This is a genomic window from Anaeromusa sp., from assembly GCF_028691475.1.
In the GTDB taxonomy this organism is placed as follows: domain Bacteria; phylum Bacillota; class Negativicutes; order Anaeromusales; family Anaeromusaceae; genus Anaeromusa.
The window spans coordinates 17105-65235 of sequence record NZ_JAQUZF010000003.1; the positions used below are offsets into that span (position 1 = coordinate 17105).

Annotated in this window: 37 protein-coding genes; 4 read left to right on the plus strand and 33 right to left on the minus strand. The window is 53.8% G+C overall.

Annotated features, from left to right (window positions below; all coding sequences use genetic code 11):
- On the plus strand, positions 1-252 hold a 252-nt coding region (locus PHF27_RS01115; protein ID WP_300065035.1), incomplete at its 5' end, for a hypothetical protein.
- 131 nt (positions 253-383) lie between these two features.
- Here PHF27_RS01115 and PHF27_RS01120 read toward each other — a convergent pair.
- The 7 genes from PHF27_RS01120 to PHF27_RS01150 form a co-directional block, all read right to left on the minus strand.
- Complete coding sequence (locus tag PHF27_RS01120; RefSeq protein WP_300065037.1) at positions 384-1766, minus strand: amino acid permease; 1383 nt, start codon at positions 1764-1766, stop codon at positions 384-386.
- Positions 1767-2080: 314 nt separating this feature from the next.
- A complete protein-coding gene (locus tag PHF27_RS01125) occupies positions 2081-4918 on the minus strand; it encodes an FAD-binding and (Fe-S)-binding domain-containing protein (protein WP_300065039.1) in 2838 nt (945 codons plus the stop codon).
- Between the two features lie 351 nt (positions 4919-5269).
- The gene (locus tag PHF27_RS01130; RefSeq protein WP_300065041.1) at positions 5270-5578 is read right to left on the minus strand and encodes a DUF4405 domain-containing protein; all 309 of its coding nucleotides are present in this window, start codon (positions 5576-5578) and stop codon (positions 5270-5272) included.
- A gap of 87 nt (positions 5579-5665) precedes the next feature.
- Positions 5666-7003 (minus strand): MFS transporter, encoded by a 1338-nt coding sequence (locus PHF27_RS01135; RefSeq protein ID WP_300065043.1) that lies wholly within the window; start codon positions 7001-7003, stop codon positions 5666-5668.
- The gene (locus tag PHF27_RS01140) at positions 6954-7397 is read right to left on the minus strand and encodes a hotdog domain-containing protein (RefSeq protein ID WP_300065045.1); all 444 of its coding nucleotides are present in this window, start codon (positions 7395-7397) and stop codon (positions 6954-6956) included. Before PHF27_RS01140 ends, PHF27_RS01135 begins: the two co-directional genes overlap by 50 nt.
- Positions 7398-7487: 90 nt before the next feature.
- Positions 7488-9149, minus strand: coding sequence for an HD domain-containing phosphohydrolase (locus PHF27_RS01145; protein ID WP_300065047.1), 1662 nt, complete (start codon positions 9147-9149; stop codon positions 7488-7490).
- Positions 9146-10222, minus strand: coding sequence for an FIST C-terminal domain-containing protein (locus tag PHF27_RS01150; RefSeq protein ID WP_300065049.1), 1077 nt, complete (start codon positions 10220-10222; stop codon positions 9146-9148). The genes PHF27_RS01145 and PHF27_RS01150 overlap by 4 nt, the downstream gene beginning before the upstream one ends.
- A gap of 256 nt (positions 10223-10478) precedes the next feature.
- Between PHF27_RS01150 and PHF27_RS01155 the strand changes: the two genes are divergently transcribed.
- Together PHF27_RS01155 and PHF27_RS01160 are read left to right on the plus strand one after the other, a co-directional pair.
- Positions 10479-11207 carry a ubiquinone/menaquinone biosynthesis methyltransferase gene (locus tag PHF27_RS01155; protein WP_300065051.1) on the plus strand — a complete coding sequence of 243 codons (729 nt, stop codon included), beginning with the start codon at positions 10479-10481 and terminating at the stop codon, positions 11205-11207.
- A 1-nt stretch (position 11208) separates the two neighbouring features.
- A complete protein-coding gene (locus tag PHF27_RS01160) occupies positions 11209-12066 on the plus strand; it encodes a UbiA-like polyprenyltransferase (RefSeq protein WP_300065053.1) in 858 nt (285 codons plus the stop codon).
- Between the two features lie 284 nt (positions 12067-12350).
- Here PHF27_RS01160 and addA read toward each other — a convergent pair whose 3' ends face one another.
- From addA to PHF27_RS01250, 18 genes are all read right to left on the minus strand, one after another.
- On the minus strand, positions 12351-16013 hold the full coding sequence (addA, locus tag PHF27_RS01165; protein ID WP_300065055.1) for a helicase-exonuclease AddAB subunit AddA: 3663 nt from the start codon (positions 16011-16013) through the stop codon (positions 12351-12353).
- Entirely contained in the window at positions 16010-19477 is a 3468-nt protein-coding gene (addB, locus tag PHF27_RS01170; RefSeq protein WP_300065057.1) for a helicase-exonuclease AddAB subunit AddB, read from the minus strand. Before addB ends, addA begins: the two co-directional genes overlap by 4 nt.
- A gap of 28 nt (positions 19478-19505) precedes the next feature.
- A complete protein-coding gene (locus PHF27_RS01175) occupies positions 19506-22553 on the minus strand; it encodes an SMC family ATPase (RefSeq protein ID WP_300065059.1) in 3048 nt (1015 codons plus the stop codon).
- Positions 22550-23683: an exonuclease SbcCD subunit D gene (locus PHF27_RS01180; RefSeq protein ID WP_300065061.1), complete on the minus strand. Its 1134-nt coding sequence runs from the start codon at positions 23681-23683 to the stop codon at positions 22550-22552. Before PHF27_RS01180 ends, PHF27_RS01175 begins: the two co-directional genes overlap by 4 nt.
- A gap of 551 nt (positions 23684-24234) precedes the next feature.
- On the minus strand, positions 24235-25113 hold the full coding sequence (locus tag PHF27_RS01185; RefSeq protein ID WP_300065063.1) for a DMT family transporter: 879 nt from the start codon (positions 25111-25113) through the stop codon (positions 24235-24237).
- A 435-nt stretch (positions 25114-25548) separates the two neighbouring features.
- Complete coding sequence (locus PHF27_RS01190; RefSeq protein WP_300065065.1) at positions 25549-27132, minus strand: DUF4127 family protein; 1584 nt, start codon at positions 27130-27132, stop codon at positions 25549-25551.
- Between the two features lie 18 nt (positions 27133-27150).
- Positions 27151-27510 carry a hypothetical protein gene (locus PHF27_RS01195; RefSeq protein ID WP_300065067.1) on the minus strand — a complete coding sequence of 120 codons (360 nt, stop codon included), beginning with the start codon at positions 27508-27510 and terminating at the stop codon, positions 27151-27153.
- Between the two features lie 119 nt (positions 27511-27629).
- Positions 27630-28388, minus strand: coding sequence for an iron export ABC transporter permease subunit FetB (gene fetB / locus PHF27_RS01200; protein WP_300065069.1), 759 nt, complete (start codon positions 28386-28388; stop codon positions 27630-27632).
- A complete protein-coding gene (locus PHF27_RS01205) occupies positions 28385-29074 on the minus strand; it encodes an ATP-binding cassette domain-containing protein (protein ID WP_300065071.1) in 690 nt (229 codons plus the stop codon). Before PHF27_RS01205 ends, fetB begins: the two co-directional genes overlap by 4 nt.
- 14 nt (positions 29075-29088) lie before the next feature.
- Positions 29089-29835 (minus strand): D-alanyl-D-alanine carboxypeptidase family protein, encoded by a 747-nt coding sequence (locus PHF27_RS01210; protein WP_300065073.1) that lies wholly within the window; start codon positions 29833-29835, stop codon positions 29089-29091.
- A 49-nt stretch (positions 29836-29884) separates the two neighbouring features.
- Positions 29885-30064, minus strand: coding sequence for a hypothetical protein (locus PHF27_RS01215; RefSeq protein WP_300065075.1), 180 nt, complete (start codon positions 30062-30064; stop codon positions 29885-29887).
- Positions 30064-30636, minus strand: a complete 573-nt coding sequence (locus tag PHF27_RS01220; RefSeq protein ID WP_300065077.1) for a nitroreductase family protein — start codon at positions 30634-30636, stop codon at positions 30064-30066. The genes PHF27_RS01215 and PHF27_RS01220 overlap by 1 nt, the downstream gene beginning before the upstream one ends.
- A complete protein-coding gene (locus PHF27_RS01225) occupies positions 30630-31526 on the minus strand; it encodes an NAD(P)-dependent oxidoreductase (protein WP_323441100.1) in 897 nt (298 codons plus the stop codon). The genes PHF27_RS01220 and PHF27_RS01225 overlap by 7 nt, the downstream gene beginning before the upstream one ends.
- Before the next feature lie 15 nt (positions 31527-31541).
- Positions 31542-31928: an Asp23/Gls24 family envelope stress response protein gene (locus PHF27_RS01230; RefSeq protein WP_300065079.1), complete on the minus strand. Its 387-nt coding sequence runs from the start codon at positions 31926-31928 to the stop codon at positions 31542-31544.
- 121 nt (positions 31929-32049) lie between these two features.
- Positions 32050-32916, minus strand: coding sequence for a response regulator (locus tag PHF27_RS01235; protein ID WP_300065081.1), 867 nt, complete (start codon positions 32914-32916; stop codon positions 32050-32052).
- A gap of 34 nt (positions 32917-32950) precedes the next feature.
- The gene (locus tag PHF27_RS01240; RefSeq protein WP_300065083.1) at positions 32951-34240 is read right to left on the minus strand and encodes a sensor histidine kinase; all 1290 of its coding nucleotides are present in this window, start codon (positions 34238-34240) and stop codon (positions 32951-32953) included.
- A 185-nt stretch (positions 34241-34425) separates the two neighbouring features.
- A complete protein-coding gene (locus PHF27_RS01245; RefSeq protein ID WP_300065085.1) occupies positions 34426-35682 on the minus strand; it encodes a cation:dicarboxylase symporter family transporter in 1257 nt (418 codons plus the stop codon).
- Between the two features lie 231 nt (positions 35683-35913).
- Entirely contained in the window at positions 35914-36687 is a 774-nt protein-coding gene (locus tag PHF27_RS01250) for a DUF4931 domain-containing protein (protein ID WP_300065087.1), read from the minus strand.
- A 147-nt stretch (positions 36688-36834) separates the two neighbouring features.
- Between PHF27_RS01250 and lexA the strand changes: the two genes are divergently transcribed.
- Positions 36835-37455, plus strand: a complete 621-nt coding sequence (lexA, locus tag PHF27_RS01255; protein WP_300065089.1) for a transcriptional repressor LexA — start codon at positions 36835-36837, stop codon at positions 37453-37455.
- Between the two features lie 268 nt (positions 37456-37723).
- On the opposite strand, the gene PHF27_RS01260 is transcribed toward lexA, so the two are convergent.
- The 8 genes from PHF27_RS01260 to PHF27_RS01295 all read right to left on the minus strand — a co-directional run.
- A complete protein-coding gene (locus PHF27_RS01260; RefSeq protein ID WP_300065091.1) occupies positions 37724-38356 on the minus strand; it encodes a hypothetical protein in 633 nt (210 codons plus the stop codon).
- Positions 38357-38690: 334 nt separating this feature from the next.
- A complete protein-coding gene (locus PHF27_RS01265; RefSeq protein ID WP_300065093.1) occupies positions 38691-41663 on the minus strand; it encodes a helicase-related protein in 2973 nt (990 codons plus the stop codon).
- Positions 41664-42581: 918 nt separating this feature from the next.
- Positions 42582-43358 carry a protein-glutamate O-methyltransferase CheR gene (locus tag PHF27_RS01270; RefSeq protein ID WP_300065109.1) on the minus strand — a complete coding sequence of 259 codons (777 nt, stop codon included), beginning with the start codon at positions 43356-43358 and terminating at the stop codon, positions 42582-42584.
- Between the two features lie 80 nt (positions 43359-43438).
- Positions 43439-44551, minus strand: a complete 1113-nt coding sequence (gene alr, locus PHF27_RS01275) for an alanine racemase (protein ID WP_300065095.1) — start codon at positions 44549-44551, stop codon at positions 43439-43441.
- 2 nt (positions 44552-44553) lie between these two features.
- The gene (gene hypB / locus PHF27_RS01280) at positions 44554-45231 is read right to left on the minus strand and encodes a hydrogenase nickel incorporation protein HypB (RefSeq protein ID WP_300065097.1); all 678 of its coding nucleotides are present in this window, start codon (positions 45229-45231) and stop codon (positions 44554-44556) included.
- 1 nt (position 45232) lies between these two features.
- A complete protein-coding gene (locus PHF27_RS01285) occupies positions 45233-45577 on the minus strand; it encodes a hydrogenase maturation nickel metallochaperone HypA (RefSeq protein ID WP_300065099.1) in 345 nt (114 codons plus the stop codon).
- A 94-nt stretch (positions 45578-45671) separates the two neighbouring features.
- Positions 45672-47732 (minus strand): penicillin-binding transpeptidase domain-containing protein, encoded by a 2061-nt coding sequence (locus PHF27_RS01290; RefSeq protein WP_300065101.1) that lies wholly within the window; start codon positions 47730-47732, stop codon positions 45672-45674.
- Between the two features lie 177 nt (positions 47733-47909).
- Positions 47910-48131 (minus strand): hypothetical protein (locus PHF27_RS01295; protein WP_300065103.1); only part of this gene is annotated, 222 nt, incomplete at its 5' end.

Consider the following 48131-nt stretch of genomic DNA (forward strand, 5'->3'; position numbering starts at 1 on the left):
ATTCCAAATCATAGCTGCCATATTCAAAATGCATGTGATAGTCAATACGCATTATCTATTCCTCCTCGCCGTATCTCGGGTATAACGTTTTATGTTTCGCCTGTTTTGCGGCAATCTCCTGCTTTGAAAAAGGAACGAAACACAGAGGAACAGAGTAACCGAGGAATGCCAGAGAAAAAATTGAACAGGAGAACCAGAGTCGCGGGAGGGTACTCAGGAGAAGAACCGGTACAATTTTCAACAGAAGTATAGGGAACAAAGGGAGGGATCGGCAGAGGACTGCGGCGGTCGTGATTGTATTTGAGACTTTTATTGGAGCAAGACGGTCCGCAGGACGAAAAAGAACCGGCATTATGCCGGCTCTCTTGGGTCTTCTATTTTATTTAGTCATTGCCTTCGAGCACCGGCGTACGGCACCAATGGCGGCGAGCCTTATACCAAAAAATGGGCAAAATCAAAAAGGGAACGCCGATGAATAAGGCGTTACGCAATTCGTCTACCAACGCCATCACCAGCAAGCAGCCCACCTGCACCCAAATACCAAAATACGTAACATATGGAAACAGGGGCACTTTAAAACGCAAGCTATGCTCTTCCCCAGCCGCCTGCAGGCGATTACGAAAGTTCAACTGGCTCCAGCAGATGGAGATCCACGCCACAGCGCCGGAAAACCCGGATAAAGCCAGCAAATACGTATAGATGGTCTCACTGGCATCCAACGAGTACGCCACCACTCCAATCCAGCAGGCCATAACCGACATCACCGTTGCATTTTGAGGCACGCCTTTATCACTCAGGCGTCCCAACCAAGCAGGAGCCATCCCTTCGCGCGCCAAAGCGTACAAAGCGCGGCTGCAGCCGTACAAGCCGGAATTAGAGCAGGAAATGGCCGCGGTCAGCACCACAAAGGAGAACAAAGCTCCCGCCCATTCCAAATCGTACGCCGACAGCGCGGCGGCAAAAACGCTTTCTTCCAGACTGGCCTTATCCCAAGGATAAATGGTAACTAAAAGTCCTAAGGGAATAATATATAAAGACAAGATGCGCCAAACAATATTTTTAATCGCCATCGGAATGCTTTTCGCCGGATCCTGGCTTTCGCCGGCAGCCAAGCCAATAATCTCAGAACCCTGGAAATTCACCAAAATAATGACCATCGTCAAAAAGACCGCCCAATAGCCATTCGGCGCTACGCCGCCGCTGGAGAGAAGCACCGACGAGCCCAAAAAGCCTTCACTGCCCACCAGGCCAAGCAAAATCAGGCAGCCCAAGACCACAAACAACACCAAGGCCGCCACCTTGATCAAAGCCAGCCAAAACTCCAGTTCCCCAAAGGTTTTGACATAAGACAAATTGATAAAGGTAATCAAAAGCCCGAAAAGCACCGCCCACCACATCGTGCTGATATCCGGGAAAAAATTATTCATAATAATGCCGCCGGCAATCATTTCCGAAGGCACATAGGTTACCCAAGTCAGCCAATAACACCAGCCTACGCCGCAAGCCCAGGACGGAGAAATATATTCCTTGGCATAGGTGACAAAGGAACTGGCTACCGGTCTGGCTACGGCCAGCTCGCCCAGGCAGAACATCACCGCCAACACAATTAAACCGCCCAGCAAGTAGGAGAAAATGGCAGCCGGCCCCGCCTTACTCAGGACATATCCTGTTCCCAAAAAATAACCGCTGCCAATAATGCCTCCAAGGGCGATCATTTGCAAATGACGGCTTTTCAAGCCGCGGACCATAGTACGTTCCTGCTGCATGCCTTTTCCTCCTTTGTTGTCTTTTTGCAATGCACTTGCTTTATCATAAAAGAATCCGCCCTGCTTGTAAATACTTTTACTGTATTTTTTCAGCATTTTCAGCTGTTTTTCTATGTTTTTTCAGAGCCAACAGCATTTGCGCCATGTTATCAGTTGGTTATTCCTATTTTCCTCTGTTTTCCACAAAAAAGCTCAATTAAACTTCAAAAGCCCCTACAAGCCATTTTGTGGCCTGCAGGGGCTTTTGCGCCCAAAAATCTCGGTTAGATGTCTCTTACATTCGCTAAAGACCCCTCGGTCTTCATTACAAGTTTTTACGCGTTCCCCTTGGCTTTGGTCGCCCGATCCACCAGGTACGCCACCGATTGATAGCTTAAGCCGCTGGCGCTGGAAAGGCCGATTTCACAGGTACGGCTGTTGGAGTAGCCGGAGGTAGTTTCCGGCGGCAGCGCTTCTTTGAGTCCTTCCAACGCCGACGCATTCAACTCCGGCGTTTCAAACCCAGCGTCTCCTGCAAAACCGCAGCATTTGATTTTAGGCGGCCGCACCACTTTAGCCGCGCATTTCTGCGCCACAGCGAGAAACTTATCTTGCAGGCCCATCTTAAGCGAGCTGCAGGTGACATGAACGGCCACGGTTTCCGGCAGCTGCGTAAATTCCAGCTTATCCAGCAGGAAGTCATGAATAAATTCCGCCGGTTCATAGAGCTTCAACTCGCTCTTAAACACCCGACGCATGCGATAGACGCAGGGGCTTGTGTCGCACAAGACAGGAATAGCCCCATCGTTACTGGCTTTGAGCAGTTTCTTCTCCAGCTTGGCCGCCATGCGGTCGCCGATCTCGGGCAAGCCTTTGCTTTCAAAAGGCATGCCGCAGCAAAGCTCATCCATATCGGACGGATAGATCACTGCATAGCCCGCTTTTTCCAGCACCGATATCATGGCCTCGGTCAAAGAACGAGCGTCTCGATCTTCTTTGGCCGGTCCCATGCTGCGCCCCAGACAGCTGGGGAAGTAGACAACCTGATGCTGCGCCTTTTTCGGCTTCAGCTTCGGCTTAGCTAGAACCGCGCCTTTGGGCATCCAAGGCGTCCATTGCGGCGATGCGCCGCCGGAGATGGTATGCGCCATTTTGGAAAGGCTGTTCATAGCATTGGTTCCCAGCAGAGAATGTGCAAAATTAGCCAGCCCCAACGCAATGCGAGCGGTCGAGGTAATCCCGGCAAAATGCCCTGCCACAAACTCGGCGATGCGCCGGGCGTCCTGGCTCATATGCTGCGCCCGCCAATGCTTGGTATGATCGCCGGTATTGATCTTCACCGGACAAGGCAGCTGACACAAACCGTCCGTAGCACAGGTCTTATCGCCAAAATACTCATAACCCTTCAGCAGTTCCGCCAAGCGTTCCGGATCTTGTCCGCTTTTTTGCAGGCGCGCGATTTCCCGCTGCAGCACAATACGCTGACGCGGCGTAACCGTAAGATTCCGGGACGGACAATTACTTTCGCAATAGCCGCACTCAATGCACTTATCAATGAGAGGATGCGCCACTACGGCGGGCTTGATGTTTTCCAAATGCAAGTTGGCTTTGTCAGTGATGATTACATCTGGATTGATCAGCCCTTCGGGATCAAAGAGCTTTTTAATGCGCCGCATAAATTGGTATGCCTGACGGCCCCATTCCATTTCCACATAAGGCGCCATATTCCGGCCCGTGCCATGCTCCGCCTTCAACGAACCGTTATAGCGATGCACCACCAATTCCGCTACATCGTCCATCAAATCCGCATAACGCTTGATTTCCGTTTCATTAGAAAAATCCTGAGAAAAAACAAAGTGCAGATTGCCGTCCAACGCATGTCCGTAAATAATACCCTCGTGATAACCATGCTTATCCATGGCGCGGCGCAAATCGAGCGTCGCTTCCGCCAAATGTTCCAGAGGGAAGGCGACGTCTTCAATCAACACCGTCGTGCCGGCTGGTCGCACATTGCCCACAGCGGGGAACACATTTTTACGAATGTCCCAGTAGCGCTCATACTCCGCTTTCACCGTGGTAAACTCAATAGGCATCACGGTTGGTATGCCCTCTAAACGTTCTTTGACGCCGTCAATACAGCGATGCAGCTCTTCATGGTCGTTCGCCCGCACTTCCACCAAAATAGCGGTTACCTCTTCCCCAAATTCCTTGAGGTATGCCGGCATGCCCGGCTCGTCTTCCACCGAGCGCAGGCCGATGCGGTCCACCATCTCCGTTGCCGATACCAACGGCCGGTACAAACGCATAACGCCTTGACAAGCAGTGCCGATATCGGGGAAGAAAATCATCGCCGAAGCTTTGTGCTCCTGCTCCACCACCGTACGGTAAGTGATTTCCGCAATAAAGCCTAAGGTGCCTTCAGAACCGATAAAGAGGTGATTCAAAATGTCGAAAACGTCCTGATAGTCTACAAACGCATTGAGGCTGTACCCGGTAGTGTTCTTGATTTTGAACTTATGCCGGATGCGCTCCACCAGCTCCGGCTGCGCGGCAATCTCATCCCGCAGCAGCTCAATTTCCGCCAGCAGCTCTTTATGGCTTTGACGAAAAGCGATTTTAGACGCTTCGTCACCAGTATCAAGAAGCGTGCCGTCTGGAAAAATAATTTTCATGGAAGCTACGGTTTTGTAGCTGTTGTCGCTAGTGCCGCAGCACATACCGCTGGCGTTGTTGGCGGCAATGCCGCCGATCATGGCCGCATTAATCGAGGCCGGGTCCGGGCCGATTTTACGCGCATACGGTTTGAGGTACAAATTGGCCTCCGCGCCAATAATCCCCGGTTCCAGCACGATTTTATCCCCGTCCTCCAGTACTTCATAACGCCCCCAGGCGCCGGTAAGCATAACCAGAACTGAATCGGTCACCGCCTGCCCGGACAGACTGGTTCCTGCCGCCCGAAAGGTAAGAGGCACTTTGTGCAAATGAGCTGCATGAATGACAGCCGTGACTTCCGGCACCGTCCTCACTTTTACGACAATTTTAGGAATCAATCGATAAAAGCTGGCATCTGTGCCATAAGCCAGGGTCCGCACCGGATCCGTAAAAATACGACTCTCCGGGATGGTGCTGCGGATCTCAGCATGAAACTGTTGATACTGTTCCGGTAAATTCATTCTCTGCACCGCCTTTGTAGAGATTTTTTAAGAAAAATGATTCTTAAAGATATATTCTGCAAAAATTCATTCTTTCCTGCAAAACAAAAAACCGCTTGCGCGGTCTTTGGAAAAGACGTAACTCAGAGTAACAGAGGAAAACAGAGAACGGCCAGAGGAAGTACGGAGATTGAACAAGAGTCGCGGGAGTCGCGAGAGGGTTCGACTGAGGCTACGGCGGCAATGATTGTATTTGAGACTTTTATTGGAGCAAGACGGTCCGCAGGACGAAAATGCTGGCGAAGGCGGATGATAGTTTCGCCTGTTTGAGCACAGCGAGTTAGTATATAAAAAAGCCGCTTGCGCGGCTTTTTACATTGATTTCATGCCAACTACAGCAGCCAGCAGCACCACCGTTACAGCGCCCGCTTGCCAACAAGCAGCCCGACTCAGGCCGAAATAGCGACTCAAAGCCTTCCGGTTGAGCCACCCATGGATCAACAGGATAACAGTCACTCCCAGACTCAGGTAAATATGGACGTCCTTATAAATCCCCTTGGACAGACCCAAAAAAGCCCCGCGGCCAGGAACCAGCCACAAAACCAAGCCTGTCACTAAGGAAATCAAAAAAAGACTTAATGCCAATACAGTCACAGCCGGCCGCAGTCTTTCCAAATTCATTTTCATACACCCTTTCTTTTGTGATTATATCTAGTATAAACAAGGACTGTGACAGCTTCGTGACAGCCTGATTACAGTTTGCCTACCTTAACATTTTTCATCCGGCCCTAAATGACCGGAGTCTTGATAAATTTGGCAAGCCTTGCCCTGAAACGACGGCAGCTGCCACAAAAAAAGAATAGCCGCGGCCAAACAAGCCCAGCCGCAATATTGCAGCATAGTCAAGACGCCAAACCAATCCGCCCCCTGCCCTGCTGCAATGCAGCCCACGGGAACCAAGCCGAGAAAAGACATATTGTAAAAACTCATAACCCGCCCTCTCAAATGGTCGGGAACCATGTGCTGCAGCAAGGTATTGACGCCGACAATCAAAAAAAGCAGCCCTACTCCTAACGCAAACAGCAAGACACCTGCCGCCTCTACCGATACGCCTGCAGACAGCCCCAGCAGACTCAAGGCCGCCAAAAGCGCCGCCGCGCCAACCCAGCGCTCCAAACCGACAATACTGCGCCGAAAGGCTAGAATCAGCGCTCCGCATAAAGAACCGGCGCCAGCCATCGCCATCAACGTTCCCAACAGCGGCGCGCCGCCGCCAAAATAACGCACTGCCAGCACTGGCAGCAGTACCGTATAAGGCATGGCGGAAAGACTCATCAGCGCCAACAATTGCAGCAATTGCCGAATGGGAGGATGCCCGAAGGTATAATTCCAACCGTCCCGAAAGCCCCGTCGCCAGCTTTTTTTCTCCGTTTCTTTTTCTAATGCAGCAAGACGCAGCAAAACCAAGGAAAGCAACGAAAAAAGGTAACTTACCGCATTAAGAGCGAAGCACATCGCTTCGCCAACCAAGGGAATCAAAAGCCCCCCCAACGCTGGCCCTACTAACCGAGTTGCGTTGAACATGACGGAATTTAAGGCGATGGCGTTGCCCCGATCTTCACGCGCCTCCACCAGCTCCACAACCAAAGCCTGGCGCGCCGGCATATCTGCCGCATTAATGCAGCCCAAGAATAGACTCAGCGCCAGCAAATGCCAGATTTCTTCGCTGCCCGTCCAGACCAGCAAGGCTAAGATTGTCGCCTGCAACAAAGAAAGCGCCTGGGTGGCAACAAGCACCTGCCTTCGCGGCAAGCGATCCACCCAGACGCCGATAAATGGCGAAAAAAGCAAACTAGGAATCTGCCCGGCAAAACTTACCAAGCCCAGCAGCAAGCCAGACCCCGTCAAGCGATATACCAACCAGCTCATAGCAATGCTTTGTACCCATGTACCTAATAAAGACAGCCCTTGACCGCAAAAGAACAGACGAAAGTTACGATAGGCCAGAGCGCGTCCTAAGAGGCGCCCTTGCCTACGCAACTGACGAAGCTGTTGCTTAATGATCGCTGCGATTTTGCGGTCTTCTGAGTTTACTGGCCCGTTCATAGAGCTCCTTTTCTTCCTCCGTCTCCGGCTCCACCACAATGCCGTGCGGCGCCGAATGACCGGTCTCATCCACATGAATAAAGGTCAAAAAGCCGTCAACTACAAACTCTTCCTTGTCGGCGGTCACCACATCTACATATACGACCAGACTGGAACGCCCTGTATAAACAACGCGGCTGTCAAAACGCAGAATACTGCCTTTTTTTACGGGCCGGTTGAAAACCATGCCATGCACCGTAGCGCATACGGTCTCTGCTGTACAGGTCAGGCTGGCGGCAGCCACAAAGCCGGCTTCCACAAACCAGGCAGCGCCGCGACCGGCGAACAAAGTCCCGTGATGATTGGTATCGGCCCCGGTCACCAAATGATGCGTCTCAAAATTCTTTATTGCCATCTTTTTTCCCCCTGCTTATCGAATGATTTTTGCGAATTTTCACTTGTTTAGAGTGTAATACAAAATACAAAGAATGACAAGCAGGCTACATTATCCTTCATCAAAAGACAACATCTCTTGAAACGCCTTCACCACATCCGAATCAAATTGGCTGCCGGCACAGCGCTCCAACTCCGCCAACGCCTCTATTCTGCTTAGCGGCGCTCGATGCACGCGCGTCCCTGTCATCGATTCATAGGCGTCAGCCACAGCCAGCACTCTGCTGAGATAGGGAATTTCTTCCCCTTGCAGCTTGCCCGGATACCCAGCGCCGTCCCAACGTTCATGGTGATGCAGGATGAGTTTTGCCAAAGGAGCCAGTTCCGGCATCATCTGCGCCAGCTGAGCCCCTTTTTCCGCATGGCTCTCCATCAAAGTCCGCTCTGCCGGCGTATATACAGCGTCCTTGTTTACCAGCACCTCCGGCAGCAGCAGCGTCCCTACATCATGAAACATCGCCAATAAGCGCAGTGATTCCTCGCTGTCCGGCAACTGCAAATAACGGCCAAAACGAACCAAAATTCCTTCCAGCCGCTGCACATGGGGCCCAGTCCAACGGCTGCCAACCTCCAGCATGCGCCGCAGCCTAGCCAGTCCTCCCTGGTCGTACTGAGAAGTAAACTTATATTTTTCCGCATACATGGCGCTATCCGCAGCCTGCAAAAGGTTCTGACTGGCCATCTGAGACAAATCACCCCAGGCCCAGCCCACAGACAAAGAAACACGCGCCGCCTTAGCCTCCCAGTCAAGAAATTCCGCTTTCTGCTTCATCAACTCTTCCGGCTCATCACAATACAAAGCCACAAATTCATCACCGCCAATGCGCGCCAACAGCTCCGCATCCCCAAAGGCCGCCTGTAATACGCCGCTGACACGGCGCAGCAATTCATCTCCTGCTTCATGGCCTTCCAGGTCGTTAGCCAGCTTCAAATCATTGACATCAATGGCCAAAACCCCTAAGGTTCCCTGGTTCATTTCCGCCAATTCCTGGCGCAAGCGCTCAAAGCGGGAACGATTGGCCAAGCCTGTCAAGGCATCTTTTTCACTATAAATGCGCAGTTGTTCTTCCACTCGCTTGCGTTCAATGATTTCTTGACGCAGTTTTGCATTGGAGTCCAATAGCTGCTCCGTTCTCTTGGTCACGCGCAACTCCAGTTGATTGTTTAAAGAACGCACTTCCTCTTCCGCTTGCCGGCGTTCCTCCGCTTCCTCCCGGAGCCGCTCAAAAAGCAAACAGGCTTCCACGGACACTGCAAACTTTTGCATCACCTGTGCCAACATACGCTGCAAGACTTCATTCTCCGCCAGCTCTTCTTGGGCGCTATAGAGCTTGAGCACTCCCATTTTTCCCAAGGGATATAAAAAATAGCAACCACCTTCGATCTGCCGCTCCTGCACCAATTCTTCAAATTCAGACATCTGCGCCGTTACCACCGCTCCGGCGTCATTATCTAAGCAGGCTTTAGCCACAGCAGGCAAGGCGCCCAGCACATTTTCCACATAATAACTCGGATACCCATAGATCAAGCGCGCCCGTTCCTGCGCCTCGTCGTTCAGCCAGACTGCACCATAACGAAAGGTTTTGCGCCGCAAGAGGACTTGCAAAAAGGCGGCGCAATTCTCTTCCAGCTCCAACGTTCGCCCCACCGCCAACGACAATTCATACAAAACCGCCAATTCCCGTACCATCTGGAGCCCCTGTACCGGCTTCATACCATCACTCCAATAACAACGGTTTTATTGCACAATTCCAAGATTCCCTCTGACGGCAAGACAATTTCTCCATAGCTCAGTACGCCATAAGGTTCGCCCAAGTTCGGATTGCGTCGCTGCAAGGTTTGCCGGAGGACTGACAATTCTTTAGTGAAGAAGGACCCTTCCAATTGTTCTCTGGCATAACAGTTCACAATCAAGGCGCCCCGCGCAGCCGTAACTTCTACCTCCTCAGCGGCCGCAGCCACCGAGGCCGCCATAGCCTCTCCTTCAGCGATAAGCACGCTGAGGACGGCGTTTTCCGGCACTTCGCCAGCGCATAGCAGACTGCCGTCTGCTGCTATTTCGATAACACTACGCACCAAGTCCACACTTTCTTCCCGTACAATTCCTAGTGGGTAGCGGCCAACGTCATCTAAAACCAAGCCATGCGCCGCCAGCACCCCCTGATAAGCGGTCCGTGCGCTCTGCCAATTGAGCTCTAAAATACGGTTTTTCTCCGCCTTAGTCACGATCAGTACGTCCGGCAGACTGCTGAAACCATAGCCGCGCGAAGTATGCAGCCCGCAGGCGGCAAACACAGCCAGCCCCGCAGCCTCACACCAACCATCCTGCGTAAACAAAGCCGTACCTGTTTTCTTCAAGTCACTTTCGCCCACAGCGCCAATGCAGCGAATCGAATGGCCCAAGTAATCATACAAGCCGTCCAACAACTGTTCTGTTTCACCGCGCTGGCAGTTGAACAGCAAAAACGCAGTCGTATTCTGCACGTCATGCCGCCAAGGAGGCTCCTCTTGTTTAGGATATAGCGGCAATAAAGGCGCAGCCAAAGTCAACCGCAGCCAACAGGCTCCTTCCTTTTCAACCTGCTCGCCTCGAATGAGCGCAGGAAACAAAGATCCGGCTACAACTACGCCTTTGTCTCGAGCCCACTGCCATACCGCAGGCAGCGCCGCCTGCGAAGCGGAAGCTGCCAGAAGCAGCAATATTTCATTTTCTTTCCATTCGATACGCTCTAACTGCGCCAACCACGCCTCGCTTTGCGAACCGGACAGCCAGCCTTGCATGCTCATGGCCCGGCTCCTTTCCAACAGGTATTGCCGCTTGCAAAAAAAAGCCTGTTTCGTGTATGCTGAAACTAATAGAAAAACTCCGTTTTCAAAAACGCCTCATTCACTCTGTGAAATGCAACGTTAACAACAAATTTTCTTACAAAAGTTATTTCCCTATATTATAAAAGATAGCTTTTCATTTGTCATTACGTTCCAGCAGTCAATCTCAATATATGTCGGATTTTTTCGGACATTATTAGAACAGGAGGAGTTTGCTATGCAATGCTTCCATTTTTATCGCAAAGAAGAAAAAATGCATGCGATCTTTCAAACCATCGCTCCCCGCTACAACTGCCTCAACCGCATGATCAGCTTTTTCCATGATCAATATTGGCGGCGCAAAGCCGTAGAGCAGGCAAATTTCCCGCCCCAGGCCAAGCTTCTGGATGTTTGCTGCGGCACCGGCCGCCTAACGCAAGAATTGCTGCGCCATGGCGGCGAGGAAAGCCGCATTACAGGACTGGATTTTTCCGCTAACATGCTGCGCGAAGCCGAAGCAAATCTTCGCTACCATCCTCAATGCCGCCAAGTTTCCTGGGTTCATGGCAATGCGCTGCACTTGCCCTTTGCCGACGCCTCCTTTGACGGCGTTTCTATCGCCTTCGGCTTGTACAGCGTCGCGGGCACGGAACAGGTGCTGCAAGAAATGCTGCGCGTACTTCGTCCCGGCGGCAAGCTGCTATTGCTTGAGCTTTCTCAGCCCGCCGACACCGCTCTGACGCCCTTGTTCCACTTTTATTTTGAACATATACTGCCCTTAGCAGGCAGCTTGTACCTGGGCCTTCCGATCACTTTTCAGCGCTGGCTGCCGGAATCGCTGCATACGCTTCCCTCGCGCGAAGCAATCTCTCAAATTCTAGCGCAGCTGGGCGCCGCAACCACCTCTTGGAAAAGTCTAACAAACGGCATGGTCGCCATCGGCACTGCTGTTAAAAGCGAGGCTTAACATGCAGACATTGCGCATTTTTCTGGAAATGATCAAGTTCAAGCATACTTTATTCGCTCTGCCTTTCGCCTATGCGGGTGCGCTGCTAACGGCGCAGCGCGTGCCCTCTCTGCACGATCTTTTCTGGATCACTGTCGCCATGGCCGGCGCCCGTACCGCCGCTATGTCCTTTAACCGTCTGGCGGATCGACATTTTGACGCTGCCAACCCCCGCACCGCCAACCGCGCTCTGCCCCAAAATCAATTAAGCCTTTTAGCCGTGTCTCTCTACACGCTGCTTTCTTTGCTCCTCTTGGCCCTGGCGGCTTTTCAGCTCAGCTCGCTGGCTGTAAAACTGCTGCTGCCAGTCGTCTTTTGCCTGACCTTCTACTCCTATACCAAGCGATTCACCTGGCTATGTCATCTCTTTCTCGGCGCTACTTTGGGCCTAGCGCCTCTTTGCGCCTGGGCGGCTATTGCCGATACGCTCAGCTTGCCAGCCCTCTCTTTGTGGGGCGGCGTCCTCTTCTGGGTAGCCGGCTTTGACATCATTTATGCCTGCAGCGATATGGAATTTGACCGCCAAGCCGGACTGTACTCGATTCCGGCTCGCTTTGGCCTCGCTCACTCACTGCGCCTGGCCGCCTTTTTCCATGTCTTTGCAGCCGGTTTTTTCGTAATTACCGGCTGGCTTTTAGCGCTGGGCCCCTGGTACTGGGCGGCCCTTGGCGTCGCCGCTTTTCCGCTTTGGTGGCAGCACCATTTAGTTAGCCCGGCGGATCTCTCTCGCAGTCAGGTAGCATTTTTCCACTGCAACAGCCTTTTAAGCCTGCTCTTCTTCGCCGGCGTGCTCCTCGACGTGCTGACAAGAGGAATGTGAAGAGCGTGAAGACACGTTTTTAAACAAGAGTATAGGGAGTAACCGGAGGGTATGACTGAGGGTTACGGATTTTATAATTTAATGACTTTTATTAAAATAGAGTCCATGAAAGCAATCTTTCACGGACTCTATTTTTGCTATATCAGATTTCTACGCCTGACTGTCTTGCTTTAATAAAATTCTCAAATATAATAACCGCCGCCTGCGTACCCTCCCTCTACTCACTCTACTCCTGTTAAATTTCGTATCCTCCTGCGTACCCTCCGGTTCTCCGATTCTCCTGTTCAATTTCCCCTCGCTGCTTCTTCTAAAAGAATGGTTTCGCCCAGGGCAAAGGAGTACAGCCAGCATTCTTTGACAGGCTGCCGCAGAATGCCGCCTAACGCGCGGGCGTAGAGCTCCAGCTGCAAACGGTAACGGCTTGCCAATTCTTCCGGCGACAAACCTCGATCACTTTTATAGTCCACCAGAATCCAAGCATCGCCTTCTTTAAACAGCAGATCCGCCACGCCTTGCACAAAGACCGTTTCTTCCTGCCCCGCCACTTCGGGGTAAAATTCCTCCGCCGGCAGCAGGACGCTAAAAGGAACCTCCCGCCGAACTTGCGAGGACGCCAGCAAACGGCTTCCCAGAGCGGACTCTAAAAAAGCGGCAATTTTCGATGCTTCCAAGGCTGCCGCCTGCTCCGGCAGCAGCACTTCCTTGACAACTAGTTCTTCCAACACAGACTGCACCTGTTCTTCGTTCAGCCTGCCCTCTAGCGGCAGATGCTGCATCACCGTGTGCATCCAGACGCCGTATTCGCCGCCCTTCGGCCCTTGCTGCGCCTGCAGAAAAAGAGGCCGGTCATATACAGCGCCTGACCGCGCCGGCCAGGCGCGAGCGCTTTCGTCTACGTCGGCAAAACGCCGCTTAATTTCCGTTACCGAAAGCTTAGCCGCCTTGCCGACCGCGTCCTGCCAAGGATATTGCCACTCCAGGCAGGCCGCGGTTTGAGCCGCTTCGCCTCCAGGCAAAAGCTGGCCTTCTTCTAAACAAGACCAATCGTCAGGCAAGACAGCAGCGCCAGCAGACTCCGCCGCCGCAGGCGGACAAATATGAATCTCCCAGCTGCTTTCATCCGGCAGCAAGCATTCCTCTTGTGGCGCGCCGCCTAAACGACGCAAATCGCCCGCTGCCTGGTGGCGGACCAATGCCGGCCCCAGCCAATCCAAATACCCTTTGGCTTCGGCGATCAAACCGGGGGGCAGCAATTCTTCGCTGCGGCAGCTTTGACGGCACCAATTGGCGGCCGCCTTGTCTGCATGCTTGAGACGTCCCGTTAAAATCAATTTTTCCCGCGCTCGCGTAAGAGCTACATATAAAACCCGCAGTTCTTCGGCCTTTGTCTCCAGTTCCAAGCAATGAGCTACGGCCTTGCGAGCCGCGCCAGGATAGCGGTAGCGCGTATTTACATCAATAACCTGCGGCCCCAAGCCCTGGGTCTTGTGAAAAAGAACCGGTTTCTTCAAATCCTGCAGGTTAAACTGTTTGCCCGCATCGGCCACGACCACGACTGGAAACTCCAGGCCTTTACTTTTGTGAATGGTCATAACCCGTACAACGTTTTCCTGCTCCCCCAAAATTCGAGCCACCGCCATATCAGCGCCGCCTTCGCGCATATCCTCCACAAAGCGCAAAAAGCGGAAAAGGCCTCGGTAATGGGTGCTCTCAAACTGCCGGGCCCGATCATAAAGAGCGCGCAGATTGGCTTGCCGCAGCGCGCCGCCAGGCAGGCCGCCTACATATTCGTAATACCCCGTATCGCGGTATATGCGCAGAAGCAGCTCCGGCACGCCCCGCCGCCGCGCCAAACGACGCCAGCCTTCTAAAAGTTCCACTGCATGTGCCGCTTTGCGGCCTGCTTCCGTTTCCATATCCGCTAAAACCGTCACCGCATCCCACAAATCGCTTCGTTCGGCGCCGGCAAGGCGAATTTCGGCCAACTCTGCCGCTTTACAGCCCACCAAGGGCGAACGTAAAAATGCGGCCAGTGGAATATCTTGCCTTGGATTGTCCACCGCCGCTAAGGCGGCTAAAAGCACTTCTACTTCGATTTCTCGAAAATATCCCTCGTCCACATCGGCGTACGCAGGAATGCCGGCTTCGCGCAAAGCCTCCAGCAGCACCGGTCCTTTGGCCCGCACCGAGCGCAGCAGCACCACCACATCCCGCCAAGCCAACGGCCGATAGCCGCCCAGGCCCTTGTCATATACCTGCACTTGCTCTTCTTGCAGCTTTTGCAGCCGTCGTGCAATGAGCGCCGCTTCGGCAGCAAAGCCTTCCGGCAGTTCTTCAACTGCGCCGTCATCTTCGCTTTCCGCTGCCTCTTTGCCCGTCTCCTCCAGCAGCCAAAGCTCATTAGGTCCTTCCAGACTTTTTCCCTCGCAAGGCGGATACGGCAGCCCCGGCCGCAGGAATTCAGCTTCCCCATACGCCAGCTCCGCCACCTGCGGCTCCATCAACTGTCGAAAAAGATAATTGACCCCTGCCAGTACATTGGCGCGGCTGCGAAAATTCTGCGCCAGATCAATCCGTTCATAGCCCTCGCCCAACACAGGATAGCTTTCATATTTTTCGCGAAACAGTTCCGGCTCCGCCAGACGAAAACGGTATATGCTTTGCTTCACGTCGCCTACTAAAAACAGCCGGCCGCTGGCCGCTGGACACAGACATTGCAAAATAGCCTCCTGCACACCATTCGTATCCTGATATTCATCGACCATTACTTCCTGAAAGCGCTCTTGCAAATCTAGCGCCGCTGCAGAAGAACCTTCACCGTCGTGCAAGACCGCCAAGCAAAAGTGTTCCAAATCGCCAAAGTCCAGCAAGTTGCGGCTGGCCTTGGCTTCGCGAAAGGCGGAGGCAAACTCTAAAGTCACCGCCACCAGCGCCGCCATCAGCGGCTGGCAGTGACGCAAGTCCTCTAAAAGTTCCTCCCCGGGCCGATCGACTAAGACATATACTTTTTCCAGCTGTTTTTTTAATTGATCCCGTCCATGCTTAAAAGCGTCCCTCGCCTCTTGCCCGGCGGGATCTTTCTTGCCGCCGCCCAGACGGGTATAGGCGGTTTTTTCTCCTTGCCTGCAGGCGCGCTCCAGCTCGCTCCAAGTGGAGGCCGCCTGCAGCTCGTCAATGACTGCTGCATATTCCTGCGCCAGCTGCACTTCTTTTTCACCGGCCAATTCCGCTAGTTCCAGCAGTTCCGCCGCCGCAACAGCCAACGACCCTAGACGCAGCTGCGCCTGGCGCAGCAACAGTTTGGCCTGCGGCAGTTCATCAAAGGAAGCCTGCTCCGGCGGCGCAAATACATCCAAACAACTTTTCAGCCACAGCTCTGGCTCTGGAAGCGAGCGGGAGAACTCATAAAGCTCTACAATCATAACGCCCAATTCCGCATCATCGCGCTCGCCGCCATAGCAGTCCGCTAACAGGAACATCGCCGGATCATCCGCAGCATAGCGTTTTTCCAGCACCTCTTCCAGAACATCGCGGCGCAGTAAATCCGCCTCCGCCTGCGAAGCCACGCGAAAACGGGGATCCAGATTCAATTGGTGAAAATGCTGCCGCACCACAGACTGACAAAAAGAATGAATGGTAGAAATAGAAGCCGAACCTAATAACGCCAGCTGCCGTTCCAAGCGTTCCAGCCTGTCTGGCGGCAAATCCTGACGGCTCAGCTCTTTCCCCAGCGCCGCGGCAATCCGTTCTCTCATTTCCAAGGCCGCCGCATTGGTAAAAGTAACGACAAGCAATCTGTCAATATCTAAAGGGTCTGCAACGTCCAACATGCGCTGAATGACCCGTTCCACCAGCACCGCGGTCTTGCCGGAGCCAGCCGCGGCCGAAACCAGTAAATTTTTACGCCTCGCTTCAATCGCCCGGCGCTGCCTCTCTGACCAGCTCATGCTCGATTCTCCCTTTCTGTCGGCAGCAAACGCAGCCATACTTCATCTTCATTCATTTTTTTCAGCAACCGACAAGCTTGGCCTTCTATGGCTCTGTCAAATTGGCAGACGCTTCGATACTCACACCATAGGCACGGACTCTGCCCTTCCAATTCGTACGGCGCCGGCGTTACCTGTCCTTCTAAAATTGCCGCACCGGTTTCCTGCAATACCGTACGCGCGTGCAGCAATAACGCCCCGAACTGCTCCGCCGAGCGTACTTGACGCAAACAAGTCGGATGATAGTCGCCGTCTTTCTTTAACGATATCGATAAAAACTTAGACCAGCTTCCCTCAATGGACGCATCCAGCAGACGAGATACCTGGGGTTCCTGCAGCGTCCAGCCGGGCAGTTTCAATTTTTTAGCCACTTCCGCTTCAATTTCCGCCTCGCTTTTCGGCCCTTCGCCGCTCACGGCCGGATCTTGCAAGAAATAATACAGCATCCCTGCAGGCAGGCATTCCTGGCCAAACAGGCTGCGACCGGCTTCGAGAGCCACCAGTAAGTAGGTCAGCAGCTGCAGGCGCAGGCCATAGTAAATTTGATCGAGATTCAATCCCGCCTTGCCGGACTTATAGTCAATCACAAGCAAATAGCGAAGGCCCTCCTGCTCGGCGCTGTCCACCCTGTCAATCTGCCCGGAAATATCCAAACGCTGCCCTCCGGGCAAACGAAACGTCAGCGGCGGCAGCGCCTGCTCGCCATGACCAAAACACTGCTCCAGCCAACAAGTCTTAAAACTGCCGGCCGCCGCAAAGTCGCTCAATTGTTTCGCCGCCCGGCGCACAGTGCGTCCCAAACGACGCAAAAGGTGCCTGTGCTGACCGGAGCTGAGCAAAATCTCGTTTTGCAGCCGCGGCGCTAAAGCATTCACCACTTCTTCGCACAAAGCCACCCGTTCCTCTTCTCCCGGGTCCGCCCAGCTTTGCCCTTTAGCCGCTATGCGTTCACCATACTCTTTCAAGGATGCATGCAAAAATTGCCCTAAATCCGGCGCCGCCAGGCGAAAAACGGAACGCTGCCGCAAGCCTAAGCCATAACGGGCAAAATGCCGAAACGGACAGGCTTGAAAGGCTTCAAAACGCGTCACGCTGCCGCTGAGGCGCTGACCGCGCAAAGACAAACGCTGCGCCAGTTCCGGCGGCAGCAGCCGTTCGCGGTTATCATGAAACAAGCCTGCCAAGTAGCGCCGCAGCTCCTCCGGCCGGCAGCGAAGCCCCCAATTATACACTTCCCGCCAAGCCGGCGCTAATTCGCCGGTTTCACGATAGCGCCGCAGCACGCCAGGCAACGCCGCCAAAGCTTGCTCCGGCTGCACTGCATAAGAAGCCTCCTCGCCTACTGGAATATCCAGCGGCAAATTTTGCAGCGAAAGCTGCGGCCACAATTCGCGCAGGCGGCGCACAATCAACGAAGGCGCCTGACTTTTTCCCTCTGCGTCAGCCAAGGCGTAACTGAGCCATAGATAGCGGCAGGAGCGACTTAGCGCCGTATATACTAAGAATCTCTCCCCAAGCATGTCCGCCTGCGCTCCCGGCGCCAGCTCCAGCCCTGCGCCGCGTAAAGCGCGCCGCTCGCTGTCGCTCAAAAGTCCCTCGTCCCGAGCACGCCGGGGCAGCGTCCCTTCGTTGACGCCGGGAAGATACACGGCCTTCACATTGGCCAGACTGGTATTGCCCAGCGTCGCCAGCACTACATGATCCAACCCGGGAGGCACTAGGCTGAGAGTCATAGCGTCCAGCCCTTCTTGCAAAAGAGCGGCAAATTCCTCCGGCGGCAGAGACTCCTCCCCCAGAACCTCCACCAGCTGCTCTAAAAGAGCCACCGTCTGCCCCCAAAACTGTCTGTGTTCCAGCGCTTCATCCAATTCTTGCAGCTCTTCGGCTCGCTGCGCCCACTCTTCGAGGCGCAGAGGCGCTTCCAAGCGCTCCAAAAACTGGAATAAAGCCGTTGCTTGGGCTCGCACGGTAGAAGCCCGGCCCAGGGCCAGTTCCAGCTCCGCCAGCGGTTGCGCCGCTTGACGCCGCCAGTTATCGAGGCAAGCCAATTCTTCTTGGCTTGCCTCATCCAAGCCTTCGTCTTCCTCCGCCAAAGCCAGACGCCGCCAATAACGCCACGGCTCCTCCTGCGTCCAGCGGCGTCCGCGCAGGCCAAAGCACAAAACATAGTTTTCCAGTTTATCCACCGCAGCTCGCTCTAACGGAAAAAAATCTGTTTTCAGACAACGAAAAACAGACTCATAGCCCCAATTCCCCATAACGACTTCCAGGGCGGAACGAATAAGCTCCGCCAAGGGATGATGCTGCGCCTGCCGGGGCTGGTCGCTAAAATAAGGAATGCCATGATCCGTCAACGCCGCCTCCAGCCAGTCCCGGTAATCGTCGTCGCGCACCAGCACGGCTATATCGCGCCAACGCCAGCCCTCTTCGCGCGCCAAACGAAGCATGTCTCTAGCAATGCCCGCCGCCTCGGCGCGCCCGTTCGCCGCTTCCGCAAGGACTACGCCCTGCGGCGCTTCCGGCAAGGGGCGTACAGGAAAACGGAAAAACCGCTCTTCCAAGAGCTGCAATGCCGCACTGTCAAAGCGCCATCGTTTCTCCAGATTGACTTCTTCATACTGAGCCCCCAGTTGCGCCGCCAAGCGCCGCAAGTCTTCCCTCGTCCGCCATTGCCGATGAAACAAGGAGGTTTCCGCTTCATAGCGCGCAAGTTCCGCCCCGTCAAGACACAGCGTTACCGTCACCTCTTTGGCAAGAGGCAAGAGCGCCCCTAAAACCGCCAGCTCCTGAGGGTTGAACCAGGCAAAGCCATCCGCCCAAACCTCGCAGCCGCGCAACAACGCCGCCTCTTGGGCCCGTTCGGCCAACAGCGTCATACGGTCTTGCGCATCATGATAGCATTCCTGCAAAGACTGCGAAAACGCTGTGTAAAGAAGCGCCAAGTCATGCAGCTTGTCCGCCAGCAACGTCCGCCCTTGCTGCTGCTCCGTCTGCGCCGCTGCCTGCAAGGCTTCCGGAGGCAAGCGATAGGTTTTACATTCTTCCAAAAGCCCCATGGCCTGCATGGCAAAGCCCCGCTGCCGCGCCGCCCGCCCAAAAGAACGCAGCTGCGGCTCTAGCTGCCGCAAAAGGCGCGTCACCAGCAGCGTTTTTCCTAATTCGTCCAATTGAGGCCGCGCCGCGCCGCCGGTTTCCTGCAATACCCGGTAGGACAAACGCCGAAAGCCCAGCACATGAGCTCGGATAAAGCCTTGCAAACCCGGCGTCGCCGCCAGTTCCCTCTCCACCTGATACGTGGCATGCTCCGGCAGCAGCAGCACTAACGGCGCTCCCTCCGGCTGAGCCAGCAGCTTGCGGCGTATCTCCTCCAAGCACAAATGGGTCTTGCCGCTTCCGGCGCGCCCCATAACCACTCTTAGCTTCATGCCTGCTCCTCCTTTAAATCCTCACGCCCTAGGGTAAATGAAAAATCGCGCGGCTGCCCCGCTCGCCGGGAATGACCTCCAGGCGCGCGCCAATCCGCTCCTTCAACTCCGGCACATGGGAAATAATCCCTACCAGCCGGCCGCCGCTCTGTAAATCCACTAACGCTCGCATAGCCAGTTCCAACGCTTCCGGGTCGAGAGTACCAAAGCCCTCGTCCACTAAAATCGTGTCCAAACGCATGCCTCCCGCATAGGCCTGCACCACATCGGAAAGCCCCAGGGCCAGCGCCAAGGATGCCAAAAAGCTTTCGCCGCCGGACAAGGTTCCCACCGGCCTGGGCACGCCAGTGTAGCTGTCGAACACCTCTAAATCCAAGCCGCCAGCCTTGCGGGCGTCCGCCAGCACGCTGGACCGTTGCAGGGCGTAACGCCCCCGGCTCATTAAGGAAAGACGCGCATTCGCTTCTTCCACCACATCATCCAGCAATGTACGCAGCACATAACGCTGAAAGGTCAGGTTCAACGCGTTTCCGCCTCCCGCCATCGCCGCTAACGCCGCTACCGCGCCTTGCGCTTCCTCCACGGCCGCTAATTCTTTGGCGATGCTTTGCAAACGCGCCAATCGCTCCTGGTCTCGTTTCCAGGCTTCTTCCAAGCGAACCTTTGTTTCCCTCAAGGCCGCCTCCGCAGCAGACGCTTGTTCCTGCGCGGCTGCAAACACCGCCAAATTCGGAGGCGTCTGCCCAGCCACCGCCTCCTGGGCCCGCCGCACACGTTCCTGCGACGCCGCCTCTTTTTGCCGCCTTGCTTCAAGCTGCTGTCCCCACAAAAGCCGCTGCTCTTCTGCGGCCCGCGCCTGTTCAAACGCTTCCTGTCCCGCAAAACCGCTCTGCTGCAAGCGCTGCAGCCAAAGAGTTTTTCCTTCCTCCAGTCTCGCCGCCGCTGCCGCTGCCGCCGTTCGGGCCTGTTTAGACAAGGCCTGCGCGGTTTCAAAATGCTGCGCCGTTTCGCGGAGGAGCTTCTCCGCCTGGACCAAAGAAGTCTGCACTTGCTCCAGCTGTTGGGCGCACGCGCGCCGCGCCGCTTCCAGCGCGCCTTCCTGGCGCAACGCTTCCGGTACCCGTGCGGAACATTCCTGCAGCACCGCCTTGGCCGCCTCTAAGGCGCTGCCGGCTTTATCTCTGACAGAAAGCGCCGTTTCGCGCTCTTTTTCGGCTTGAAGCAGCTTTTTCTGCTCTTCTTGGCGTTTTTCAGCGCACCGAGCTGCTTCTTCCAAGGCTTGCTGCGCTTGTTGCGCCAGCTCCGCCGCCTGTTGCGCCTCCGCCTTCGCTTCAAGAAGAGACAATTCCTGCTTCTCCCCCAGCTCCTGCAAGCACTGGTTTTCCTGCTCTGCCAGCAGCTTTTGCGCCGCTTCCTGCTGCGCCGCCTGCGCCAACGCCTTGCTATGGGCCTGCTGCCATTTCAGCCACGCCGCTTCGGCCTGCTCCACATCCTGCGGCTGCAGCATACCTGCAAAAGAAGCTTTTTGGGGATGATCCAGGGCGCCGCAAACCGGACAAGGTTCTCCCGCCTCTAATTCAGCGGCCAGCAGCGCGGCTTGCTGTTTCTGCCATTGCTGCCGCAGCGCCCCTAAGGTTCGCCTGGCGCTTTCCTCGCTGGCGCAAGCATTTTGCAGCGTTACCGAATGCTCTTGCTGACGCCGCGCCTGTTCTGTCAGTTTCACGCGCAGCTCCGTCAGGCGCTGCAAAACAGACAGCCTCCCTTGCAGCCTGGCCGCTTCCCTCTCCAGCTGCGGCGCTTTTTCACCTGCCATAGTTAAGCTTTGCTGCTTAGCTTCCAGCGCTTTCCACTCTTGCTGCCGCTGTTGCAGCAGCTCTTCTTGCCGCGCCGCCAGTTCTTGCGCTTGGACCCAAGCCTTTTTTAGCTCCGCCGTCTGCTGCCGCGCCGTTTGCCAGCGTTCGTACTCTTTCGCCTGACCCTCCAGCTCTAACTGCCTAGCTTGAAGCTGCCGCAAAACCGCTTCTTGGGGCTGCAGTTTTTCCCAAGCATCCCGGGCGGCTTCCTTCGCCGCTGTCGCCGCAGCGGCGTTAGCCTCTGCACGACCGCTTTCTTTTTCTTGGGATGCCGCTTCTTGCGCTAACTGCTGCCATTGCCGCCAGAGATCCTCCAAAGAGGCTGCTTGCTGCGCCGCTTCTACTCGAGCCGCCAGCTTTGCCGCCTCTTCAACGCCGGCCAGCAATTGCAGCGCCTCTTCCTCCGCCGCTTCTTTTTCCGCAAAACGATCCGCCGCTTGCTGCGCCGCCGCCAGTTCCAAACGGCGTTCTTCCGCCGCCTGTTGTCCGGCATTTAGGCGAAGCTGCGCTTCTGCTGCAGCCTGTTGCGCGATCGCGCAGCGCTCCTGCAAGTCCGTTTTCGACTCAGTACCCGCTTCTGTCAACAGCCATGCTTCTTCATCGCGCAGCGCCTGAAAGCGCTTCGCGCCGCTTTGCGCTTTGTCTTTCAATCCTTGCTCCAAGCGCGCGTACAGCTCCGTGCGGAAAAGGTTTTGCAAGATTTCTTCTCGCTCTTTAGAGCCGGCCACCAGCAGTTGCCTAAACTGCCCTTGGGGCAGCAACACCACTTGCCGGAACTGAGCCACTTGAAAGCCCAAGATCTCCTCCACACGGCGCGTGACGTCCTGCCAACGAGAAGCCAGCAATTTCTCCCCGTCCGGCCCTTCTTCATACAAAATCGCTTCCGCCGGAATCTGGCGAAAGCCTTCGCCCCGCAATTTAGGCCGCTGCTGTTCTGGACGCCGCTGTACACGCAGGATTCGCTCACCCACAGCAAAACGAAGCTCCACCTCGGTAGCCTCTTGAGGCGAAGCATAGTCGCTGCGTAAATGGCGCACCTCTCGCAAATCGCCGCTGGCGCTGCCGTATAAAGCAAAGCAAATCGCGTCCAACACGGTCGTTTTTCCAGCGCCGGTCGGCCCGTGAATTAAAAATAAACGCACATCTCCTAAACAAGAAAAATCCAGCGTCTGCGACGCCGCATAAGCGCCAAAGGCCTGAATGCGCAGCCATAACGGCCTCATAAGCCCACCTCCCGCTGCCGCCGATATTCTTCTTCTACTAAAGCGGCAAAAAGCGCCTCTTCTTCGCGCTTCCATTCCCGGCCGGCCACTTCGCGAAAAAAGCAGGCAAACAGTTCTTCCGGTCCCAAACGGCGATGATCCTGCACGCCTTGCTGCTCTTTCAGCTTTTGCAGGCGAGCGTATTCTAAATGCAGAATTTCCGGATGCTGCTGCTGCAGCCGCCCCTTGGCGTCAAGCACCGGCGCATCGTCTGTTAGGGTCACCATTAAATAATCGCTGCACTTAGGCCGCGCCAACAGCTCTTGAAAGCTTCCCTGCCAGCAAACCACATCGCGCCGCGGCGTCAGACGCACCGTCTCCACCGTCACTGCGCCATCCGCCGCTAAATCCACCAGATGAACGCCCTTAGTCTGCGCCGCCTCTTGAAAAGAATATTTCAGCAGCGAACCGGAATAGCGGACCTTGTTGCCGCTTTGCTGACAGCCGTGCAAATGGCCCAATGCCGTATAGTCAAAGGCCGAAAAAGCATCCGCCCCCACCATGCCGCTGCCGCCCACGGACAAGGGGCGCTCCGACTCGCTGGCCGCTCCGCCAGCCACAAAAGCATGCGCTATCGCCACCTTGCGGGCTCCCTGCGGCACCTTTGCCAAGGCAGCCGCTATTTGACAGCGCAGAGCCGCATCATGATCCGCCGCCTCCTCCCCCAAGGCGTAGCGAACCGCTGCCGGCTCAGCATAAGGCAAGGACAGAATATGCACCGGACCTGCACTGTCTTCCAGAATAAGCGCAGGCTGCTGCGCCTGCAGCGGCCCTGCCACATGTAAACCTTGACGCGCCAAAAGAGCGCTCCCGAAACCCAGCCGCTCCGGGCTGTCGTGATTGCCGGCGATCAATACCGTCGGCAAGGCGCACTCCAACACCAACTTCTGCAATACCTCGTTCAAAAGTTCCACCGCTTCCGCCGGCGGCACCGCTCGGTCATAAATATCCCCGGCTACGAGCACGGCGTCTACCTTGGCTTCTTTGGCTAAAACCACCAGTTGTTCCAAAACATAAGCCTGGTCCTCCGTCAAATGTACGCCATGAAACAGACGGCCTAAATGCCAATCCGATGTATGTAAAAAGCGCATACGCCACCTCCGAATACGAACGTAGTTTCTTTTTTCTTTTCGCCGCCTTTGGACGGAAGTCCTTCCAGCCGCTCAAGCACTTCTGATTTATTCCATCATAACAAAGCCCGCTGACAACAGTCTGTCAGCGGGAAAAAACTAAATTTAAACAGGAGTAGAGGGAGGGTACGATAGAGAGGAACGGAACACAGAGTAAGCAGAGGAACAGAGGAAAACAGAGTAGTACGAGAATTGAACAATAGTCGCGATGAGAACCGGAGGATACGTATGAGGGAACGGGGTATGTTTTTTAACAAGAGTACCAAGCTAGGCAACAGCGAGGTCCGCGCCAGGCGCCTGGGGCAAAACTTTTGCAAGCGAAGCGGTCCGCAGGGCCTGCAAAGGTAGTGGAAAGGAATAGAAATCCGGATGTTTGAGCGCAGCGAGTTACGGATTTCCCTTTCAACTAGCTGCGCAGGAGCTGAGCGAGCTTTTGTTTTGACACAGGCGTCTGGTAAGGACGCGATTCAAATTTCTTCTTTTTGCAAGGCGGCTTACAGGAAACGCTTGTTTCACGGACGCCTTTGGGCCCAGCGCGTCAAATACAAGCCAGCAAAGATGACCCCTGCTCCCAAGGCCTGGACGACTCCAAAGGCCTCGCCCAAAAAAGCATACCCCGCTGCCACGGCGAAGACTGGCGCCAAATTATTGTATAGAGAAGCCGTGGTGCTCCCCACCTTGCCTGTAGCCCATACCCAAAGACCGTTAGCCAGGCTGAGCGGAAAAACGCCGGAATAAAGGACGCTGCTCCATGCCACCGTCGACAGCGCCGACCAATCTACCGCCAGCATATCCGGCAAAGCGACCAAGACAAACAAGACCGTAGTCGTCAAGATTACGTACGCCGTAACTTGATACGGCGAATACCGCACAAGGAGCAGCCGGGAAAAAACCGTGTAGTAACCATAACCAAGCTGTGCGCAAAGCAAAAGCACCCCGCCCAATACATGCGGTCCAGCTAAGCTGAATTCCTTGCCAGCGCCCCAAACCATGACAAGCACCCCCAGCAGTGAAACAGCAATCCCCGCCACCGTCAGACGCCGAATTCCCTCCAGGCCATGTATGCGATTAATGATCGCGACGCTCACCGGGAGCAGCCCCAAAATCAAGGAGGCATTACCGGCGGTCGTCAACTGCACGCCAAAGGTAAAGAAAATCTGAAACGAAAAAAAGCCGAAGCTGGACACCGCCAGCAGCCGCAAATCCTCACGCCTTAAAGGCAGCCACACCGCCGCCCGCCGGAAAACAACCCACCCCACTGCCAAAGCCGCCACCATGCGGATGGCATTATACGCCATAGGCGGCACCTCTTCCAGGCCCAGCTTCATCACTGGCGGATTGAGTCCCCACAGCAAAGCTACTAATACTAACACTCCGTGCACCTGAGACATCGTTTATTTCTCCTTTTTGCCGTCTTGATATCATGTAACAATTCACTGCCAGAGAGAATTTCTCCTTTTTTGAAGATTAAAGAGAATAAGCGCATCTTAAACAAGAGTATAAGGAGGCAACGGCGGGTACGAAACAGGGAGGCGGCGGTGATACTTGCATTTGAGACTTTTATTGGAGCAAGGCGGTCCGCAGGACGAAAAAGTTAGCTAAGACGGATTACAGTTTCGCCTGTTTGAGCGCAGCGAGTTAAGAAACTGCCGACTTAACTAGCTTTTTCGAGGCGCGCGCAAATCTTGTCTCAAATACAAGTATGCCGTCCGTTTGATGCAACGCCTCCCAACCCTTGATGAATCGGGGTTTGCGACCGTAAAATATACGCTTTCTGGCAACGCAAAAGCAGACGCCCCTGCAAGGACGTCTGCTTTTTGTGATTCTTATTTCTGTGGCGGTGTAATCCGCACATCGATTTCAAACATCCGGTTCCAGGGAAAGTTCACCTGCACCTGTTCGGGCTGCAAAAAGTCCAGATACTCTTTAGCAAATTCACGCAGTTTCTTCTGCGCCGCTACAGTCAGTTCTCCTTCAAGAGCATCCAGTTGCACCAGGCTGCCGCCTTTGGCGTAAACGATTTCCCGATTCAGCTGACTGCGAATGTTGGCCTGATACGCCCAATCATCCAAATAGCGTTCCGCCAGCAGCTTCTGCCGCGATGTTGTCGTCATCTGCGGCGCCAGCATGCCTTGAGAAATAGCGAATCCCAAGGTGTTGCTCGGCGTATTCCAGCCGGAATAGGCTGTCAGCTTGCCCAGCAGCTTCTGGTCGCTCAATTCCTGCATCAACGAATTATCCGAACCATTGACAAAAGAAATGTTGCCGATAGCCACGGCCTGTCCTCTGGCAAGTTCTTTGGCTACATTAGCCACAAACTGCTTCGTTCCTGCACTAGCATACGTGATGTTAGTGACCCACTCAGCTTCATCCGTATGGCCGTCTGGCGACGTATGCACCGCCAGCACCAAATCCGGCTTCTGCGGCTGCGGCAGCACAATGCCTCCAGCAGAAACGATCTGATCTACAATGCTCTTACCAATAGGCTGATCCTCATAGGTTGGCAGCGATTTAGGGCCAGTGCCCAAAGCATATTGTACCGACACAACCGGCACACGATGCTCCAAGTCGTTAATCGCGCGGGTCAACAGCAGCATGCCCAGTTGATCAGCTCCAGGAAAGGAGGCAAAACGGCTGGCCGGCAGCTGCGCCGCCTGCTTCACCAGCAGTCTGGCTTCTTTGTGCGTTTGGGAAAAGGGTGCGGTGTCATCCCGTCCCAGCAGCAGATATTGAATATCGCCCTTAATGGTTTTATCTACAAAAATTTGGTTGATCTGGAAATTCTTATCCCGCCGCGAAAACCAATCTTCTAATGCATCCTTAGGAATGGTTTCTTTCAACTTTTTCAACTGACGCTTTTCTTCGCTTGTCAGGCCCAAAACATCTTCCTTGTCCAGTAAAACCGTCAGCTCAAAAATATTAGGACCATGCTTCTCATAATAAGAAGGCTCCACGCCGCCGGCAGTCATGCGCGGTGTCCGCATAATCGTCGCAAACACATATTGCCGCGCCGTTGGGTTGAGTTTTTTCAGCTTGTCAAAGCGCGTCTGCCGCGCCCAAAGCAAATCAGGTCCGAGATGATGAATGCGCGAATCTACCAAGCCGCCGTAAACCAGCGTATCCGCCGACAACACCATGGCGTCCACGGTTCTGCCGTTAGCCATCACCCAGTCCCAAACCGCTTCGGGGTTGCCTTCGCGTCCCCGGCTGGCCAGCAACTCTGCCGGCGGCGTCAACACCTCAAAACCAGCAGCCTGCGCTGTTTCTACAGCCTCTCTAAAACTCACCGGCCGATCATCCTGCGGCACAAACAAGATGGTTTTCGCCCAAGCCGCCGCCGGCAAGGCAGCCACAAAGCAAAACACAGTCATCACCGTGCATAGCCAGCGTATGTACGTTTTCTTTTCCATCCTTTACGAAGCCCTCCTTTACTTGCTTTCCTCATCGCGCAGATAACCAACTACATCCTTAACAAGCTGATCCTGCGTATAGGCGGCGCCTGCCGCGTCCCCTTGAGGCTTTGCAGCCGCGTCTTCGCCTTGAGGACGGTTCAATTCGCGCAATCGCCGGTCATGCTGAAGATTATAGCGCGCTAAGCGCTCTCCCAGCAAGCGTTGCTCCTGTTCCCAAAAAGCAGCCAACCCCAATTCTTCTACATGCATAAAAATAAAATAAATAAGTCCCAACAAAGCCACTTCCGGAAGCAGCACAACTGCAAGAACCTCCACATTACTTTTAATCCCTATGCTCCATAAATAGGATACGAAAGAAAGAAAGATGTCATTCATTCCTTTAAGCTCCTTGCCACAAGTACATATTCAGGAAATACTGCACCTATCTTATTATTTTCTCTCATAAAGACCCCTTCTGTCAATCCATCCTCCGTCCCAAGAGTACCCTTTTGCTTTCAATCGCCGGTTCCTTGCCGCACCGAGCCGTACAATCCGAAAAACCCTTGATACGCCTGGTACGCAGCCGCATAGGAAGCCGTCACCACAGCGCCGGTGAGCATAAAGGTCACCATGATTTGATATTTTATCGCTTCTGTCGGCGCCACTCCCGCCAGAATTAGGCCGGTCATCATACCTGGAAGCTGCACTAAACCTACCGTTTTCATAGCATCTACCATAGGAGCGCTAGCGGTATGCAGACTGTCGCGAATAAGAACGGCCGCCGCTTCTTTGGGCGCCGCTCCTAAGGCCAACCGAGCTTCTACTTCCGCTCGGCGCGAAGCAAAAGATCCGGCCAAGGTCCGCAATAACAGTCCCACAGCCACCATGGACTGTCCTGCCACCATGCCGCCTACAGGCACCACTTCGCTGGGACGATAGGTAATAGCGCCGCAAAGCACCAACGTCCCTAAAGTGACCACCATGGATATCGCAATGGAAATGCAGGCAATCCGCCTGGCCCCCGGCACATCCTTGCCGCGTTGGGCTGACACGCCGGACGCTGTATAAAGCATGACACACAAAAGCAGCGTCGTCAGCGCGGGATGGTCGGCGTCAAACAAAAAGGACAGCACCATGCCGATTACCACCAGCTGCACCACCGCCCGCAGGCTGCCAATCAACATCTCCTTGCTCAAGCCCAGCTTTTCCCGCTGCGACAAAGCCATGGCCAGCAAAATCAGGCCGTATGACAAAATCAGCGCTTCATTGCTCATACCACACCTCCTGCAGGCCACTTCTCTACGCGATCCCAAAATACCGCCTCACCGCTGCGCAGCCCCAGCACGCGCGACGCCATGCGCCGCACCTGCGTCTCCTGGTGGGACACCCACAAAAGGGTTAACCCCTCCTCGCTGCGCAGCTGCTGCAGCAGTGCTTCCACCTGCGCCGTCGCCGCCACATCCAAGGCGGACGTGCTTTCATCCAGCAACAGCACCTGCGGCTGCGCCAGCAGCGAGCGCACCAGCGCCACCCGCTGCGCCTCGCCGCCGGACAGAGTCTCGGTTTTAGCGCTAAAAAAAGCCGCAGCCAGCCCTACGGCGGCCAACAACTTTTTCATTCGACCCTCATCCGGTTTTTGCTTGGCAATCTGAAAGGGATACGCCAAGTCTTCCTCCACGGTTTTACCAAAAAGTACGGCTTTTTGCGGCACATAGCCAATACGCCGCCGCAAATCCGGCGGCAAATAACTGCGAAACTCCTTGCCTGCAAAAAATACTTCGCCGCCGCTAGGAGGCGTCAAAAGACACAAGGTGCGCAAGAGAGTCGACTTGCCGCAGCCGGACGGACCGGCCACCGCCACACTGTCCCCGGCCGTTACGGCAAAAGAAATATCCTGCAATAGTGCTTTCCCGCCTATCGTTACGCTTAATTTTTTTACTTCCAACAGATTACTCATCATCTATCCCTCTGCTTTTAAAGTGAAGCAAAGCCGTACTCCAGTAAATATTTAGCCTCTTCCCAACGCAAATCACTGTTGAGAATCACGGTTACCACGGATTTTCCTTGACGAGTGGCGGAAGCCACCAGACATTCGCCAGCAGCATCGGTATAACCGGTCTTCACGCCGTCCGCCCCAGGAAAAGTCCGTAACAAGCGATTGGTGTTGCGCACAAACACTGGCCGACGGTTCAAAAAGGTAACATTCCGTTCATTCGTCGCTACAATGCGCCGGAATTCCGGTTCTTGCCGCGCCGCCAAGGTCAGCTTGGCCAAATCCTCCGCCGTTGTGAAGTGGTTCACTGGATCCGGCAACCCATGAGGATTGCTGAAATGTGTTTTGGACATGCCTAGGGATTCCGCCTTCTCATTCATCCATTGAATAAAGCGAGACCGAGAGCCGCCGCCAACATGTTCCGCCACAGCCTCTGCGGCATCATTGCCGGAAACAACCATCATCCCTGTAAGCAATTCCCGCAGCTTCAGCTTATCGCCGGCGCGCAAATCCAGCGAGGAGCCGTCCGTGCGGGCGGCCCGCCAGCCAACGGTCACCACGCTGTCTAAGTTTCCCCGTTCCAAAGCCACCAAGCAAGTCATAATCTTGGTCGTACTTGCTGGATACATCACCTTATCGGCGTTCTTGGCAAACAATGTTTTCCCGCTGGCTCCGTCTACCACCACCGCCGCTTCGGCTATAACGGCAGGAGGAGGCGGTGCAGCCATCGCCGCTCCGCCTCCTGTTAGGCACAACAAACCAACTAAAAGAATGAGCTTAAAAAAGCTTATACCACTTTTTATGATAATACCCCTCCTTGCCGCGCCCTGCAAAGTGCGCAGCTGCGCCCCATAGCAAGCCGATAGCGATCCATTTTAACATAGGAGTCAAGCCGATTTCTCCGCCAAAACCATACACCCCTGCGCTTAAAAGCGCTGCAATCACATACCAAATCATCAGCCGACCACCAACTCTTGCAGCGTCCGTTTAGGCACATGATGCACGCCGGAAGCGTCACGCCAATATTTCACATCGCTGTTTTCATTGATGTCATCTACAACAACCTGTTCTATCGGCTTGCCTAAAGCCAGCACCAGCAGAATTTCATAATCATCCGGCGACAAGCCGGTGACTTGAAACAAGCGCGGCCGGTCTATATTGCCGATAAAGCAGCCGCCTAAGCCTTTTTCCACAGCGCCGAGCATGATGCTTTGCGCGGCAATGCCGTGATCAATGCCAGCCACATGCGCAATGCCTTTGTCCTTGAGAACCAAAATATAGCCTGTGGGACGTTCGCCTGCTTCCGGGCCGGCCCACTCTTTTAAATATCCCGCCCAGCCAAGGGTAGGAAAAATGCTCTCATTTTTTTCCGCATCCGCCGACACGTAAAACTTCAGCGGCTGCATATTCGCGCCTGACGGAGAAAGACGAGCCAAATCCACCAGACCCACCAGCGTCTGCCGACTGATTTTCACCGCTTCGTCAAAACGGCGGTAACTGCGTGATTTCGCTACTAATTCCTTCAACATGGCACATCCTCCCTCACATATAGTTTGTATAAAGCCTGCGTGCCGCTATCGGCTTCGCCCAGCGCCGCTAAGCGCTCATACAGGGACTTGGTCAAAGCCAGACCGGGCGTCTCTAGGCCCATAGCCGCCGCCTCTTCCAAGGCGATCGTCATATCCTTAATAAAATGCTTCACATAAAACCCGGGCGCAAAATCGCCGTCCAGCATACGCGGTCCCAAATTGCTCAGCGACCAGCTGCCGGCGGCGCCGCTGCCAATGACGCCCAAGACCTTCGCCGGATCCAAGCCGGCGGTCTTAGCATAAGCCAACGCTTCGCACACGCCAACCATATTCCCGGCAATGACGATCTGGTTGCACATTTTTGTATGCTGCCCTGCGCCTGCCTCGCCTTGATGAACCACATTCGTGCCCAGCAAATCAAAAATAGGCTTGGCCCGTTCAAAGTCAGCCGTCTCACCGCCAACCATAATAGCCAGCCGCGCTTCGCGAGCGCCAACATCGCCCCCCGACACCGGCGCATCTAAGGCTGCCATGCCGGCGTCCTTGGCCGCGGCGGCAATACGTCGGGCCAAAGCCGGACTAGAAGTCGTCATGTCAATAAACAACGCCCCCTGGCGCCCTTTAGCAATTAAACCGTTTTCTCCTAAATAGGTCTCTTCCACATCCTTAGGATAGCCAACCATCGTAATGACCACATCACAGGCTTTAGCCACCGCCCCTGGGCATTCGGCCCAAGCGGCGCCCTGCGCCAGCAGCGCTTCTGCTTTCGCTTTCGTCCGGTTATAGACCACTAAAGGATAGCCCGCCGCCAGCAAATGCCCGGCCATGCTTTTGCCCATCACGCCAATGCCGATAAATCCCACTGTAGGTTTTACGCCCTGTTCCATCATACGCCTCCTTAGTATCTACATAACCGGCGGCCATTCGGGCCAATCTTCTTTTCCCGGCGTCGCCGGGAAAAGCAAGCGTTCCACAAGCACATCAATGCGCTCCACTTCCCAACAGGTAACCTGGCGAATTTCTTCGGCCACCTGCCGACGAATGCGGGAAGCCACCTCTGGAATAAACGTGCCATAAGGTACGGCAATGCCTAGCTCCAAAACCACCGTCCGGTTTTCTTCATCTTTTTTTACCACAATCCGGGGGCCCATGCGGCTCAAAAGCGCCTTGGCCTTTTCCAGCAGCGTCCCCTCAGCTGCCGCCACCGGCACAACCTCCAGCTTCTCCATGGCGCCCAGCGCCAACTGTGCAAATACCTCTTCCCGGATAATCGTCTTGCCTGCGGTTTCCATACCAGTCCCCTCCTTGCACAAGATTGCGGTTGTTTTGTCTCCTTCGCGCTGCCTTCCGGCAAATCCTGCCCTACAAAAAAAGAAATGGGAATCGCCTTATGCGAAATTCAGTATAGAATTCCTAATCCTGAGCCAAATAGATAAGTCCCTCTAAAAACTTGCGTACGCTGATTTTTCCGTGATACGGACTTTTTCCTTGAATATAGTTCATTTCCTGGCGCACTTCCTTAAAGTCAAAAAGGGCTGTGCTATAGGTCTGGAATTTTTCATTATCATAGTCTTCCGCGCCCAGATTCGCCATATTCTGCAACGCTTTGGTAATCGTCCGCCGGACGCGCTGCTCTATGGTTTTGGTATCAGTAGAAGTTTTTTCCGAAATTTGCTGGTACATGTCACTCAACTGGTACTCGCTGGTACCATCCGCCAAAAGGGGCGCAATATGCTCAATCATCTGAAAGATCGTTTTCGCACCGGTCTCGCCCAAAATACCTATATCGGAAAAGCTGCGATACACACGAGAACGCAGCGTGTTTTCGGCGTTTTCCCCATGGGCTCCGTGCACCGGCCCGGTAATACGGGTCGCCGTTTCAGAAATCAATGATAAAGCTTGCCGCAGCCGCTGACTTTCCGCCACCCGCTCAATAACCTTTACCACTTCCACCACATTGATGGGTTTGCGAATGAAAAAGCTGACGCCTCGTTCGTACGCCTTCGTAATCATTTGCTGGCTCTCACTTTGGGAAATCATAATAAACGTCGTGTTGGGTAGAGAAGGGCTTACATGATCAATCAGAGTCAAACCGTCCTGACCTGGAAGCAGCAAGTCCACCAGCGCCAAATCCGGCTGAAAGTCCGCAATTACTCGTTCCGCAGAAAGACCGTCGCTGCACTCGCCCAGCACCGTCCCCAAGCGGTACTCGGCAATAATATTTTTCAAAATACGGCGCACCCCTGCATCGTCGTCTACAATCACCAAACGCAATGTCATTGTTTCGCCACCTTTATCCTTTTTGTCGCAACCCTCAGGCAATCAACCGCACAGTGGGAATAGAAATATAAAAATGAGTCCCTCCGGTCTCGCCGGATGTCACCACCACTTGGCCTCCCAGAAGCTTCGTCAGATTCTGTACATGAGACAAGCCCAAGCCGGTGGACATGGCGCCAGTACGCCGATCAAACTTGGTCGAATAGCCCGGTTGAAAAATAAGCTCCCGATCCGCCTCGGCAATGCCGCAACCACTGTCCTGCACTTCAAAAATAACCGTATCTTTTTCTATGGATTCGCTAACTTGAATCGCCCCTTTGTCACCGCAGGCTTCAATGGCGTTAATCAGCAGATTATTTAAAATCGACACAATGACATAGTGCTGATCCGTCCAAAAATCCTGGCGGCATTCGAACTGCAAAGAAACGTCGGCGCCGCGCTGCGCCAGCACCCGCCTGGCATTTTGCTCAATCAGCTGAAAAATGCCTGACAAGAGGCTCTTACGATCGCCTTCGGATGGTTCCAGCACCTTCTCAATGCCTGCCACAACCCTCTGATAATCTTTTTTTACTTCGTGAATATTACGAGCAATAGCCAAAGCCTGATCCGCTACCAACAGATGACGTTCCTGCTCCCGGCATTGGCAGTTCTGCATCTCCTGATACAAGCCGTAGCTATCCACCATAACCTGCTCAATGTCCCTGGAAGATTTGCGCAAGTAAAACAGTTCCGCTTTGAGCTGCGCAATAAGGAGCGTCAACTCATTATAATGGGCCACCTGTTCTTCCGCCAGCGCCACCGCCTGAGCTTCCCTCAAGCCGTAGCAGATGAACACCGCCATCACCGCCCTGGCAATGGCTACGCCCGCTAAGATGCCGAAAGTAACATCCGCCGGCCGGCTAAAAAGTTCGCCCCGCATGGCCAGCTCCGCTGCATTGGAAAAGCCGTCGCAAATGGTCAGCAGCATGACCGTCATCAGCACATTGTCCCGTTGCTCCCGCACCCGGGTCAAATTAAAACCAATGGAGTAAATAATATAAAAGAAAAAAGTCGGCGCTCGTTCCAGCAGAATCTCCATAAGTTCCATATTGGAGGTAGAGACATCAGTTACTACCCGTAAAATGACCATGACAATACTGCCGAAAAAAGCGGTATATTCCACGGAAAGACGGCGAAAATACATCAAAAGAGAGCTGAAAATCACCGGTGCAAAAGACAGCTGAAAGGGGCTGTTGAAAGGGTGCACTGTAATCATGCCGCCAAGGGCAAAGAAAGTTGTCACAAGCAGCATAGTTTGCCACAAGGACAAATAAGACGTTCCTAACATTCTTCCTCCTGCAGGGACTGCTATATAGCTAACGATGAGCATTGGCTGTAGCAAACAAAACTCGTACTTCACTTGCGTTCCGTCTCTTGTTTTGCATAAAAAAGATGTGGCCAGAGACCCCTTACGGGTCTCTTGTCCACATCTTTTTTCGTGATAAAGTTGGTAAATTCCTTTTTTACCGGAACTTACTCGCTATAATTTTTCGTGTAAGCTACTTTCAACACTTCGTCAGGCAGCTCGTTTTCCCAACGGGCCACAACAACAGCAGCTACGCAGTTACCTACCAGGTTGCAGGCGGTACGAGCCATGTCGAGAATACGGTCTACGCCGAGGATGATGGCGATGCCTTCAACAGGCAGGCCAAACGCAGCAGCGGTACCGGCGATAACGATGAGGGAAGCGCCAGGAACAGCCGCGATGCCTTTTGTGGAAAGCATCAAAGTGATAACCATCAGTAGCTGGGTTTCAATCGGGAAGTGAATGCCGTACACCTGGGCGATAAAAACAACCGCCAAGGCGCTGTAGAGAGTGGAACCGTCCAGGTTAAAGGTATAGCCTGTAGGCAACACAAAGGTGATGATGTGACGAGGAACACCGAATTTCTCCAGCTTTTCCATTGCCGACGGCAGAGCCGCCTCGCTGGAAGCCGTCGAGAAGGCCAGCATGAGCGGATCCTTAATGGCCCGCAGCAATTGGAAGAAATTGATTCGGAAGATGATCGTCGCCATCAGGAAGACCAAGAAGAGGAACAATGCCAGAGCAAAATACAACGATCCGATCAGTTTCATCAACGGAATCAGCATGCCTAAGCCGAATTTGCCAACCGTGAAGGCGATCATGGCAAAGATACCAATCGGCGCCAGACACATGACGTAATGGGTAAATTTGAACATAACTTCCGCAATACTTGTGGCGACTTGCAAAACCGGTTTGCCCTTTTCGCCCATTGCAGCCGTTGCTACACCAAAGAAACAGGAGAACACGATAATCTGCAGCATATCGCCGCGCGCCGCTGCATCTACCGCATTAGTAGGAACAATTTTAATCAGCATGTCCATCATGTTGATGGATTTCTTAGCAGCAGCTGCTGCCGCAGAAGGATCGCTCGAAACGATCTGCACGCCTACGCCGGGTTCAAAGACGTTAACTACCAGCAGACCTACAAACAGAGCCACCGTGGTTGCCAATTCAAACCACAAAATGGATTTCGCGCCCAAACGACCCAATTTTTTGAAGTCGCCTGTGCCCGCAATGCCCATGATCAAGGAACTGAAGATCAAAGGCACCACGATCATCTTAATCATACGAATAAAGATGTCGCCAATAGGTTTGAGCTGTTCACCATAGGAAGGAAAGAGATAGCCAAAAATGACGCCTAGAATAAGACCGAGGAAGATTTGCGTAGTGAGACCAATACCGCCAGATTTCTTTTCTTCTGCCATGCGTACGCCCCCTTATAAAATAATTTGGGAAACCAGCCGTGCTTCTGCCAGGTACGCCCGTTCCAGTTTCTGTTTATAGTATGAAAGGAGCCTAATCAAAAAACTACATAATACGACAAAACCATTTTTCAAGAATTTTGCATTTAATATACAACACGCATACAAACGGCTTAGCAGCTTTCTTCTCCGCGTCAGAAAGACCTCTTTGCTAAAAGCGCCGTAAAAGCAAGATCAATATGTCATTTTGGCAAAATACAGGGTGCGCACAAATTCCGTCACCTCTTCCACCTGACTGGAAACCTGAGGAATTCCGTAGCCTACATAGACCGGCGACAAGACAAAACGCGGCATCATTTTCGCCCGTACCGCACCGCCGTTTTCATAAAAGAACAGATTGTAGCTGCTGCAATGACGGTGAAAATGATTCAGAATATAATGCGCCACCGCTTGAATTCCATGGGCAAAAGGTGCAATAGCCCCTTCTTTCTGTAAAAGAATATTAAATTCAAAAAAGCCTACCCTCGGCTGCGTCGACAGATTTACCTCCACCTCGCCATTCTGCCAGATGGGAATGCCACGAAAGGCTTCTTCCTCCATGCTGTGCTGGTAGTTAATATGGTCTAGCCCGACAATCTGCATATGAGGATGACGCATGGAGCCCCCGGAACAAGGCCCATGATTTTTAAAAAACAATACCGAACGAAACTGTCCGCTCCGTGAAAGCTCCCGCCATTTTTCCAGGCCAAAGCCAATAACCGCCTGCAAATGCTCCGGCGCATAGGTCGAAAGTTCCTCGTCGCAAGTGTAGCTTTCTACCAGCACCGTCTGGTAAGCGTCCGGAAAAACAGGATATTTATTTTTCAACCAAAGAATGGGGCCTTCCTCCGCCAGGACGCCGCTCAGTCCCTGGCGATCACAAAACGGACAGGAAGCTTCCTTATGCACAATATTTTCCGGTTTCTTCCGGCCAATGCCTGTATCAAAAACAAGATGCGTATGGACCATAACAAGTCCTCCTTCACTAACTGCCTACTATTGCCAATTCGCCGCTGTCATGCTTCTTCCCTGCAGGTTTAATGCGAACAAGAGTTTGAAAAGCAAAGCGTTTTCTGGTATACTGAGGAAAAATTCAAGAATAACGAGGTGAGCCTGATGCCACGCAAGCGCACCGGCGACAAGCCGGCTGAAATTCTCAGCTTCATCCGCGAACGACTGCGGACCAACGGCTATCCCCCATCTATCCGCGAGATCGGCTCTGCTGTCGGACTCAGCTCCAGTTCCACCGTTCATGGCTACTTAAACCGGCTGGAAGAAGACGGCCTCATTCGGCGGGATCCTACCAAGCCCAGAGCCATTGAGCTTGTTTCCGAATCTCCCTGGCGTCAAAAAGAGATGATCCCCGTCCCTCTGGTGGGCCGTGTTACCGCAGGCTTGCCAATTCTGGCGGAAGAAAACATTGAAGATACGTTCCCCTTGCCTGCATCCTTATTGGGCCGGGGCAACGAAGACCTGTTCATGCTCACCGTCAGCGGTGAAAGCATGATCAATGTCGGCATCCACGACGGCGACTTTCTCCTTGTCCGCCCCAGCGACAGCGCCAAAAACGGCGATATTGTCGTGGCGTTGGTCGACGGCGAAGAAGCCACGGTCAAGCGTTTCTGGAAAGACGGCAAGCAGATTCTGCTCAAGCCGGAAAATGACGCCATGGAACCCATCCGCCCGGCGCATGTAGACATTCTCGGCCATGTAGTCGGTCTGTTCCGTAAGTTCTGAAGAAGGAACGGATTTTGAACAGGAGTAGAGGGAGTAGATGGAGGGTTACGGAAAAAAGAACTATTGAACAAGAAAACCGGAGCCGAGAGAGGGTATGTCGGAGGGCTGCGACTGTGGCGGCCATTGTGTTTGAGACTTTTAATAGCAAAAAATCTCCTTGCCTGCAGTTTTCTAACTGCGAGCAAGGAGATTTTTCTATTCAGGAACGCATTTGGTTCGTACCCTCAGCACGCCCTCCGATTACTCCGGTTCTCTTGTTCGTCCCTCGTTATTTTTCGTTCAGCGTCACTTCGAAGGAAACTACTCTTACCGCATCCGGCAATAATTCCGGGTCCTCAGAAGATACTTTCACTCCGTCGCCGTAATACCCGCGCGGCAGCTGCCGCACCGGGGCCAAGCGCAGGCACAAGCCTTTTTGCTGAATCAGCCTTCCTTCCTGACGCACCGGAATATAGCCGCCGTAGTCCCAGCCGAAACCGACAATACGGAAAGGCTGGCCGTTCAAGCGATTCAGCTCTTCCAAGGGCGTACCGACGGTAATATTTTCCGCCGTCCGCCAAGACGTTCCCTCTTTTTTCACCCAGGCGTGCGACAACACCTGCCCGTATTGATTATTCCGCCAAAACAAGATTATTTCGTTAACACTATAAGGATAAATGACCGATACATCCCGTTTTTCAGTTCCTTCCGCCACATAAATGGTCCTGCGCTGCACCTGCTCAGCGTCAAACAACTGCAGCAAATCTTCCTCTTTAGCCGAAGCTCTGATCGGCCCTAATCGTTCATAGGGCAGACACAACCAGTCATTTTCTACTGCCTCCGCCGCCTGAACTACAGAAACACCGCCGCCCAAAATCGCAAGACCTACAAGCAAAACCGCCAGCCGCCACCATCGTTTCATCAGTACGCCCCCTTTTTGATTTCATACTTTCACTATACTACAAGAAAAGCGGCTTTTTAAGCCGTTTTTCCAATTTTCGACGGCGCTGGATGCGCCTAGGGTCGGTTGCGCCATGGATGGCATGGCAACCGACGTCTACTGCTTATAGGGAGGGCACGAATGAGGACTCAAACAAGCTTTATGTCTTAGTGAACCTCCCGACCAAAGGAGCAGTTTTTTTCGTCAGACGCAAAAGAAAACCGCAGGAATAGCAGCGCTATGCCGAGGATTTCTGACAAAACCTGACGGAAAAAGAGCCCTTTAGGCGGGATGTGAGCAAAATAGCAGCTCCGCTTTAAGGTTTACGCCCGGAAACAATAATACAGCCCGCCGCCAACAGGCGCACGGCCGGCTTCTTCATGCCCGCCGCCAGGGCCCGGGAAAGAGCAATTTCTTGTTCCGCCAAATCCGTTCGGCCGGCTTCATTCCAAGCCTTGGCTCGCTGAGCCGTATCTTTTTCCAGCGCTTCACACGCAACAGGCACCAATTCCTGGTACCAGGCATCCTTCTCCAGAAGTTTTAACGAAGCTTCATAGGTTTTACCACAGGCGTCTTTCCAGTCTTCAAGACCGATTACCTCATGAAGCTGCTTAACCCGCCCTTTAATCAAGTTAATATCGCGGGCCTTGCTGAAAGGCTGCTCCAAAATATCTAAAAGTTCCGGATGGCGCACGCGCCGCCCTTGTTGATCTAAATACAGCCGTACTGTCAACGGCGCCAAAAAACCGTCCGCACGGCGGCGCAAGTTTTTCCACAAACGCTCCGGCAGGCCCAGTTTCTTTAAAAAGCCTCTAACAAGCTTCATATCCGCTTCCAGCGTATATTCATAGCAAAAGCCAGCCCATTCATCGCCTTTTTCCTCGCTCCACCGCGCCTCCGGGCGCCAAAAAGCAAAGGTTTGCCCCCGGTCATCCCAATCCAAATAGCGCGATACTGTATCCAGAAAAGACTGCCCCGACCGAACCGCAGCAGCTTCTTGAAGCTGCAATGACTCGCTTCGGTCATACGGCAAAGGCCTCTGCAAATCTTCCTGCATGCGGCTAAGCCAGTCAAAGGGCATCAGCACAGTTTCGCTTGTCGCCGTATAGCGCGGTCCTTGACGCCCCAACCCCAAAGCCATGGCAATCCAAGGCTCAAAGGCTTGACGCTGTCCATCGCTGTCTTTGTCATAAGCAAGGGCCGCTTCGCCCCACCCGGCCGTCGTCGCAGCAGCCGGACGCGAAGCTTGCCATTGACCAAAAGCCTCTTCCAACGCTGTAGCGGCATCCAAAAGACCTTCATAGCCGTCCTCAAGCAGCGCCTTGCGCACCAACGGCGTCGCGACCTTTCTAGCCCAGCCATCCACACCATGCAGAGACTGACGGAAAAACGACAGTTCTTCTTCCAGCACCTCACACCAAACATTGGCCAGAGAATAATCGCCGCCGGAACCGAGAACCGCCACGGTTTGCAGCGCTTCTGTGCGATTGCGCCGTTCCACCCGAGACATGCGCCGCTCCAAGCGACGCAAATCAAAGGGCAGATCAAAATGCACCACCACCTGGGCGTGACCCAAGTCGCAATACTCTTCGCCCCGCGGGTCCAGCACCAATACCTGGCAGGACGCCTCGTCCCGAAACTGCACTTGCGCCGCTTGTACCTCTCGAACGGTTTGCGCCCGGTGCACTTGGGCTACGGCTTTAGCCCCCAAAAGCTTGCTCAATTCGTCGGTTACTGTCTGACAAGTAGCGGCAAAACGTGTAAAGACGACCACTTTGCGCGCCTTCGGCAGCGTCTTGATATAAGCAGCCAAGGACGCCAGCCTCGGCTCGGCTTCAGCAGCGCCTGGCGTCAACGCGTCAAGACGCTGCAAGATCACTTCCTCGCCCTCCAAGAGCGGCATCTTCCTACACAAATGCAGCCACGTCTTAGGCAGCTCTTCTTCCAGCTGCGCCGGCGTCTGCCGACCCAAACGACAGCCTACCAATTCTTTTAACAACTTGTAGCTGCTGCCGGCGCATTCCGCCAACGCCAGATACAACACTTCCACTAATTGACGATGCTGCGCCAGATCCGCGTCGCTCTCCATCGCTTTTTTCATGAGCAAACGCCATTGTTCCAACGTCTCTTCCAGTTCTTCCGCCGCTTCTCCCGCCACTTGCAGCACTTTCAACTTCCCAGTCTGCCGACAAAGGGGCAATTCACTCCCGCCAACTTCCAATAGGCGCGGTTCTGCTTTTTTCCCCCAGAGCGACGCGGCCTCAGGCAACTGTTCTAACGGATAGCCGTCTCGATCCACCAAGTGAAACATCGCCCAATACAAGGCTTCTTGTTCTTGCGAGGCCAATGGAGTTGTCAACAACACCCGCTCCGCCTGCTGTGCTGCAGCCGCATAAAAGCGGTAACGACGCAGCGCCGCCTCATCTTTAGTTAATACATCAGCAGCTACAAGTTGCGCGTCATCAAAGACGACCAGACCCGGGCGCTGTTTCAATACAAAGTCTTTAGCCGTCACCGCCCGATCAGCGGCAATCAGCTTTAAACGCGGGTCGTTGGGCTGCAAGTGAAAATGCTTACGCAACATTTCTTCCCAAAACGCAACCAGCAGCGGCGGCACCACCAACAGTACTTTGCCTGCAGGGTCATCCAGCAAAAACTGGCGAACCACCGCACCGGCGGCTATCGTTTTGCCCCAGCCAGGAGGCGCCGCCAACACTCGCCGCTGAGAAGCACCGCTAACAAGCTCCCAGACCGCTTCTAACTGTTCCGGAACTACCTGCACCTTGGCGGACAAAAGGCCTGTAACGCCTCGCGTCATCGCCCGCTGCTCCAAAAGCCCCCGCACAAAGGAGGCCCTGGTTTCGCGCAGAAAAGCCGTCTCTTGCAGCGTTTCCGCCAGCATGGACACTGCGTCAGCAAGAGGCCGATTCCAGCGCACATAGACGTCTTCCGTCGGCACAGCTAACATACGCAGATTCCCCGGCAGCGTCCCTTCGGGAAATTTCACTTGATATTCGCCGCTGGCTGCGTCAAATTGCTCTACCCGCCCGGCGTACCAACGCCCCAGCGCTTCTATGTATACAAAGCAACGCGTTTTAGGCTGCAACCGTCCTAATGGACGAAGCGACTCAAAAGGGATTTCTACATCCTGGCGACTTACAGGCGAAGAAAAGAACTCCACCACCACGCTGCCTGCTCGTATTTCCTTGATTTTCCCTGTCCCCAGAACATTGCCGGTTTCCTTGACAAAATACCCCTTTTTTAGCGCCTGCATCTCCTTCACGCTCATATACTTTTGTTCCTCCTACTTGCTACTGCCACGCCTTCGACCCCTTTCATTTTTTACCAATCACTATAGATAGAAAAAAGGCCCACTGCCGTGGACCCATTACGACTTGTCATCGTTCAGGACGATTTGCCCGGTTTTCCCATTATACTACTCCCCCGAGGGCTAAACAACTCCCACGGCGGAAAAAAACAGGCAGTCTGAAAAGGGCAGACAAACTGTACAAAACACACCAGCAAGAAATAAACAAGAGAACCGAAGAATCTGAGGGTACGACGGAGGATACGAAACTCAGAGTAACAGAGAAAAGCCAGAGGAAATCCCAAGAGAGACTACGGAGATTGAACAAGAGAACCAGAGTCACGAGAGGGTACGACGGAGGGTTACGGAATTTAACAGTAGAAGGTAAATTGAGGGAATGACCGAGCCTACGGCGGCCATGATTGTATTTGAGACTTTTTTGGAGCAAGACGGTCCGCAGGACGCAAAAACAGGAGACGACGGAGAAAAGTTCCGTATGTCTGAGCGCCAGCGAGTTCGCGGAACTGCCGCCGACTCCTGTTTTTGCGAGGCGCGCGGAAATCTTGTCTCAAATACAGTTATGCCGCCGTTTATACAGAAGCTCCTTGCCCCCAAACTCCCCTTTCGCGCATTTCGTGTATTTCACGGTTCGTTAGCAACGTCTCTCGGTTTTATTATCCAACCGCGAAAATCGCGAAAAACACGAAAATTGATTTGTCGTTCTCACAAACCATTTCCAAGCCTGCTGTCTCAAACTCTCAAAACTTGTAATTTATAGTATCTATTGAAAAAACACAGGCCCCAGCTTGCGCCAGAGCCTGTGTGTCTTTACTGTTTTGAATCCCTCGGCGTAACCCTCTGGTCACTCCGGTTCTCTTGTTCGTAGAGCTCTCGTTCCGCTTAAAACGGTTTTTGGTAGAAGAAGGGCATATAGCTTTGATAGCCGATGTCACGGAAATTCAAGATGGCTTCGGTGCCGCCGACAAACAGAACGCCGCCCGGCTTCAACGCTTCCAGGAAACGCCGGTAGAGGGCGTCTTTGGCTTCTTCCGTAAAATAAATAACTACATTACGGCAAAGGATGAGATCAAAGCCGCTTTCAAATTTATCCAGCAGCAAATTGTGCTTCTTAAATTCCACTCGCGAACGGATATCGGGGACCACTACATAGCGGTCGCCTTCCTTGGTGAAATATTTAGAAGCCCGATTGGAGGAAATGTTCTTGTATTCGTTCGCGCTGAATTTGCCTTCCTTTGCTTTACCCAGCACTTCTTCATCCAAATCGGTCGCCAAAATGCGATGCCGCGCGCTGGGCGTCAAATCCGCCAAAATCATGGACAGCGAATAAGGTTCCGCCCCCATGGAGCACCCGGCGCTCCAAATATTGAGCTTCGAGCTGCGCTGCAGCAGATCTGCGAGCACTTTTTTCTCCAATTCTTCAAATTTCTCCGGCGTCCGGAAAAATTCCGTTACGTTAATCGTAATGTACTCGACAAATTCTTTATAAGCCTTGGGGTCTTTTTCCAACTGCGAAAAAAATGCCGTATAGCTGCTATGGCCGTGACGGTTCATCAAATTCGTAATACGCCGCTGCATCTGCGCCCGTTTGTAATAATTCAGGTCAATCCCGGCTTTGGCATTGAATTTCTTCTTAAACGCTTCCCAATCCTGTTCCATTTGGTCCATCCTGCCGCCTCCATTCGTACTGCAATGATTTAGCTTATCGTACCATGAGCCGTGTAACGCCGCAAGAAAATTCAAGCGTTCCCATAGCGCCTCGGCACCCGTTTCCCGACCATACACACAATTTCATAAGGAATGGTTCCCAGCCAGGCCGCCACTTCTTCCACAGTCGGCCCTGCCGGCCCAAAAAGTAACGCAGGTTCCCCCACTGCTACCTTCGCCCCTGCCGGAAGAGCCACCATGCACTGATCCATGCAGATGCGCCCCACCACAGGCGCCCTTTGACCAGCTAAAGATACTGCCGCTTTGCCCGCCAAAAGCCGCGTCCAACCGTCCGCATACCCTACAGGCAGCGTCGCGATACAGGTATCTTGACCCGCTTTGTAGATACATCCGTAGCTGACCGGGCTTCCCGGGGGCACGCACTTTACATGGCTGACACAGGCTTTCCAGGACATCGCCGGCCGCAAGGGAAGGGAACGCTTGACTTCTTCTGACGGCCAAATTCCATATAGAATAATGCCGGGCCGCACCATATCCAGGTGGTACTCCGGCAATTCCAGCGTAGCCGCGCTATTGGCGATATGACGAACAGCCACCTTGACTCCGTGAGCTTCGATGTTCTGCAGCGCCTCTTGAAAACGCCGGAATTGCTCGTGAGCATAACTCTTATCTTCACAATCCGCCGTTGCAAAATGCGAAAAGACGCCTTCCACTTCGATTCCAGGCAGCCCGGCCACTTGCGCCGCAAAAACGCCAGCCTCTTCCGGCTGGACGCCGATGCGCCCCATGCCGGTATCGACTTTTAGATGCACTATCGCTTTGCAGCCCAACTGCTGCGCGGCGTGCGACAAAGCCTCCGCCGTTTCTAACGAATATACAGCGGCGGTAACCTTTTGCGCCACGACCTGCGCCGCTTCCTCCGGCGGTGTATAGCCTAGAATCAGAATGGGAACTTCAATACCGGCCTGCCGCAATTCGACCGCCTCCTGCAGCATCGCTACCGCCAGTTGGTCCGCCCCTGCTGCCAGCACGGCTTTTGCCACAGGAACGGCGCCATGCCCGTAAGCGTCGGCCTTCACAACGGCGCAAAACTGCACCCCTTTTCGCAAGGTGCTGCGAATGTGCCGCACATTCTCTTTGATAGCCCCCAAATCTACTTCCGCCCAAACCGCCTGGCGCGTCATGCCTACTCCCCCTTGACCTGCTCTTTTTTGCGGCGCACTTCGTCTTTGATCCAGTTGAGCCAAGAGCTCAGCCCGGTTGTTTGACCACCTTGGAAGGACGTTTTAAAGAGCAGAATGTCGCTGTTAGCGCTCTTGATATCATGCTCCGCCAGTTCCATATCAAATGACGTATGCGGCAGCAAATCCATTTTATTAATGACCGCCGCCTTAGACACATTAAAGGCAATCCGATATTTCGCCGGTTTATCATCGCCTTCAGTCACGCTGAGAACTACAATCTTAGCGTCTTCGCCGATATCAAACTCAGCAGGGCAAACTAGATTCCCCACGTTTTCCACAAGTACCAAGTCCAGTTCGTCGAGGTTAAGAGAATTAACAGCCTCTTCCACCATGGACGCTTCCAAATGGCAGCCGCCTTCGGTGTTGATTTGAATTACCGGTACATGCAGCTGCTCAATGCGGCGGGCATCTTTATCGGTAAATAAATCGCCTTCAATGACCGCTACGCGCAGACGCGCCTTGAGGGCAGCAATAGTGTTTTCCAGCAGCGTCGTCTTGCCGCAGCCGGGAGACCCCATCAAATTCAACACCAAAATACCCTTTGCCGCAAAGCGCTGCCGTAGCCGGGCCGCAATCGCTTCATTTTTCTCTAAAATATTGCTCATAACTTTAATTTCCATTTTAATCCACCTCCAGATATTCCACTTGCATTTCTCTGCCGCTCAGCATATCCACCGCCAGAGAAGAACAATGAGCGCACATAAGGCTGCGTCCCTGTATTTCGCATTCTCCACCGCACTCTCGACAGTGCAGGCGCACCGGAACGCGTTCTACCAAAAGTTCAGCCTGCGCTGCCGGCGTCTGCGTCGCCACCGCTTGAAACGCCGTCAAAAGCGCTTGCACATCTACCTGCGTATAGGCTCCGATGCGTAACTTAATCCGGCGGATGCTTCCTTGGCTGCCGGAAGCCTCGGCATGCCGCCGCACCACATCTAAAATTCCTTGAGCCAAACTGACTTCGTGCATCTTCTTCCTCTTCTTTCTCCATCTGCCGTAAACCAGGCCTGCTACAGTCAATTGCTATGATTCTTCATTATACCCGCTTGTTTGCGGTTGGTCATCAATTTTCGCTGAAAGAAACGCCGATCTCACTCCCCACAGACACCGGCGCGCCTGGCGGCACTTCCTGGCTAACCGCCAGGCCGCCTCCGACCGGACGGAAAAACAAGCCTTCCTTGTGCAGTTCCGCTGCCGCTTGACGCATCGTTTTGCCCTGCAAATTCGGCATGCGCACCTGCCCCGCCGGCAGCGGAGGCAGGGGAGCAGTCGGCGGTCTCACCGGCTGCGGCGCTGGAGACTGTTTTTTCTTTTCTTCCGGCAGCAATACGCCGCTGGGCAAAATGTTCAAATAGCGAAAAATTTGGCTAAAAATTTCTCCGGCCACCGGCGCGGCAATCTGCCCGCCATAATAAACGCCCCGGGGATCGTCCAATACCACCAACACCGCTATGCGAGGCTCTTCTACCGGAGCAAAGCCCGCGAAAGAAGCGATATAACGCCCTTGATAATAGCCGCCGCCGTCTTCACGCAGTTTTTCCGCCGTCCCTGTTTTACCGGCAATACGGTAACCCTTCACAGCGGCTTTGCCGCCGCCGCCTTCGGAAACGACTTTTTCCAAAAGCCCTTTGAGAGTCTGGGCTGTCTCGGACCGAATCACGCGGCGCACTACTTCTGTAGCATAGGCTTGCTGCACCGAGCCGTCGCCGTTTTGCACCTCTTTGATGATATGCGGCTTTAACAACACGCCGTCGTTAGCCAACGCGCTTACCGCCGTCACCAGTTGCAGCGGCGTTATCGCAATACTTTGGCCAATAGCCATGGTAGCAATATCAGAGTCGCGCATATCCTTGGGTTCGAATAAAATCCCTTCTTCTTCACCAGCCAAATCAATGCCGGTAGGACGTCCAAAACCGAAGTCCCTGGCATATCGCGTCAGCCTTTCGCCGCCAAGACCCAGGCCGATCTGCACAAAGCCCGTATTCAAAGATTGCTTAATAACAGCTTCCAGCGGAACCGCCCCGTAGGACTCGCCGCTCCAGTTTTGAATGCGCCGCCCGGATACTTCGATAGCGCCATTGTCCTGAAACCACTGTCCGGGATGTACGGTTCCTTCGTTCAAGGCTGCCGCTACGACAATACTTTTAAAAGTCGACCCTGGTTCATATACGTTGGCAACGGCCCGATTACGCCATTCTCCTGGTCCGCCTTTCCAAAATTGGTTTGGATTGTACGTAGGTCGGCTGACCATGGCCAAGACATCGCCTGTCTTGGGGTCCATCACAATAGCGGTAGCTGCCGCAGAACCAGTGGCCGCCATGGCCTTGTCCAAACTCTGTTCCACAATGAACTGAATGTTCTGGTCAATCGTCAGCAGCACTTTGCGGCCTTCTTCCGGCGATTTCAAGGAAAACACCGATTGAAAAATAGGACGTCCCTGATTATCTGTAAAGATATTCTGCTTTCCCTTGCTCCCTTTCAGCACGCTATCCAGCTTGGCCTCCAAGCCTTCCAGCCCCTGATCGTCGCTGCCTACAAAGCCCAAGAGCTGCGCCGCCAGCTTCTCATTGGGATAATAACGTTTGTTTTCCTCTAAAAACCCAAAACCGGGTAATTGATACTGTTTGATAAATGCCGCCGCCTGAGCGGCTATCGGCGCATCCATACGCCGCTTTAGCCAAACGAATTTGCGTTCCGGCAGCAGCAGATCCTCTTTCATCTCTTTAGGGTCTATGCCCAAGATAGGCGCCAAACCGCCAACAATACTGTCGACGTCTGCCTGATTTTTGCGCAATTCATCCGGATTAGCGTACAACGATTTCGTCACTACGCTGACAGCCAGCTCATTGCCGTTGCGATCACAAATCGAACCGCGCGGCGACTGCATATCGCGGCTGACCTCCAACTGAGCCATCGCCTTTTCCTTCATGTCACCGCCTTGGACCACTTGAATCCAGGCTACGCGCCCTGCCGCCACCGCCAGTAGCAGCAACAGCAGCAGCAAGCATACCGCCAAGCGCAATTGCAACGGCTTTTTTCTAGGCCGCTGCGGCGGTCCGCCTGTTGTTTGGCTAGAACCGCCTTGCGTTCGGGGCCTTCTATATCTTCGTTCACGTTCTACCATGCACTGTTTCTCTCCTATGTCTTTTGAAAAGTTGTCTAACCTTTATAATATTCTCCCTCTAAGAGCGTCTTCCCTGCTTAGGCTTTTTGTTCTTGCCGCGACAGACCGTCTTTTGTCTGCTATACTAACGAAAGATCAAGCCCTGCCTGGAGGTATTACTATGTTTTTCGCCTGGCCTCAGTGGAAAAAGAATCTAGCCGCCCTTTGGTTCGCCCAGTTCAGCGGCATGGGAGCCATTACTGGCGTCTTAGCCTTTCTCCCTTTATATGTAGAGAGTGTTCTCACAAACTCAAAACCCTTGAATTTACAGGCCTCGTAATGAGGTCTTTTTATTTTACCTCCCAACATAGAGCGGAAAATTAGTGAAGAAAAATCAATTTGGGACTTGATTTTTTCAAA

Excerpts from the sequence above, each read along its gene's own strand:
- PHF27_RS01120 (WP_300065037.1), bottom strand. The coding sequence starts at position 1,766 with ATGCAGCAGGAACGTACTATGGTCCGCGGCTTGAAAAGCCGTCATTTG.
- PHF27_RS01125 (WP_300065039.1), bottom strand. The coding sequence starts at position 4,918 with ATGAATTTACCGGAACAGTATCAACAGTTTCATGCTGAGATCCGCAGC.
- PHF27_RS01130 (WP_300065041.1), bottom strand. The coding sequence starts at position 5,578 with ATGAATTTGGAAAGACTGCGGCCGGCTGTGACTGTATTGGCATTAAGT.
- PHF27_RS01135 (WP_300065043.1), bottom strand. The coding sequence starts at position 7,003 with ATGAACGGGCCAGTAAACTCAGAAGACCGCAAAATCGCAGCGATCATT.
- PHF27_RS01140 (WP_300065045.1), bottom strand. The coding sequence starts at position 7,397 with ATGGCAATAAAGAATTTTGAGACGCATCATTTGGTGACCGGGGCCGAT.
- PHF27_RS01145 (WP_300065047.1), bottom strand. The coding sequence starts at position 9,149 with ATGAAGCCGGTACAGGGGCTCCAGATGGTACGGGAATTGGCGGTTTTG.
- PHF27_RS01150 (WP_300065049.1), bottom strand. The coding sequence starts at position 10,222 with ATGAGCATGCAAGGCTGGCTGTCCGGTTCGCAAAGCGAGGCGTGGTTG.
- PHF27_RS01155 (WP_300065051.1), top strand. The coding sequence starts at position 10,479 with ATGCAATGCTTCCATTTTTATCGCAAAGAAGAAAAAATGCATGCGATC.
- PHF27_RS01160 (WP_300065053.1), top strand. The coding sequence starts at position 11,209 with ATGCAGACATTGCGCATTTTTCTGGAAATGATCAAGTTCAAGCATACT.
- addA (WP_300065055.1), bottom strand. The coding sequence starts at position 16,013 with ATGAGCTGGTCAGAGAGGCAGCGCCGGGCGATTGAAGCGAGGCGTAAA.
- addB (WP_300065057.1), bottom strand. The coding sequence starts at position 19,477 with ATGAAGCTAAGAGTGGTTATGGGGCGCGCCGGAAGCGGCAAGACCCAT.
- PHF27_RS01175 (WP_300065059.1), bottom strand. The coding sequence starts at position 22,553 with ATGAGGCCGTTATGGCTGCGCATTCAGGCCTTTGGCGCTTATGCGGCG.
- PHF27_RS01180 (WP_300065061.1), bottom strand. The coding sequence starts at position 23,683 with ATGCGCTTTTTACATACATCGGATTGGCATTTAGGCCGTCTGTTTCAT.
- PHF27_RS01185 (WP_300065063.1), bottom strand. The coding sequence starts at position 25,113 with ATGTCTCAGGTGCACGGAGTGTTAGTATTAGTAGCTTTGCTGTGGGGA.
- PHF27_RS01190 (WP_300065065.1), bottom strand. The coding sequence starts at position 27,132 with ATGGAAAAGAAAACGTACATACGCTGGCTATGCACGGTGATGACTGTG.
- PHF27_RS01195 (WP_300065067.1), bottom strand. The coding sequence starts at position 27,510 with ATGAATGACATCTTTCTTTCTTTCGTATCCTATTTATGGAGCATAGGG.
- fetB (WP_300065069.1), bottom strand. The coding sequence starts at position 28,388 with ATGAGCAATGAAGCGCTGATTTTGTCATACGGCCTGATTTTGCTGGCC.
- PHF27_RS01205 (WP_300065071.1), bottom strand. The coding sequence starts at position 29,074 with ATGATGAGTAATCTGTTGGAAGTAAAAAAATTAAGCGTAACGATAGGC.
- PHF27_RS01210 (WP_300065073.1), bottom strand. The coding sequence starts at position 29,835 with ATGGCTGCACCGCCTCCTCCTGCCGTTATAGCCGAAGCGGCGGTGGTG.
- PHF27_RS01215 (WP_300065075.1), bottom strand. The coding sequence starts at position 30,064 with ATGATTTGGTATGTGATTGCAGCGCTTTTAAGCGCAGGGGTGTATGGT.
- PHF27_RS01220 (WP_300065077.1), bottom strand. The coding sequence starts at position 30,636 with ATGTTGAAGGAATTAGTAGCGAAATCACGCAGTTACCGCCGTTTTGAC.
- PHF27_RS01225 (WP_323441100.1), bottom strand. The coding sequence starts at position 31,526 with ATGATGGAACAGGGCGTAAAACCTACAGTGGGATTTATCGGCATTGGC.
- PHF27_RS01230 (WP_300065079.1), bottom strand. The coding sequence starts at position 31,928 with ATGGAAACCGCAGGCAAGACGATTATCCGGGAAGAGGTATTTGCACAG.
- PHF27_RS01235 (WP_300065081.1), bottom strand. The coding sequence starts at position 32,916 with ATGACATTGCGTTTGGTGATTGTAGACGACGATGCAGGGGTGCGCCGT.
- PHF27_RS01240 (WP_300065083.1), bottom strand. The coding sequence starts at position 34,240 with ATGTTAGGAACGTCTTATTTGTCCTTGTGGCAAACTATGCTGCTTGTG.
- PHF27_RS01245 (WP_300065085.1), bottom strand. The coding sequence starts at position 35,682 with ATGGCAGAAGAAAAGAAATCTGGCGGTATTGGTCTCACTACGCAAATC.
- PHF27_RS01250 (WP_300065087.1), bottom strand. The coding sequence starts at position 36,687 with ATGGTCCATACGCATCTTGTTTTTGATACAGGCATTGGCCGGAAGAAA.
- lexA (WP_300065089.1), top strand. The coding sequence starts at position 36,835 with ATGCCACGCAAGCGCACCGGCGACAAGCCGGCTGAAATTCTCAGCTTC.
- PHF27_RS01260 (WP_300065091.1), bottom strand. The coding sequence starts at position 38,356 with ATGAAACGATGGTGGCGGCTGGCGGTTTTGCTTGTAGGTCTTGCGATT.
- PHF27_RS01265 (WP_300065093.1), bottom strand. The coding sequence starts at position 41,663 with ATGAGCGTGAAGGAGATGCAGGCGCTAAAAAAGGGGTATTTTGTCAAG.
- PHF27_RS01270 (WP_300065109.1), bottom strand. The coding sequence starts at position 43,358 with ATGGAACAGGATTGGGAAGCGTTTAAGAAGAAATTCAATGCCAAAGCC.
- alr (WP_300065095.1), bottom strand. The coding sequence starts at position 44,551 with ATGACGCGCCAGGCGGTTTGGGCGGAAGTAGATTTGGGGGCTATCAAA.
- hypB (WP_300065097.1), bottom strand. The coding sequence starts at position 45,231 with ATGGAAATTAAAGTTATGAGCAATATTTTAGAGAAAAATGAAGCGATT.
- PHF27_RS01285 (WP_300065099.1), bottom strand. The coding sequence starts at position 45,577 with ATGCACGAAGTCAGTTTGGCTCAAGGAATTTTAGATGTGGTGCGGCGG.
- PHF27_RS01290 (WP_300065101.1), bottom strand. The coding sequence starts at position 47,732 with ATGGTAGAACGTGAACGAAGATATAGAAGGCCCCGAACGCAAGGCGGT.